This is a genomic window from Streptomyces violens, from assembly GCF_000717745.1.
Classification (GTDB): domain Bacteria; phylum Actinomycetota; class Actinomycetes; order Streptomycetales; family Streptomycetaceae; genus Streptomyces; species Streptomyces violens.
In genome coordinates this window covers 1-56,365 of the sequence record NZ_JOBH01000023.1, presented here as the reverse complement: position 1 = coordinate 56,365, position 56,365 = coordinate 1, and the positions used below count along the sequence as shown (strand labels likewise).

Annotated in this window: 52 protein-coding genes and 2 pseudogenes (1 of these 54 cut by a window edge); 25 read left to right on the top strand and 29 right to left on the bottom strand. The window is 71.4% G+C overall.

Annotated features, from left to right (window positions below):
- Nucleotides 1-76, top strand: partial view of a DMT family transporter gene (locus IF04_RS0132515; RefSeq protein WP_078601100.1) — the end only. 923 nt of this gene lie to the left of the window's left edge; 76 of the gene's 999 nt are visible here — the last part of the coding sequence; the start codon falls outside the window, past its left edge; the stop codon is at nt 74-76.
- On the opposite strand, the gene IF04_RS0132510 is transcribed toward IF04_RS0132515, so the two are convergent.
- The 3 genes from IF04_RS0132510 to IF04_RS0132500 all read right to left on the bottom strand — a co-directional run bounded on the left by IF04_RS0132510 (nt 70) and on the right by IF04_RS0132500 (nt 2,914).
- Complete coding sequence (locus tag IF04_RS0132510) at nt 70-273, bottom strand: hypothetical protein (protein ID WP_030266191.1); 204 nt, start codon at nt 271-273, stop codon at nt 70-72. The genes IF04_RS0132515 and IF04_RS0132510 overlap by 7 nt on opposite strands.
- 104 nt (nt 274-377) lie before the next feature.
- Complete coding sequence (locus IF04_RS0132505) at nt 378-1,646, bottom strand: amidohydrolase (RefSeq protein ID WP_030266188.1); 1,269 nt, start codon at nt 1,644-1,646, stop codon at nt 378-380.
- A 2-nt stretch (nt 1,647-1,648) separates the two neighbouring features.
- On the bottom strand, nt 1,649-2,914 hold the full coding sequence (locus tag IF04_RS0132500) for an MFS transporter (protein WP_051831779.1): 1,266 nt from the start codon (nt 2,912-2,914) through the stop codon (nt 1,649-1,651).
- Between the two features lie 61 nt (nt 2,915-2,975).
- Here IF04_RS0132500 and IF04_RS0132495 point away from each other — a divergent pair, with 61 nt between their 5' ends.
- Nucleotides 2,976-4,049 carry an Lrp/AsnC family transcriptional regulator gene (locus IF04_RS0132495; protein ID WP_063829566.1) on the top strand — a complete coding sequence of 358 codons (1,074 nt, stop codon included), beginning with the start codon at nt 2,976-2,978 and terminating at the stop codon, nt 4,047-4,049.
- A 28-nt stretch (nt 4,050-4,077) separates the two neighbouring features.
- Here IF04_RS0132495 and IF04_RS0132490 read toward each other — a convergent pair whose 3' ends face one another.
- The gene (locus tag IF04_RS0132490; protein ID WP_030266178.1) at nt 4,078-5,649 is read right to left on the bottom strand and encodes an SGNH/GDSL hydrolase family protein; all 1,572 of its coding nucleotides are present in this window, start codon (nt 5,647-5,649) and stop codon (nt 4,078-4,080) included.
- Between the two features lie 109 nt (nt 5,650-5,758).
- Nucleotides 5,759-7,225: a sugar porter family MFS transporter gene (locus tag IF04_RS0132485; RefSeq protein WP_030266175.1), complete on the bottom strand. Its 1,467-nt coding sequence runs from the start codon at nt 7,223-7,225 to the stop codon at nt 5,759-5,761.
- 394 nt (nt 7,226-7,619) lie between these two features.
- Here IF04_RS0132485 and IF04_RS0132480 point away from each other — a divergent pair, with 394 nt between their 5' ends.
- Entirely contained in the window at nt 7,620-7,808 is a 189-nt protein-coding gene (locus tag IF04_RS0132480) for a hypothetical protein (RefSeq protein WP_030266171.1), read from the top strand.
- A 47-nt stretch (nt 7,809-7,855) separates the two neighbouring features.
- Nucleotides 7,856-8,518 carry a hypothetical protein gene (locus IF04_RS0132475; RefSeq protein WP_157847739.1) on the top strand — a complete coding sequence of 221 codons (663 nt, stop codon included), beginning with the start codon at nt 7,856-7,858 and terminating at the stop codon, nt 8,516-8,518.
- Between the two features lie 48 nt (nt 8,519-8,566).
- On the opposite strand, the gene IF04_RS0132470 is transcribed toward IF04_RS0132475, so the two are convergent.
- Together IF04_RS0132470 and IF04_RS0132465 are read right to left on the bottom strand one after the other, a co-directional pair.
- The gene (locus IF04_RS0132470; RefSeq protein ID WP_078601085.1) at nt 8,567-10,204 is read right to left on the bottom strand and encodes a flavin monoamine oxidase family protein; all 1,638 of its coding nucleotides are present in this window, start codon (nt 10,202-10,204) and stop codon (nt 8,567-8,569) included.
- A gap of 18 nt (nt 10,205-10,222) precedes the next feature.
- Nucleotides 10,223-10,912, bottom strand: a complete 690-nt coding sequence (locus tag IF04_RS0132465; protein WP_063829563.1) for an N-acetylmuramoyl-L-alanine amidase — start codon at nt 10,910-10,912, stop codon at nt 10,223-10,225.
- Nucleotides 10,913-11,257: 345 nt separating this feature from the next.
- On the opposite strand from IF04_RS0132465, the gene IF04_RS0132460 reads away from it, so the two are divergent.
- The 10 genes from IF04_RS0132460 to IF04_RS0132415 all read left to right on the top strand — a co-directional run bounded on the left by IF04_RS0132460 (nt 11,258) and on the right by IF04_RS0132415 (nt 21,574).
- Nucleotides 11,258-12,607 carry a cation:proton antiporter gene (locus tag IF04_RS0132460; RefSeq protein WP_030266160.1) on the top strand — a complete coding sequence of 450 codons (1,350 nt, stop codon included), beginning with the start codon at nt 11,258-11,260 and terminating at the stop codon, nt 12,605-12,607.
- Nucleotides 12,608-12,671: 64 nt separating this feature from the next.
- Entirely contained in the window at nt 12,672-13,166 is a 495-nt protein-coding gene (locus tag IF04_RS0132455; protein WP_030266157.1) for a hypothetical protein, read from the top strand.
- Nucleotides 13,150-14,112 carry a bifunctional lysylphosphatidylglycerol flippase/synthetase MprF gene (locus IF04_RS0132450; RefSeq protein ID WP_030266154.1) on the top strand — a complete coding sequence of 321 codons (963 nt, stop codon included), beginning with the start codon at nt 13,150-13,152 and terminating at the stop codon, nt 14,110-14,112. The genes IF04_RS0132455 and IF04_RS0132450 overlap by 17 nt, the downstream gene beginning before the upstream one ends.
- A gap of 63 nt (nt 14,113-14,175) precedes the next feature.
- Nucleotides 14,176-15,309 carry an acyl-CoA dehydrogenase family protein gene (locus IF04_RS0132445; protein WP_030266150.1) on the top strand — a complete coding sequence of 378 codons (1,134 nt, stop codon included), beginning with the start codon at nt 14,176-14,178 and terminating at the stop codon, nt 15,307-15,309.
- Between the two features lie 51 nt (nt 15,310-15,360).
- Nucleotides 15,361-16,488, top strand: coding sequence for an SDR family oxidoreductase (locus IF04_RS0132440; protein ID WP_030266148.1), 1,128 nt, complete (start codon nt 15,361-15,363; stop codon nt 16,486-16,488).
- The gene (locus IF04_RS0132435) at nt 16,485-17,780 is read left to right on the top strand and encodes an aspartate aminotransferase family protein (RefSeq protein WP_211259888.1); all 1,296 of its coding nucleotides are present in this window, start codon (nt 16,485-16,487) and stop codon (nt 17,778-17,780) included. The genes IF04_RS0132440 and IF04_RS0132435 overlap by 4 nt, the downstream gene beginning before the upstream one ends.
- Before the next feature lie 30 nt (nt 17,781-17,810).
- On the top strand, nt 17,811-18,278 hold the full coding sequence (locus tag IF04_RS0132430; RefSeq protein WP_030266144.1) for a type II toxin-antitoxin system RatA family toxin: 468 nt from the start codon (nt 17,811-17,813) through the stop codon (nt 18,276-18,278).
- The gene (locus IF04_RS0132425) at nt 18,250-18,873 is read left to right on the top strand and encodes a flavin reductase family protein (RefSeq protein ID WP_030266142.1); all 624 of its coding nucleotides are present in this window, start codon (nt 18,250-18,252) and stop codon (nt 18,871-18,873) included. The genes IF04_RS0132430 and IF04_RS0132425 overlap by 29 nt, the downstream gene beginning before the upstream one ends.
- Entirely contained in the window at nt 18,870-20,213 is a 1,344-nt protein-coding gene (locus IF04_RS0132420) for an NAD(P)/FAD-dependent oxidoreductase (protein ID WP_030266139.1), read from the top strand. Before IF04_RS0132425 ends, IF04_RS0132420 begins: the two co-directional genes overlap by 4 nt.
- A gap of 113 nt (nt 20,214-20,326) precedes the next feature.
- Entirely contained in the window at nt 20,327-21,574 is a 1,248-nt protein-coding gene (locus tag IF04_RS0132415) for a wax ester/triacylglycerol synthase domain-containing protein (RefSeq protein ID WP_030266135.1), read from the top strand.
- Between the two features lie 113 nt (nt 21,575-21,687).
- Here the strand turns inward: IF04_RS0132415 and IF04_RS0132410 are convergent, their stop codons facing one another.
- From IF04_RS0132410 to IF04_RS0132385, 6 genes are all read right to left on the bottom strand, one after another.
- The gene (locus IF04_RS0132410; protein ID WP_030266133.1) at nt 21,688-22,572 is read right to left on the bottom strand and encodes an SAM-dependent methyltransferase; all 885 of its coding nucleotides are present in this window, start codon (nt 22,570-22,572) and stop codon (nt 21,688-21,690) included.
- 77 nt (nt 22,573-22,649) lie between these two features.
- Nucleotides 22,650-24,203, bottom strand: coding sequence for an ABC1 kinase family protein (locus IF04_RS0132405; RefSeq protein WP_030266131.1), 1,554 nt, complete (start codon nt 24,201-24,203; stop codon nt 22,650-22,652).
- Nucleotides 24,204-24,299: 96 nt separating this feature from the next.
- On the bottom strand, nt 24,300-24,959 hold the full coding sequence (locus tag IF04_RS0132400) for a hypothetical protein (RefSeq protein WP_030266129.1): 660 nt from the start codon (nt 24,957-24,959) through the stop codon (nt 24,300-24,302).
- A gap of 102 nt (nt 24,960-25,061) precedes the next feature.
- The gene (locus tag IF04_RS0132395; protein WP_030266127.1) at nt 25,062-25,511 is read right to left on the bottom strand and encodes an RNA polymerase sigma factor; all 450 of its coding nucleotides are present in this window, start codon (nt 25,509-25,511) and stop codon (nt 25,062-25,064) included.
- A 327-nt stretch (nt 25,512-25,838) separates the two neighbouring features.
- Nucleotides 25,839-27,614 carry an NAD(P)/FAD-dependent oxidoreductase gene (locus IF04_RS0132390; protein WP_030266125.1) on the bottom strand — a complete coding sequence of 592 codons (1,776 nt, stop codon included), beginning with the start codon at nt 27,612-27,614 and terminating at the stop codon, nt 25,839-25,841.
- Nucleotides 27,615-27,660: 46 nt separating this feature from the next.
- A complete protein-coding gene (locus IF04_RS0132385; protein ID WP_030266123.1) occupies nt 27,661-28,260 on the bottom strand; it encodes an HD domain-containing protein in 600 nt (199 codons plus the stop codon).
- Nucleotides 28,261-28,464: 204 nt separating this feature from the next.
- On the opposite strand from IF04_RS0132385, the gene IF04_RS0132380 reads away from it, so the two are divergent.
- Together IF04_RS0132380 and IF04_RS0132375 are read left to right on the top strand one after the other, a co-directional pair.
- On the top strand, nt 28,465-29,064 hold the full coding sequence (locus IF04_RS0132380) for an SRPBCC family protein (protein ID WP_342668237.1): 600 nt from the start codon (nt 28,465-28,467) through the stop codon (nt 29,062-29,064).
- Nucleotides 29,061-29,930 (top strand): alpha/beta fold hydrolase, encoded by an 870-nt coding sequence (locus IF04_RS0132375; RefSeq protein WP_030266120.1) that lies wholly within the window; start codon nt 29,061-29,063, stop codon nt 29,928-29,930. The genes IF04_RS0132380 and IF04_RS0132375 overlap by 4 nt, the downstream gene beginning before the upstream one ends.
- A gap of 21 nt (nt 29,931-29,951) precedes the next feature.
- Here IF04_RS0132375 and IF04_RS0132370 read toward each other — a convergent pair whose 3' ends face one another.
- Nucleotides 29,952-30,641, bottom strand: a complete 690-nt coding sequence (locus IF04_RS0132370) for a FadR/GntR family transcriptional regulator (RefSeq protein ID WP_030266117.1) — start codon at nt 30,639-30,641, stop codon at nt 29,952-29,954.
- A gap of 242 nt (nt 30,642-30,883) precedes the next feature.
- Between IF04_RS0132370 and leuA the strand changes: the two genes are divergently transcribed.
- A complete protein-coding gene (gene leuA, locus IF04_RS0132365; protein WP_051831768.1) occupies nt 30,884-32,719 on the top strand; it encodes a 2-isopropylmalate synthase in 1,836 nt (611 codons plus the stop codon).
- Nucleotides 32,605-33,879: pseudogene (locus IF04_RS0132360) on the top strand (MFS transporter); the annotation flags it as partial. The gene leuA and the pseudogene IF04_RS0132360, both read left to right, overlap by 115 nt.
- Nucleotides 33,880-33,918: 39 nt before the next feature.
- Here IF04_RS0132360 and IF04_RS0132355 read toward each other — a convergent pair.
- From IF04_RS0132355 to IF04_RS0132310, 11 genes and pseudogenes are all read right to left on the bottom strand, one after another.
- Nucleotides 33,919-34,842 carry an EamA family transporter gene (locus IF04_RS0132355; protein WP_078601079.1) on the bottom strand — a complete coding sequence of 308 codons (924 nt, stop codon included), beginning with the start codon at nt 34,840-34,842 and terminating at the stop codon, nt 33,919-33,921.
- A gap of 133 nt (nt 34,843-34,975) precedes the next feature.
- Nucleotides 34,976-36,016, bottom strand: coding sequence for a class I SAM-dependent methyltransferase (locus IF04_RS0132350; RefSeq protein WP_245654583.1), 1,041 nt, complete (start codon nt 36,014-36,016; stop codon nt 34,976-34,978).
- Between the two features lie 21 nt (nt 36,017-36,037).
- Nucleotides 36,038-37,084, bottom strand: coding sequence for an NAD(P)/FAD-dependent oxidoreductase (locus tag IF04_RS0132345; RefSeq protein ID WP_030266107.1), 1,047 nt, complete (start codon nt 37,082-37,084; stop codon nt 36,038-36,040).
- Nucleotides 37,085-37,161: 77 nt separating this feature from the next.
- Nucleotides 37,162-37,668, bottom strand: a complete 507-nt coding sequence (locus IF04_RS0132340) for an isoprenylcysteine carboxyl methyltransferase family protein (protein ID WP_030266104.1) — start codon at nt 37,666-37,668, stop codon at nt 37,162-37,164.
- Nucleotides 37,669-37,696: 28 nt separating this feature from the next.
- Nucleotides 37,697-38,944, bottom strand: coding sequence for a beta-ketoacyl-[acyl-carrier-protein] synthase family protein (locus tag IF04_RS0132335; RefSeq protein ID WP_030266101.1), 1,248 nt, complete (start codon nt 38,942-38,944; stop codon nt 37,697-37,699).
- Nucleotides 38,931-39,239, bottom strand: a complete 309-nt coding sequence (locus IF04_RS0132330) for an acyl carrier protein (protein WP_051831766.1) — start codon at nt 39,237-39,239, stop codon at nt 38,931-38,933. The genes IF04_RS0132335 and IF04_RS0132330 overlap by 14 nt, the downstream gene beginning before the upstream one ends.
- A gap of 107 nt (nt 39,240-39,346) precedes the next feature.
- Nucleotides 39,347-40,474 carry a type III polyketide synthase gene (locus tag IF04_RS0132325; protein ID WP_030266096.1) on the bottom strand — a complete coding sequence of 376 codons (1,128 nt, stop codon included), beginning with the start codon at nt 40,472-40,474 and terminating at the stop codon, nt 39,347-39,349.
- Nucleotides 40,475-40,665: 191 nt separating this feature from the next.
- A complete protein-coding gene (locus tag IF04_RS37915; protein ID WP_078601094.1) occupies nt 40,666-41,118 on the bottom strand; it encodes a VOC family protein in 453 nt (150 codons plus the stop codon).
- Nucleotides 41,119-41,271: 153 nt separating this feature from the next.
- Nucleotides 41,272-42,432 (bottom strand): annotated as a pseudogene (locus IF04_RS0132320) (YncE family protein); the annotation flags it as partial.
- A 32-nt stretch (nt 42,433-42,464) separates the two neighbouring features.
- Nucleotides 42,465-43,061, bottom strand: coding sequence for an ankyrin repeat domain-containing protein (locus IF04_RS0132315; protein ID WP_030266091.1), 597 nt, complete (start codon nt 43,059-43,061; stop codon nt 42,465-42,467).
- A gap of 146 nt (nt 43,062-43,207) precedes the next feature.
- Nucleotides 43,208-43,783 (bottom strand): GlcG/HbpS family heme-binding protein, encoded by a 576-nt coding sequence (locus IF04_RS0132310; protein WP_030266088.1) that lies wholly within the window; start codon nt 43,781-43,783, stop codon nt 43,208-43,210.
- Between the two features lie 453 nt (nt 43,784-44,236).
- On the opposite strand from IF04_RS0132310, the gene IF04_RS0132305 reads away from it, so the two are divergent.
- Complete coding sequence (locus IF04_RS0132305) at nt 44,237-45,445, top strand: sensor histidine kinase (RefSeq protein WP_169746161.1); 1,209 nt, start codon at nt 44,237-44,239, stop codon at nt 45,443-45,445.
- The gene (locus IF04_RS0132300) at nt 45,442-46,110 is read left to right on the top strand and encodes a response regulator (RefSeq protein ID WP_030266083.1); all 669 of its coding nucleotides are present in this window, start codon (nt 45,442-45,444) and stop codon (nt 46,108-46,110) included. Before IF04_RS0132305 ends, IF04_RS0132300 begins: the two co-directional genes overlap by 4 nt.
- 22 nt (nt 46,111-46,132) lie before the next feature.
- Here the strand turns inward: IF04_RS0132300 and IF04_RS0132295 are convergent, their stop codons facing one another.
- Both IF04_RS0132295 and IF04_RS0132290 read right to left on the bottom strand, forming a co-directional pair.
- Entirely contained in the window at nt 46,133-46,711 is a 579-nt protein-coding gene (locus IF04_RS0132295; protein ID WP_030266080.1) for a TetR/AcrR family transcriptional regulator, read from the bottom strand.
- A gap of 15 nt (nt 46,712-46,726) precedes the next feature.
- A complete protein-coding gene (locus tag IF04_RS0132290; RefSeq protein WP_037961559.1) occupies nt 46,727-48,175 on the bottom strand; it encodes an amidase in 1,449 nt (482 codons plus the stop codon).
- A 424-nt stretch (nt 48,176-48,599) separates the two neighbouring features.
- Here IF04_RS0132290 and IF04_RS0132280 point away from each other — a divergent pair, with 424 nt between their 5' ends.
- From IF04_RS0132280 to IF04_RS0132270, 3 genes are all read left to right on the top strand, one after another.
- On the top strand, nt 48,600-49,514 hold the full coding sequence (locus IF04_RS0132280; RefSeq protein WP_030266073.1) for an MBL fold metallo-hydrolase: 915 nt from the start codon (nt 48,600-48,602) through the stop codon (nt 49,512-49,514).
- Nucleotides 49,515-49,637: 123 nt separating this feature from the next.
- Nucleotides 49,638-50,045, top strand: a complete 408-nt coding sequence (locus tag IF04_RS0132275) for a YciI family protein (RefSeq protein WP_030266071.1) — start codon at nt 49,638-49,640, stop codon at nt 50,043-50,045.
- A 22-nt stretch (nt 50,046-50,067) separates the two neighbouring features.
- The gene (locus IF04_RS0132270; protein WP_030266068.1) at nt 50,068-51,252 is read left to right on the top strand and encodes an RNA polymerase sigma factor; all 1,185 of its coding nucleotides are present in this window, start codon (nt 50,068-50,070) and stop codon (nt 51,250-51,252) included.
- 8 nt (nt 51,253-51,260) lie between these two features.
- Here IF04_RS0132270 and IF04_RS0132265 read toward each other — a convergent pair whose 3' ends face one another.
- Nucleotides 51,261-52,427 (bottom strand): sulfite oxidase, encoded by a 1,167-nt coding sequence (locus IF04_RS0132265; RefSeq protein ID WP_051831765.1) that lies wholly within the window; start codon nt 52,425-52,427, stop codon nt 51,261-51,263.
- Between the two features lie 357 nt (nt 52,428-52,784).
- On the opposite strand from IF04_RS0132265, the gene IF04_RS0132260 reads away from it, so the two are divergent.
- Nucleotides 52,785-53,744 carry an FAD-binding oxidoreductase gene (locus IF04_RS0132260; protein WP_245654581.1) on the top strand — a complete coding sequence of 320 codons (960 nt, stop codon included), beginning with the start codon at nt 52,785-52,787 and terminating at the stop codon, nt 53,742-53,744.
- A gap of 105 nt (nt 53,745-53,849) precedes the next feature.
- Here IF04_RS0132260 and IF04_RS0132255 read toward each other — a convergent pair whose 3' ends face one another.
- The gene (locus tag IF04_RS0132255; RefSeq protein ID WP_030266062.1) at nt 53,850-54,863 is read right to left on the bottom strand and encodes a LacI family DNA-binding transcriptional regulator; all 1,014 of its coding nucleotides are present in this window, start codon (nt 54,861-54,863) and stop codon (nt 53,850-53,852) included.
- Between the two features lie 242 nt (nt 54,864-55,105).
- Here IF04_RS0132255 and IF04_RS0132250 point away from each other — a divergent pair, with 242 nt between their 5' ends.
- Complete coding sequence (locus IF04_RS0132250) at nt 55,106-56,170, top strand: C45 family autoproteolytic acyltransferase/hydrolase (protein WP_030266059.1); 1,065 nt, start codon at nt 55,106-55,108, stop codon at nt 56,168-56,170.
- Nucleotides 56,171-56,365 lie beyond the last annotated feature (195 nt).

Sequence of the window (56,365 nt, the reverse complement as noted above, 5' to 3'; positions counted from 1 at the left end):
GGTCACGGCGCAGGACCGTGCGCCGGAAGAGCGAGGCCGTACCCCAGAGCCGCATCGCCCCCGTACTCGCTACTGAGTCCGCTTCGGCGCGCGCCGCTCCCCCGGCTTCGAGGCACGCTTCGGGGCCGGGCCGGGCTTCTCTCCTCGTACGGACGGCCGGTCCGCGTTGACCTCCTCGGCGCTGCGGTCGCGCTCGTCCTTGGCGGGCTCGCGTTTCTGAGCCGGGGCCATGTCCGCCTCGTGCGGGTCCCGGTTCGTACGTTCCTCGGCCATGGTGCCTCCCAGGTTCGCGGTGACGGGGGCCCGCCACCGCTTCCATCCCCTCATGTCCGGTCGGGGCGGGCGACCTGCGACTGCTCCGAACGGTGGTGTGTCCCTCACTCGCTCCCGGGGCGCAGCCACTCCGTCGTCACCGCGAGGAGGTTGCGGATGCCGACCGGGAGGGTGGGGGCCGGGTCGGGGGCGTAGTGCGGGGAGTGGGGCGCCGGGATGCCGGGTGGCTGGGCGCCGCGGTGCAGGGCGGCGATGCCCTCCTCGGAGAAGCGGTCGTGCGCGATGCCGCCGAAGTGCCAGAAGACCGAGGGGCAGCCTGCCGCGGTCCCCAGGGCGCCGAAGTCCTCGCTGGCGGCCAAGGGGGACTGCAGGACGTGTGTGGGCGCGCCCGTCGTTTCGATCGCGGTGAGCACGCGGCGCGTCGCGTCCTCCTCGTTGACCGTGAGCGGGAAGGGGTCGTACGCGGTGATCTCCGGCGGCCGCGGCACGTCGAACGACTCCGCCTCGGTCCGTATGACGCGCCGGATCGCCTCGAACGCCTCCTCGCGCGCCTCAGGGCTGAACGTCCGCAGGCTGAGCAGGAGTTCGGCGGTGTGCGGGATGATGTTGGCCACCGTCCCGGAGTGCAGCGCGCCGGCGGTCAGGATCGTCGCCCGGGAGTACGGGGCCTGGCGGGCCGCGAAGGTCTGCAGGCGGAGGACGACCGTGGCGGCCAGTACGAGCGGGTCGACGCAGTACTGCGGGGTCGAGGCGTGCCCGCCCGCGCCGTGCAGGGTGACCCGCAGGCTGTCGGCGGCCGCCATCAGCGGGCCCGGCCGGGTCACCACCAGGCCCGCGGGGAACGGCCCGACGTGCTGGCCCAGGCACACGTCGGGGCGCGGGAAGCGGTCCAGCAGCCCGTCCCGCAGCATGGCGCGCGCACCCTGTCCGACCTCCTCGGCGGGCTGGAAGACGGCCACGACCGTGCCGTGCCAGGCGCCCGGGTGCGCGGCGAGCTGGCGGCAGGCGCCCAGCAGGCAGGTGACGTGGATGTCGTGGCCGCAGGCGTGCATGCGGCCCGGCTCGGCCGACGCGTACGCGAGGCCGGTCTCCTCCTGTACGGGCAGTGCGTCCATGTCGGCGCGCAGCAGCACGACCGGGCCGTCGCCGTTGCGCAGTACGGCCACCACCCCGGTACCGCCCACGCCTTCGGTCACCTCCCAGCCGCCCTCGGCGCGCAGCTCGGCGGCCACGGTGGCAGCCGTGCGGTGCTCGGCGAAGGCGAGTTCGGGGTGGGAGTGGAGGTCGCGGTAGACGTCTTCCCAGTGCGGGAGGTGGTCCGGCAGGCCGAGTTCCAGGGGGGTTTCCTCGGCAGTGGTGGTGGGCGCGGTCATGGTCATCCCTTCGGGTGGGGTGCGGGGTCGGCGGGCGTGCGGTCGGCGGTCTGCCGTCCGGCCGCGTACGCGCCGCCGAACCCGGCCAGGAAGCGCGGCGTCGTCTGCGGCACGCGCAGCGACACGAGGATCGCGAGCGCCGGCCCGGCGATGAGCATCGTGAAGGCCGCTTCGTACGAGAAGTGGTCGACGACCGTGCCGAAGACGGTGGGGGTCAGGATCCCGGAGAGCTGGCCGCCGAACAGGATGATCCCGGAGGCGACCCCGCTCAGCCCGGGCGGCAGGCTGCGCAGCGGTACCGAGAAGCAGGGCAGGTAGCACAGGCCCGCCGCGCCGCTCAGCAGCGTGCCGCAGAGGACGAACTGGGTGATGGACGTGGTGCGGGGCAGCAGGAACAGCAGTACGGCGACGGCCAGCATCGCGGGCACGATGATGCGGCGCGGCCGGCCCTCGAAGCGGTCCGACAGCTTGCCGCCGAGGACGGCGCCGGCCGCGGCCAGGACGGTCGGGCCGAGGGTGACCAGCCCGGCGGAGCCGACGTGCAGGCCGCGCTCCTCGATGAGGTACGAGCCGCTCCAGGAGTTCAGGCCCCAGATCACCACGTCGTAGGCGAAGAACAGCAGCGCGAAACCCCAGATGGCCGGCGAGCGCAGCACCGCCCGCGCCGCGCCCTTCGTACGCGGGGCGTCGGCCCCGGTGTCGGCCTCGGGCAGCGGCGCCGGCATCCAGCGCCGTACGGCGACGAGCACCAGTACGCCCAGCAGGCAGACGGTCAGGAACATGGCGCGCCAGTCCCACAGGGACAGCAGCACCGACGCGAGGACGGAGGCCAGCAGGCCGCCGACCGCGTTGGAGCTCTGCAGCCAGCCGGTCGCCGTCATGCGCTGGGCGGGGATGCTGCGCCGGCTCAGCGCGTTCAGCGCCGCGCCCGGGAACAGCCCCTGCGCTGCGCCGAAGAAGCAGCGGATGACCAGCAGCGCGGTGAACGACCAGGCCAGGGCGGTCAGTCCGGTGAAGAGCGACCACAGGACCAGCGCCAGGGAAGCCATCCGTACGCCGCCGAAACGGTCCGCCAGCAGGCCGCCGGGGATCTGGAAGAGCGCGTAGGTGAGGAAGAACGCGGAGACGATCATTCCGCGCGCGCCGTGTGACAGGCCGAACGTCTCGCCTATCGACGGCAGGGCGAGATTGATGACGAGGCGGTCGATGTAGTCGACGGTCCAGGCGGCGAAGAGCAGTACCACCGTGATCCGGGTGGTTCTGTGCATCTGCACGGCATGATCCTCCTGCTCTACCGGGTGGGCGGGGGGTTCGGCCACAATGCACGCCATGGCGTTTCCCGTGGTCCCCACGCCGGTTTCCGGCGCAGCGCCCCGCCGTCCGCCGGAATCCGCCGCGCTGAGCGAGACGGACCTGGCGCTCGTCGAGGCGCTGCAGGTCGCGCCGCGGGCCCCGTGGACCCGTATCGCGGCGGCCGTCGGCGTCGACGCCACGACCGCGGCCCGGCGCTGGAACTGGCTGACCGGGCACGGGCTGGCCTGGATGACGGCGTACGCCTCGCTGCCGGGGATGCCCGTCGCGTACATCGACGTCGCCTGCCGGCCGGAGCGGCTGCTCGCCGTCAGCGCGCGGCTCAGCGCGTCACCGCACGTCTTCAGCATCGAGCGGACGGCCGGGCCGCATCAGCTCCTGCTGTACGTCATTACCCGCGACCTGGCGGGCATGGACGCGTTCGTGACCGGTTTCCTGGGGCGGCTGGACGGCATCTCGGCGGTACGGGTGAGCCTTCAGGCGCGGACGTACCGCGAGGGCAGCGGATGGCTGCTGCACGCGCTGGACAGCGACCAGCGCCGGACGCTCGGCCCGCGGGACGGGCCGGGGTCACAGCGCGCGCCTGCGCTGGGCGAGGCCGACACCCGGCTGCTGCGGGCGCTGGGCGAGGACGGCCGACGGGCCTACTCGGATCTGGCGCGGGAGTGCGCGATGAGCGAGACGACCGTGCGGCGGCGGCTGGCCCGGCTGCTGCACCACCCGGAGGTGCACTTCCGCTGCGATGTGGCGCAGCGGGCGGCGGGCTGGCCGGTCATCGCGACATACCGGCTGGACGTGCCGGCCGACCTGCTGGACAGCACCGGCCTGGCGCTGGCCGCCTTCCGGGAGACCCGGCTGTGCGTGGCGGTGACCGGCGCGGCCAATCTGTTGTTCTCCGCCTGGATACGGTCGACCGCGGAGTGCCATGCGCTGGAGACCCGCATCCGGCGCCGCTTTCCCCACCTCCGGGTCGGGCAACGGGAACTGACGCTGCACACGATCAAGCGGATGGGCCGGCTGCTGGACGCGGAGGGGCGGGCGGTCGGGCACGTGCCCTTGCGGGCGCCGGGCCCGACCGCCGCCCCGCAGTGAGCATCAGGTACCGGACAGCAGTGAGCGGTCAGGTACCGAACGGCAGCACCCGCCGGAAGAGATCCAGCGCCTCGTCCGCCCAGCCGATCACCTTAAGCGTCGGGGTCAGATTCTCCGGCGGCCGGTTGATCAGCGTGTCGCGGCGGATGAGCCGGTCGAAGTCCACCAGGACCGGGTCGGCGCGTGGCGTGGTCCCGTCGGGGTGCAGGAACTCGACGCCCGCCCGCCGCATGACGTTGATCGTCTCCTGGGCGACGATCCCGTACGCGACGGTGGTCGGATGGACGCCGTCCAGCGAGAACAGACCGCCATCGGTGCGCCGTTCCCCGTCGCTCGCGAGGAAGTGGGTGTTGGGCGGCGGGTTGAGGGCCTGCAGCTCCGGCGGCAGCGGGTACGGCTGCCACCAGTCCGGGCGGGCGAGCGGGTCATCCAGGTAACGGCGGGCGGCGAGCCGGTCGAGAAGGCCCGCGGTGTCCAGCAGGTACCAGTCCCGGCCCGTCTCCCGGGCCTGCCGCACTTCCGCGGTGATCGCGTCGTTGTACTGGTCGATGGCATGGTCGACGGCGCGCGCCTGGTCGCCGGTGATGTGCGGGTCATTGCGCGGGTCGAAGGCGCGGTCGCTTATCCAGGGGCGGGTGTAGTACGGGAAGTAGGCGGATCCCGGCTCGGTCTTGCCGCCGACGCCGCGCGCTAGCGGCGCGACGGTCACATGCGGCACGGTGCACCAGATGACGTGCCGCGCCTTGATCTCCCGGACCTCGCGGACGACCTCCCGCAGTTCGGCGGCGAAGTGCTCGGGCCGCCAGACGGTGAAGGCGCCCTTGCGCCCCAGGTCGTCGTAGCCCTCCTCGCTCCAGACGACGCGCAGGTCCGTCACCGCCTGCAGTGCGTTGTTGGATCCCAGGAACACGATCAGCGTCTCGATGCCGTGTTCCGGGTCCATGCCGTCGGTGTCCCCGGTCTCCTCGCCGAGCGCCTTGGCCGCGCCGAGCTGCGACAGGGCTCCGGCCTCGGGGGGTTCGGTGGGCAGTACGCGCAGCGCGGCGCGCTCACCGGCGTCCTGCACGACCTGGTACACCAGGTCGTCCTTGGGCTTGGAGATCCGCGCGCGGCAGACGTCGGCCGACTTCTCCAGCGCGTCCCGCAGGTCCCAGCCGAACGCCCCGAGGTTGTGGTTGACGGCCCGGGTCCGCGGCACCGCCGTGCCGGGCCCGCGCTCCCAGTAGTCCTCCACCCGGTCCATGAAGCCGCGGGCCCGGAAGAGCGCGGGGGCCATCTCCCACCAGTCCACCTCCCGGCCATAGCGCGCTTCCAGGTCGCGCAGCAGCAGTTCGATGTTGAGCGGGAGCCCTCCGTGCCCGTTGTAGGAGGGATACCGGAATGAGGCGCTCCACCCCATTTCATGGGCGATGATCGCGGGGAAGGACAGGTCGGTGTGGAAGACCGACCCGCTCTGGAACCCCTGGGTGAGCGAGTCCCCGATGGCGACCAGCCGATGCCGCGGCTGCCCCTGCCACTCACGCCCGGTGATCTCAATGGCCAGCGTGGGATCGCTGACCGGTACTCGCGTGCCGTGCTGCCGTCGTCCGGAATCGTCCATGCTCTCCCCTGACACAGGCCCTGACGTACTGAGCCCCTCGACCGACGTACTGAACCGCTCAACCGACGTACTGAGCCCCTTACATGACAGCGCAAGTTGCTGCCGGAGGCTATGGGGCGCCCTTCCGCCCGGCGGATTCCCGCCGGTACGTCTCGCCCGTCATGGATTCCAGTTCCCGCTGCTTGGTCTCGGGCACCTTCGTCTGCACGAAGAAGAAGGAGGCGAAGGCGAAGAAGGCGAAGGCGCCGTACAGCCAGGAGAGGCCGACCTTGGTGGTCATCGGCTCGAAGGAGAAGGTGACGATGAAGTTGAAGATCCAGTTCGAGGCGGTACCGATCGCCAGCGCCATCGCCCGCATCCGGTTGGGGAACATCTCGGCGAGCATGACCCACATGATCGGGCCCCAGGAGAGCGCGAAGAAGACCACGAAGGCGTTGGCGCCGATGAGCGCCAGCGGCCCGTACGGGCTGGGCAGCGTCACGTCCGCGCCGCTGCCCCGCTGCTGCGAGAAGGCGATCGCGGTGAGCAGCAGCGCCACGAACATGCCGGCGGAGCCGATGGAGAGCAGCCGGCGGCGCCCGACCCGGTCCACGAACAGCATGGCGACCACGGTCATCACCACATTGATCCCCGCGGTGATCACCGACGTGGTGAACGAGCTGGACTCACTGAATCCGACCGACTTCCACAGCGTGGTGGAGTAGTAGAAGATCGCGTTGATGCCCACCAGCTGCTGGAACGCGGCCATCACGATGCCGACCCAGACCAGTGGCGCAAGCCCCATCCGGGGGCCGCGGATGTCCTTGAAGCTGCTCTTGTGCTCCTTGTGCAGGGTCTCCCGGATCTCCTGCACTTTCCGCTGCGGGTCGGCGACGCCGGTCACCCGCTGCAGCACGCCGGCGGCCTTGTCGTACTGCCCCTTGAGCACCAGATAGCGCGGGGACTCCGGGATCAGCAGCGCCAGCACGCCGTAGATCATCGCCGGGATCACGCCGACCAGGAACATCCAGCGCCAGGCCGGCATGTTCAGCCACAGCTCGTTCGACGCGCCGCCCGCGGCTCCGGCCAGGCCCTTGTTGGAGCTGAGTACCACCAGCTGCCCGATGGTGATCGCCAGCTGCTGGAGCGAGCCCAGCGCGCCGCGCCCGCTCGCCGGTGCCACCTCCGAGATGTAGGCGGGCGCGATCACGGACGCGATGCCGATGCCGAGCCCGCCGATCACTCGCCAGACCATCAGGTCGGGTACGGAGAAGGCGAAGGCCGAGCCGGCCGAGCTGATGAAGAACATCGCCGCGCCGAGGATCATCACGTTGCGCCGGCCCCACCCGTCGGCCAGCCGCCCCGCGTACCAGGCGCCGACGGCGCTGCCCAGCAGCGCGATGGAGACGACGAAGCCGGAGAGGAAGGCATTGAGCTCGAAGTGCGAGCTCAGGGAGTCCACCGCGCCATTGATGACGGAGGAGTCGAAGCCGAAGAGAAAACCGCCGACCGCGGCAGCGATGGAGATACCGACGGCCTTGCCGTGGTGGCCGGAGCTGGTGCTGGACGGCTGTGGTCCGGAGGCCGTTCGGGCCATGAGCGGGTGTCACCTTTTCCAGAGTCGACGCGGTCTGTGGTGCCGGAGTACCAGGAGCACTCAGGCGTACCAGGGGCATTGTCGAGCAGCGTGCCGGTCCGGCCGTGGAGGAACCGCCGCAACTCGCGCCCCCGGCACCGCCGACTACCCCGATGGCCCGGCACCAGAGCCGATCGGGTGACACCCGCCGTCCGGCGACGGCCCGACGGCATGGTGCGCACGTGCTGGATGTGGCACACGGGGAACGACGGTCATATTCTGTAGGCCAGTTGGGGGCGGAGCCTGATCGGATCAGCCCTCTTTTGCGCTGAGCCGGCACCGCTCGACCGCGCGCTCGCACTCTTCATGCCGGCCGGCCGGGGCCGGCCCCGTCCCTCACTTCCTGGAGACCCGCATGGCGCTGACCACTGGTCAGAAGGTAGCGATCGCTGTCGGCAGCATTGGCGCGGCAGGGGCGATCATCGCCGCCACGATCACGGTCGTGGGCGCCGACTCCGGCAATGACTACCGCTGCAACAACTCGGCGACGTGCGGGAACAACAACAAGGTGTCCACGTCGGACGACGGTGACAAGAAGCCGTGAGGGCAATGGCCCCGGCACCCGTTACGGACACGGAAGGAAACCCTGCCTTGCCCCGTCGCCCCTGGTGTCACCACACCGCGCGCGTCGCCTCAGGGGTCGTTCTCCTCCTCGCCGCCATGACCGGCTGCGCGGGCCAGACCACCCAGTGCAATGAAGGTGCGGTGTGCGGCAACGAGAACGCCGTCGAGCACCACCCGACGCAGCCCACCACGCCACCTTCCAGCTCCGCGCCGACCTCCCCCTCGCCGAGCCGTACGTCCGCCGAGCCCGCCACCACCCCGCCGGCCTCCGGCCCGGCACCCGCCTCGTCCTCACCGGCGAAGAACCGGTCCGCCGCGGACCAGTGCACGAGCTGGCGCGCCATCGACACCGTGCCGGGCGTCGAGGCCCGGCCCTGCTGGCGACGCGACGGCGACACGGTCTACATGGTCGCGCAGTGGCGCGCGGACAGGCAGACGCACATCGACGTGTACCTGTGGCTGAAGGACGCGGCCGGCGAACAGATCGTCTACGCGCACGGGAAGGAGCCGTGGGGCTGGTACCAGATGAACACCACGGACTCCTCCCGCTGCCAGTATCCGGTGGGCGTCGCCCTGAAGCCCGGCACCGCATACAACGTCAGCCTGTCCGTCAAGCCGCACCCCTCCGACCCGCCCAACATCACCAACCCCGCCGTGGACGGCTTCCAGATGAAGTTCGAGTACGTGTGAACCCACGGTGAGCCGCGACGGCACCCGGCCGGTCACGCGAACGCGCCTTCATTTGCCGGGCCCGCCCCCAGCAGGCCGTACCCCCATTCCGTACGCCACCCGGCACGCCGATTCCAAGGCACCCTCGATCCAGGCGCGGTAGTGGGTGCTGGTCTGGTCGCCGGCGAACCAGAGGCGGCCGTCGGCTTCCGGGGTGCGGGTGTGAGGGCCCAGCTCGACGGCCTGGCCGGGCGTGTAGAGGACGGCTTCGCCGCAGGCGTACTCGTTGCGGGCCCAGGACGGGGCCGCCCAGCGCCCTGTGTACGAGCGCTCGACGTCCTCCCCGTACAGCTCGGTCATCAGTTTCAGGGCCTGTCCGGCGCGGGCCTTGCCCGGCATGCTGTCCCACATGGCGGCGTCCTCGGCCGAGGTGGCGGAGGCGAGGACCACCCCGCCGTCGCCGGACGGGTGGGAGGGGTAGACGGTGTGCCGCAGGGGGGTGTCGGAGATGTCGGCGCCGCCGTCCGCTCCCCACCAGCGCTGATCGAACTCCAGCAGGACGTTGGTCGCGGCGCCGTACCGGAGTTCTTGCATCGCGCGCCGTTTTCCGTAGGTGAGGTCGGGCGTGAACGTGACGTGGCGGAGGGCGGGGAACGGTGCGGTGATGATGACGCGGTCGGCCTCCAGGTTCTCCGCCTGGCCCGTGGTGGTCTTTTCGACGGCGAGGCGGAGCTTGGCCGGCCGGGAGTCGACGCCGGTCAGCCGCCAGCCCGGGCGCAGCGTCCCCTCCTCGAGCTTGCCGGCCAGGGCCTTGGGCAGGTGGTCCATGCCGCCGGAGACCTCCCACTGGCGGGCGTCCGGCGGGAGGGCCGTGGTGGTGAGCAGGGCGTGGGTCAGGGAGAGCGGCAGCCGCGCGGTGCGGCTCTCCAGGGTGGCCAGCAGGTCGAGTTCCCCGGCCGTCAGGCCCGCCCGGTCGGTGAGGAAGCGTTGCAGCGACCATGCGTCGTACTGGTCGAGGAAGCGCGCCCAGCCGTCCGTGCCGTCCTTCACCATGGCCCGTAAGGGCTCGCGGGCCTCGTCGTAAATGGCCTGGCCGGTGCGGTCGTCTTTGACGTCGAAGGTCTTGTTCAGGGTGCGCGGGCGGCGTTGGTACTGGGCGCGGGAGGCCATGGCGCCGTTGACGTGGAGGAGCCGGCTCTCGTCGGTGCGGACGAACGGGCGCAGGCCCACGCCGAGGTGGCGGGCGAGGCCGGTCACGAGGGTGTGGGTGCCGGGGATGCGCAGGGCACCGGCTTCCGCGTAGGCGGCGGGGTGGTGCCAGTCGCGCAGGGTGTGGATGCGGCCGCCGACCCGGTCCGGGTGGGCGTCGATCACCCGGACCTGGTGTCCGGCCTTCTGCAGCATGTATGCCGCGGCGAGTCCCGCCATGCCGGCGCCGACGATCGCGATGCGCGACCCTCGCGGCTCGATGTGCACATCGTCGGTGAGCAGTTGGAGGTAGGTGGGGGTGAGGACGGTGCCGTCTTCGGTGGTCCGGGTGATGTCACGGGCCACCGACCGGACGGCGGAGCCGGTGCCCCCGCCGCCACCGTGGGGTGCGGCACCGGACGTGGTACTGGCGAGCCCGGCTGCGGCCGAGGCTCCGCCGGCGACTGCCAAGGCTCCCGTGGCGGCGAGGACTTGACGCCGGCTGACCGGAGGATTCATGCCCTGAGTGTGCTCGGGCTACCACCATGTGTAGTCGCGTGATGGTGGTTTATCACTCTTGATGGGGATATCTGCCCACCAGTCCACGTCGGCGGGGGCCGGACGGGAGGGCGGGGAGGGGGACGGCGGCGGGGCGTCGCTCCCGGGTGCGGCAGGGGGTGTGGAGGCGCCGCGGACCATGGCCGCCACTCGTCGGCGGAGTTCCCGCATGTCCAGCCCCCGGGGGTCGGGCTTGCCCGGCTGCCACTCCTTGTGCCCGATCAGCGAGGTGTCCCCGTCGAGGCCCCAGCCGTGCGCTTTGATGAGGGCTGCCGACGCCCGTACCATCGCGTCCACCTGCACGGCGGGCCACGGGTCGTAACCGTCGCCGAGGTTCACGCACTCGAAGCCGTAGAACCAGGGGTTGCCGTCCACCGACGCCTCGCCGTCGGCCGGGAGCGGCTCCTCGTGGATCACCGCGCCGAGCACGTCCGGGTCGCCCAGGCCGGCGTGGTTCGTCCGGCCCCAGCCCACCAGCCACACCACGCCCCGCTTGTCGATGACGGCATGGCAGACCGGCCCCGGCAGTCCGGGATAGCCGTCACGGCACAGCTCCACGGTCCGCTCGGTCCCCCTGGTGCCGGTGTGGTGAAGTATCACTCCGCGTACCGGTCCCCAGCGTCCCTGGCGGTTCCGGTTGTGCGTGCGCCAGTCACCGACCTGCTTCACGGTCAGACCTTCTGCTCTCAAAGCGCGCAGGGCCTTTGAGGCTGTCAACGGAATTGCCACACCTCAACTCATTCCTTATTACAGGGGAGTTCAACCGTTTACAGGGGTATTCAACCGCTATTTCGGGATCAGGTGTTGTTTGCCGTCCAGTGGCACGGCCCGTCCGGGGGGGGGCGTGGCGGCGATCGGTGGATGCGCCGTCTGCGCGTGCGTGACCCCGCCGTGCGGGCGCCCGGCGTTTGGCTCCGCGCGCTGGGCGGGCAGGTGCTGGGAGGTTGCAGAGAGTGACATCGGGGGCTGTCCGGCCATGCCGGGCTCGCCCGTCCCCACCCGAAGGAGTCGCCTGTGTCGTCCGCCGCCGACCCGCTGCCCGGCCTCCTGATCGTCGTTCCGGTCGTGATCGTCGCCTGTCGTGCGGGGGCGGCAGTGTGCCGCCGCCTCGGGCAGCCACCCGTCGTCGGCGAGCTCGCCACCGGCATTCTGCTCGGCCCGTCCCTGCTCGGCTGGTTATGGCCCGAAGGGCAGGCGTGGCTCTTCCCGTCGGCCATCGGCCCGTACACCGGGGCGCTCGGCCAGCTCGGGCTGCTGATCTTCATGTTCCTGGTCGGTCTGGAGCTGGACCTGGGGAGCCTGCGGGGGCATGGCCGTACGGCGGTCGTCGTCAGCCAGGTGAGCATCGCCCTGCCACTGCTGCTGGGCGCGGCGCTGGCGGCCGGGATGTACGGCACGCTCGCCCCCGAGGGCACGCACCGACTGCCGTTCATCCTGTTCATCGCCGTGGCCATGAGCATCACGGCCTTCCCCGTACTCGCCCGCATCCTCACCGATCGCGGGTTGTACGGGACGCGGCTGGGCGCCCTGGCGATGACCTCGGCGGCCATCGACGATGTCACCGCGTGGTGCCTGCTGGCGGTCGTCGTGGCCGTCACCCGCAGCGGCTCGCCGCTGGACGCGGTCACCACGGCGGCGCTGTCGGCGGTCTTCTTCGCCTTCATGCTGTACGTGGTCCGGCCGGTGCTGGCGCGGTGGGCGGCGAGGGCGGCACGGATCGCGACGCCCCGTCCCGTCGCCGGCGCTGCGGCCTCCGGGCCCGGTTCCGCCGGCCGGGACAGCCTCGTGCTCGTCGTGCTCTTCGCCGGGCTGTGCCTGTCCGCGTTCGCCACCGACAGGATCGGGGTGCACGCGCTGTTCGGCGCGTTCGTCTTCGGTGTGATGACACCCCGCGGTTCCCTTGCGGTCGAGCGCTGCGCCACCCGGCTCCACGCCGTCGCCGTGCCCCTGCTGCTGCCGCTGTTCTTCGTACACACCGGACTGCATACAGACATCGGCATGCTGGTCGGCGACCCGGTGCAGTGGCTGTGGGCCGGTGCCGTACTGGCCGTCGCCGTGCTCGGCAAGTGGGGCGGCAGCGCCGTCGCGGCCCGCGCCTGCGGGCAGAGCTGGCCGGGCGCCCTGTCGCTGGGCGCGCTGATGAACTGCCGCGGGCTGACGGAGCTGGTCATCCTCAACATCGGTCTCGAACTCCATGTGATCGGCCCCGACCTGTTCACCATGCTCGTCCTGATGGCGCTCATCACCACCGCGATCACCTCCCCCGCCCTGACCTGGCTGCGCCGCCGGACGCGGCCGGCCGGTGGTCCGGATCGCCCCTCCATTTATGAGGGGTTGCACACACCGGTGCGTAACCAGGAGTGAAAAGGCATTCAGTTGGGGCCGGCCGCTGGCGGGCCCCAACGGCCTCCCACTTCTTGGAGCGCCCGTGGACGCCAAGAACAGATTCGAGACGAAAACCACCTTCGCACTCTCCAGGCTCGAATGGCTGGCCTTTCTGGCGGTGTCACTCGTGCTGGGCTACCAGCATATTTCGGAGATCCGCTGGGGAGTGTTCGCCGGCTTTTTTCTGGCGATCGACGTCATCGGTTACATTCCCGGCGCCATCGCCTTCCGGCGCAGCGCGGACAAGCGCATCCCGCGCGGCTACTACGTCGCCTACAACGTGATGCACAGCCTGGTCACGGCGGGCGTGCTGGCCGGCGTGTGGACGCTGATCCACGGGCCGGAATGGGCACTGCTCGCCCTGCCCATCCATCTCATGGGCGACCGGGCGCTTTTCGGGAATTCCCTGAAACCCTTCGGCGTCACCTTCGAACCGCACACCAACCCGGCCTACCGGGCATTCCAGAAGCAGTACTCGGAAACGACCGTCGGCGGCGCACGGCCCCCGCTGGAGGGCACGAATGCCGTCGGCACTTGACACTCTCACCGAATACAGCGACAACCCCAGCGCTTTTCTCGCACTGAACAGCGGGAACGAATACTTCCACGGCGACCGGTTCGCCGGCACCTGCGCCTATACGAGGTCCGGTCGGTACGTCCTCCAATTCGGCGGTCCGTTCACCGCGGCGGAGCACCGGGCGCAGCTGCTCGACTCCTTCGTGGCGCACGCGGGACGCCGGCTCGTCGCGGTACAACTGCAGCGGCAAGACGCCGAGTTGTATGAGCAGCACGGCTTCACGGTCAACCAGCTCGGCGCTTCGTACGCCGTCGACCTGGCCCGTTTCACACTGCGTGGCTCACGCTTCGTGCGGCTGCGGAACAAGATCTCGCGGGCCCGGCGGGCAGGGCTCGAAGTGGCCGAGGTCCGGGTCGGCGACGACCCCGCCGAGCTGGACCGGATCGACCGCGACTGGCTGCGGGACAAGGGCCGGCACGTCAAGGAGCTGCGGTTCCTCGTCGGTCAGCGCACCGGGGACCTGCAACGGCACCGCCGGCTCTTCGTCGGCCGTATCGAGGGCACCGCGGTCGGCTACATCAATTACTCACCGGTCTTCGGCAGCCGTCCCGGGTGGCTGCACGACCTCAGCCGGCGGCTGCCCGACGCGCCGCCCGGCGTGATGGAGGCGCTCAACGCCACCGTCATCGAACGTCTCACGGCCGAGGGCGCCGGGTGGCTGCACTTCGGTTTCACGCCGTTCACCGGACTCGCCGCGGAGCATGAAGTACCGGGCGCCAGCCGCACGTTCGCCCGGTTCGCGCGCTTCCTGGCAGAGCACGGGCAGTCGATCTACCCGGCGGCCTCACAGCTCGAATACAAGGAGAAGTGGGCGCCGCACGCGGTCATCCCGGAGTACATCGCCTTCAAGGGCAAGCCCCGCATCGGTGCCGTCTGGCAGCTGATGCGCGCCGCCAACGCCCTGTGAACGGAGGGCCCTTGCGGGGCCCGTCCTGCTCATTCCCCCCGCACCCTGGAGGACTGCACGTCCATGAGATTTCTCGAGCGTGAACGCACCACGCTGGCCAAGCTGTTGCCGGACCTGGACCCCGCCCTCCGGGAGATCCCGCTGCGGGAGCTGGAGCGGCCCGGCAGTCCGGGCATCGGGCTCTTCAGGGACAGCGGCGGCCCCGGGCTCCTGGTCCCCGAGGCGCATCACGGCCGGGGCGCCACCGCCCTGGACGCAGTGCGGGTGCAACGGGCCATCGGCAGCCGCTCGCCGTCGCTGGCCGTGGCGACCACCATGCACCACTTCTCCATGGCGACCCTGGTCGGCCTCGGCGACCTGGGTGACGGCCTGGAGTGGATGCTCATCGAAGGCGCCGCATCGACCAACCGCATCATCGCCTCCGGCTTCGCCGAGGGGCGCCGCGGCGCCGGCATTCTCGACCCGTCGATGACCGCCACGGTGACCGAGGACGGTGTACGGCTCAACGGGGTCAAGCGCCCGTGCAGCCTGGCCCGCTCCATGGACATGCTGACCGCGAGTGTCGTCGTGCCCCGCGAGGACGGGCAGGGCGACGAGCTCGCGGTGGCGCTGGTGCCCGCCGAGAGCGAAGGGCTGAGCGTCAGCGGCTTCTGGTCCAGCGCCTTCCTGGCCGGCGCGGAGAGCGAGCAGGTCACCCTCACCGACGTCCTGGTACCGCCGGAGCTCCTGCTGCGGACGGCGACGCCCGCCGGGGCGCGGCTGGACGACCTCCAGACGGCCGGGCTGGTCTGGTTCCAGCTCCTGATGTCGGGCAGTTACCTGGGCGTGGCCAGTGCCCTGGTGGAGCGGGTACTGCTCAACGACCGGGTCCCCGACCACGACCGCGTGCGGCTGCTCGTCGAGTCGGAGGCCGCCATGGCCGCGGCGGAGGGCATCGCCCGCCGGGTGGACGAGGGCGACCTCGGCGAGTCAGCGCTGGCCGCGGCGTTGTATACGCGATACGGCATTCAGGATGCCATCGCCGGCATCGTTCCGCGCGCGGTCGAACTGCTCGGCGGCCTCAACTTCATGAGCTCCGACGAGGTCGGCCAGCTGGCCGCCTGCGCCAACGGGCTGGCCCTGCACCCGCCCTCCCGCTCCCGGATGACCGGCCCGCTCTGCGACTACCTCGCCGACCGGCCGCTCGTCATCGCCTGACCCACCCACCGCACCACGACCGCCGACATACCTGTCGGGAGGAATCCGACCATGCCGCAGTACTCGTTGCGTCCCGCCGTCCCGCCCGCATCCCGGTCCGCGCCGGGCGACCGTCCCACCCTGCTGCTCACCGGGGGCTCCGGAGTACTCGGACGCGCCCTGATCGACGAGCTGTCCCCCGGCTTCGACCTGGTCTGCCTGCGCCGCAACCGGCCGCTGCACGATCACCGGGTCCGCGAGATCCAGGGCGACCTCCTCGCGCCCTCACTGGGCCTGTCCCCCATGGCGTACCACCGGCTCGCCCTCGAAGTGGACCTGGTGCTGCACTCCGCCGCCGAGACCAACTGGCGCACCCCGCCCAAGGACATCGAGCGGACCAACACCCTCGGCACGGAGGCCATGCTCGACCTGGCGGCCCGGGCCGACGCACCGTTGTACCTGGTGAGCACCGCCTTCGTGGCGAGCGCGCTGACCGAGGAGGACCGGCAGCGCTTCCCGGGCGCCGCCGCCTATCTCGACTCCAAGATCACGGCCGAGCAGATGGTGCGCACCTCCGGTGTGCCCGGCGCGATCGTGCGCCCGTCGGTCGTGATGGGCGACTCCGTCACCGGGCGGATCGCCGGACAGCAGGGGCTGACCAAGGCGATCGGCTCGATGGTGCTGGGGCAGGTGCCGGTGCTGCCCGGCGCCCCGGACGCCCGGATCGACATGGTCCCGCAGGACGTCGTGACCCGGGCCATCGGTGATCTGATCCGGGGCGGGGTGGGCAGCGGTGAGTACTGGCTGACGGCCGGTGCGGAGGCCCCGCTGCTGCGCGAGATCGCGGACACCTGCGGGGAGTTCGCCGTTCAGCACGGTCTGCCGCGGCCGGCCCGGCCGCGGCTCATCCCCGTCGAGGCGGTGCACCGGTTGCTGCTGCCGATGCTGGAGGGCACCTCGCTGCCCGAGTCGATGCGCCGGCGCTTCCAGTACTACGCGGAGCTGCTGCTGGTCTTCCAGCGCGAGCTGCCCTTCGCGTCCTCCCTCGGCGGGCCCGACTGCGGCAGTCCCCCCTCCCATGCCGACATCCGCACCGCGCTCGTCCGCAACCTGGAGAGCTGGGCCGAGGGCCGCTCCGGAGTACTGCGCCGGCATCGCGCCCGGACGGTCGAGGCGTCCGTTGCGGAGGTGGCGTCGTGACCCCGTCGGCACCGGCGGCCCGGGCCCCGCAGGGCTCCGGCACCGCACCGCTGCCCCGCGGCTCGGACCTCGTCGAGCTGTACCGCAAGCACGTCGGTTCCGGCCGGGCGGTCATGGGCTGGGTGCTGGGCGGCATGGGCGAAGTACGCTCCGAGGGCCCTTGGGTGTATGCGGACGACGGTCGGCGGTTCCTCGACTTCGGCGGGTACGGCGTCTTCATCCTCGGCCACCGGCACCCGGCCGTCGTCGAGGCCGTGCACCGCCAGATCGACACCCACCCGCTCTCGACCCGGGTCTTCCTCGAACCGGTCGGGGCGCGCGCCGCCCAGGCCCTGGCCGCGCACACGCCGCCGGGGCTCGACTACGTCCACTTCGTCAACTCCGGTGCCGAGGCGACCGAGGCCGCCCTCAAGCTGGCCCGCGCGCACGGGCGCAACGCGGTGATCACCACCCGGCACGGCTTCCACGGCAAGACGCTCGGCGCGCTCAGCGTCACGGCCAACCCCAAGTACCAGGCGCCGTTCGAACCACTGCTCCCGGACACCACACAAGTCACCTACGGTGACCCGGCGGACCTCAAGCAGGCGCTCGCCGCCCGCCGCGACCGGGCGTGCGTCATCCTGGAACCGGTCCAGGGCGAGGCCGGAGTACGCATCCCGGAGCCGGGATACCTGACCGAAGTATCCGCGCTGTGCCGTGAATTCGGTGCACTGTTCGTCGTCGACGAAATCCAGACGGGACTGGGACGGCTCGGTACGTGGTGGGGCGTGGACGCCGAGGACGTCCGCCCGGACGTGCTCCTGGTCGGTAAGGGGCTCAGCGGCGGGGTGGTGCCGGTCGCCGCGATGACCGCCACCGAGGAGGCATACGCCCCGTTCGGCCGCGACCCGTTCCTGCACACCTCCACCTTCGGCGCCTCCCCGATCGCCTGCGCCGCCGCGCTCGCCACCGTCGAGACGATGGAGCGGGAACAGATCGTGGCGCGCGCCGCGACGCTCGGCGAGCACATCCTCGCCGGGGTCCGTGCCGCGTGCGCTCCTCATCAGGGCGGCCTGGTCCGTGACGTACGCGGCAAGGGGCTGCTGATCGGTATCGAGTTCGCCGAGGAGCGGGCGGTCGGCGAACTCCTGCTGGAACTGATCGCGCACGACGTGCTCGTCAACCACTCGCTCAACTCCAACCGGGTGCTGCGGCTGACCCCGCCGGCGCTCGTCGACGGCGCCGCCCTCGACCTGTTCTTCACCGCCCTCGCCGAGGCCCTGAACGCCGCAGCGGCCCGGATGGCCGGCTGACCCCCGTACGGAAAGGAACGCGACACACCCATGCGCCACGTATCCCTGCACGCGATCGCCCGCGGCCTGGCACCGGCCGACACCTACCAGCGGATCACCGACTTCCGCCGGTACCCCGAACTCACCGACACCGTACGGGAGGTCACCGTGCAGCCCCCGCTGCCCGACGGCTCCGTGGTCTCGGACTGGGTCGTCTCCTTCCGGGGCGGCCTGATGCGGTGGCAGGAGCGGGACTCGTTCTCGCCCGAGACGCTCTCCCTCACCTTCGAGCAGACCGAGGGTGACTTCCAGACATTTCAAGGGAGTTGGCGCTGCGCGCCCTCCGACGACGGCACCCTGATCGTCTTCACCGCCTCCTTCGACCTCGGCATCCCGACGCTTGCGGAGATCCTCGACCCGGTGGCCGAGTCCACGTTGCGTACCAACATCGCCCGCATTCTCGCGGGCCTGGTCGACGCGGAGGTGCTCGATGACTGCGCGGCTGCGGCCCGTGGCTGAGCGGACGACGGCCGCCGCTCCCGCGCGCGGGCCGCGGCCCTGGACGGGCGATGACCCGGCCGGTGCGCGGTGGGACCCGCTGCGCGACGAGCCGGGCCCCGGTGCCGCACGCTGCCTGGCCCTGTACGCCAAGCTGGCCTCCGGGGTGACCGTCGTGACGGCCAGTGGTGAGGACGGCCCGCTCGGCATGACCGTCTCCGCCGCCACCTCGGTGTCGGCCCGGCCGCCGCTGCTCCTGGCCTGCCTGCGCGACGGCTCCCGCACGCTCGGCGCGGTCCGTGCCGTCGGCGTCTTCGCGGTCCACCTGCTGCGGGAGGAACAGCGCGACCTGGCGGCCCGGTTCGCGAGCCCGACGACGCCCGCGGCGCAGCGGTTCGCCGGTACGGACACCTGCGACGTACTCGGTGTCCCGGTGTTCACGGACTCGCTGGCCTGGTCGGTGTGTCTGGTGGAGGACGTGCGCCGGTACGGCGACCACCACCTGGTCGTCGGGCGGGTGGCGGCCGTGCACGTGGGCGCCGGGCGGCCGTTGCTGTGGCACGACCGCGGGTTCCGGTCCCTCGCCGGGCCGCCCATGACGGACGGCGCCGGATGAGCCGGCCGCCGGCCGGTACACCCTGCTGGGAACCGGCGGACCGCGGAGCGCCGGACGCGGAGCTGCCACCGCAGCCGCAGCTCCGGGGCGTGGTCACGGCGGACGTGGCGGTGGTCGGGGCCGGTCTCGCGGGGCTGGCCTGCGCCTACCACCTCGCGGACCGGGCTCCCGGGCTCGCGGTCGTCGTGGTGGACGCGGAGCGGCCCGCCGCCGGGGCCAGCGGCCGGGGCACCGGCCTGTTGGGCCCGCGCGCCGGCCCGCCGGTCGACCAGGCGCTGCGCCGCTTCGGCCGGTCGACCGCACGCCGTATACACCATGCGAGCGTCGAAGCGGTGGACCAGGTACTCGACCTGTGCGCGCGGCTCGATGTGCAGTGCGGGCTGCGGCCCGGTGAGCAGCTCGTGGCGACCCGCGCGCCGGCCGGCCTGGTGTCCCTCGCCCGGCAGGCCAAGGCGTACCGGGCGCTGGGCCTGGACGTGCCGGTGCTCACCCGGGGCGCGATCCGCGCCCGGGTGGGCCTCCCCCACAGCGCGGGACTGCTCCACCGCCCCGCGGCCACGCTCGACCCGGCCGCGCTCACCCGTGCCCTCGCCCGCGCCTGCGCCGCCAAGGGCGTGCGGTTCTACGGGGACAGTCCGCTGCGGGCGGCGCGCGCCGGGGAGCTGATCGGCCCCGAGCTGTGCTTCCCGCACGGCAGTGTCCAGGCCGGGCAGGCGGTGCTGGCCGTCAACTCCGCCGCGGGAGCGCTGGACCTGCCGGTCGGCACGGTCCTTCCGCTGGAGGTGTATGCCGTCGCCACCGCTCCCCTGAGCTCGACGGCGTACGAAACGCTGGGCGGCCGTGCGGGCTGCTCCGTGGTCGACGCGGTACCGATGGCGCCGTACTTCCGGCTGCTCCCGGACGGCGGGCTGGTGGCGGGCGGCGGCACGGCGCTGGCCCCGGACGGACTCGGCGCGCGGCGGGTCCAGGCCGTCCGCGAGCGGGCCTGGGCCTGGCTGGAGCAGTGGGTGGGGTCCCTGCACCCGGAGCTGTCCGGGGTGCCGGTCACCCACCGCTGGTCCGGGCGTATCGGTATGACCGGCGACGGCCTGCCGGTGGTCGGCCGGGTCCCCGGCTGCCCCGACGTCTGGTACATCGGCGGCTGCTGCGGGCACGGCCTGGCGATGTCCGTGGCACACGGCGCGCACGTGGCCGGGGCCCTGCTCGGCGATCCGGACCCCGGCGAACCGCTGCCGTGGCACCGGTCGCGCGCACCGCGGCTGCCCGTCCACGGCGCCGGCCGCCCAGTGCTGCGGGCCTACGTGGACGCGCTCGGCCGGGCCGCGCGGCGGACCTGTTGAGCGCGTTGCACGGTGCCGGGCCCGGCCCACGACGAGCGTACTGACCGCCGCCGGGCCCGGCCCTCCCGTATGTCCGAGTCACTGTCACCCCACACCCGACAGGGAGTTCCACGATGCGACCACACCCCGGCAATGACGGGGACCTGCTGCCGTCCCTGCCCATGGGGACGGCGGATGCCGCCTATCACCGAGCCATGGGCGGCCGGCCGTTGCCGCTCAGCTTCATGTTCGATTTCGGCGGGCGGCCGCCGACGCTGGACGCCCTCCGCGCGCGCGTCGCCGAACGCGCCGACCACATCCCGGCGTTGCGCTACCACATCGTCCGTGACCGCAAGACGCTCCAGCGCGTCAACCGGATCTCCGTGGAGCAGCACGTGCACGAGGCATGGCTGCCCGATGACCCCGACGGGGCGTTGGCCGGCCGGCTGATGCTGTCCGGCCCGATGAGCGCGGGCGGCCGGCCGCCCTGGGAAGTCTGGCTGCTCCACGGGCCGTCGGGCAGCTACACGCTCTGTTACCGCACCGACCACACGCTCCAGGACGGGGTGGGCGCCGCCCATACCGTACGGGCCCTCCTCGACGACGATCCCGGGGGCGGCGGGCTGGTCCCGCAGCGCCGCTCGTGGCCCACCGCCAAGGGACTAGCCGGCGCCTTCGGCGACGTGGCCGCCGCCTTCCGCCCGTCAGGCGTCCGGTCGGCCTTCAGCGTGCCGGGCAGCGGCCGCACCAGCGTGTGCCACGCGGACACTCCGCTGGCGCGGCTGCGCGCCATCGGCCGGGCGCACGGCGGCACGGTGAACGATGTGTACCTCGCCGCCCTCTCCCACGCCGTCCACGCCTGGCACATGAAGGACACCGGCTCACTCCATCCGCCGCTGCCGGTGGCGGTGCCGATGTCGGTCCGGGCGCCGGGCGAGGAGTACGCCCCGGGCAACCGGATGGTGACCGCCCGGTTGCTGCTGCCCTGTGACGAACCGTCACCGCGGCGAGCGCTCGTCCGCGTCATGGCGGACACCGGCCGGCTGCGCCGGACCCGGCAGCGCGACGCCGTCCGCCTGCTGTTGGCGGCCACCCCGCGTGCGATCGGCGCCCGGATCGGCATGCGGATGGTGAACGGCAACGTGATCGGCGCCCCCACGAGCAGCGTGAACTTCGGCTGCGCCCTGGTCCACCGCGGCGCCGCCTCCCGGCGTACCGCCGTCTTCGCCGACCTGGCGGCCGGCATCCGGTGCCTGACGACGCTCACCAGTCAGCACGACGTCGCCTGCCTGACCGTGGTGCACGACGACGCCCTGGCGACTGCCGACGAACTGCCGGATCTGTGGCTCGCGGCGCTGCTGGAGCTGGAGCGGGCCCCGTGACGTGAGTCGACGGCACACTGCATACGAGGAGCCCCGGACTCGGCGTCCGGGGCTCCTCGTATGCGGTCCGTCTGCATGCAGTACGCCTGCAGTCCGTATGCAGTGTGCCGTGTTCAGTCGTCCGGCTCTGCGCGCAGCGTCCCGGTCATCAGGAAGACGCACTTCGCGGCGCCCGCGGTGAGGATCGGGAGGTACGGGGAGAGCCGCTGCATCACGTACGGCAGCGTGAACAGGTCGGCCACCTGGGCGTCCCAGCCGTGCTCCGCCCACCAGCGTTCCGGCTCGCCCAGCTGCCAGCGCCAGCCGAGCCCGGTGCTCGCGAGCGCGTCGAGGAAGGGCGCCACGAAGGACGACGAGGAGGCCTCCGCGTTCACGCACTCGGCCGCGAAGGTGCTGCCGGGCGCGGAGAACTCCGTCATCGTGCCGACGATCGACTCCACCGTCTCCGGAGACAGGTGGTACAGCAGCGTCTCGGCGAGCCAGGCGGTGGGCTTCCGCGGGTCGAACCCGGCGGCGACCAGTTCCCCGCCCCAGGCCCCGGCCGGGTCGGCGGCGACGGCGCTGCGGCGACCGCAGGAGGGCCGCCGGCCATCCAGTACGCGCTCTTTGAAGTCCAGTACGGCGGGGTGCTCGACCTCGAAGAGGTGCACCCCGGTCGGCCAGTCGAGCCGGTGGGCGCGCGCGTCGAGGCCGGCTCCGAGCAGTACCACCTGACGGCAGCCCGAACGGGTCGCGGCGTTCAGACAGTCGTCGAAGAAGCGGGTGCGCACCACCGCCCAGTCGGGCAGCAGCCGTTGCAGCAGGCCCTCGCCGGGCGGTCCGCCGCGAAAGGCTGCCGCGTCGAGGTATTCGGCGGCCAGTGGGTCGCGGACGTAGGGCGCGGCCCGCTCGCACTCCGCGGCGTGCGCGGCCGCCGTCCAGAGTGCGACCGGCGACAGCCCGTCCGGCAGCGTGGTGCCCGGTGGCGAGGTGCGTTGCGATCCTGTGGTGTCCGGCACGGTGAACCTCCATGTCGTCGTGGTGAGTCGTTGTCGGCCGATTCACCGTCGTGGTGGGTGACGGCCGCGTGCCCGGGTCAGCGGGCGCGGCGGTGGCCGAGCAGGAGCGCCAGGGCACCCAGCGCCAGCAGGCCGCCCGACGCGCGGGTCGTGCGCTGGCCGCCCATGGCGGCGGTGGTGCGCGGCTCGTGGACGTTGAAGGCGAACTGGCGGTTGGCGATGTCGGCGAGTACGCCGCGTACCTGCTCGGGGCTGGTGACGGCGGCGAGCAGCATTTCCATGGAGTTGCGGGCGAACTGGCTGCCGCCGAGGAACTCGCGGCCCAGCGCGAGCAGGATCTTGGGCACCTCGCCCTTGAACACCTCCGGCAGTGTGATCTCGGGGGCGAGGCACCGCACCGAGCCGTCGAGGTTGGCGAACGACTTGCCGAGCAGCGAAACGGCCGGCGGCGAGCCGATGCCCCGCTTGGTGGCCTTCGCGAGCACGGTGGTGAGCGAGACGCCGAAGTTCAGGTCGTCCAGCGAGAGGTGGGAGACCTTGGGGACGAACGCCGCCATGTCGGCGGTGAAGGCCGGCATGTTGGACCACGCCGTCATGCGGCCCATCTCCGCCCAGTGGTGCGCGAGCCCGACACCGTCGTTCTGCGCCAACGTCATGAAGAGCGGCAGGAGTTGAAGGCTGGTACGCCGGTCGAGGCGGCCGACCATGCCCCAGTCGATCACCGTCGCGGGCCCGCCGGGCACGGCGAAGACATTGCCCGCGTGCGGGTCCGCATGGAACATACGGTGGACGAAATACCCGTGGTACATGAACCGCAGCAGGTCCTTGCCGATCTCGATGCGCTCGTCGTCGCTGAAGTGCGCGCGGTCGATGTGCCGTACCGAGGAGCCGGGGGCCAGCGACTGGACGAGGACCCTGGGGCCCGCGTGCATCACCCTGGGCACGTCCAGGGTGCGGAATCGCCGGATGTACTGCCGGGCCTCGTCCATGTTGCGCGCTTCGCCGGTGAAGTCCAGCTCGGGCTCCATCGCGTCGAAGACGGAGCCGAGCATCGCCTCGGTGTCGATGACCTCGTTGAACCGGGGTGCGACGCGGGCCACGATCTTGGAGGCGCGGCGCATCAGGGCCATGTCCGCGAGGACGCCCTCGCGGATGCCGGGCCGCTGGATCTTGACCACGGCCGGCCGGCCGCCGGGCAGCGTGACCCGGTACACCTGGGCGAGCGAGGCCGCGCCGAGCGGGGTGGTGGTGTCGATGTCGTCGAAGCGCAGTTTCCAGTCCGGGCCGAGATCCTGTGCCAGCACGGGTTCGAAGACGGAGAACGGCTGGACGTCGACCTGGTCGTGCAGGTTCTGCAGCTCGTCCCTGATCGACTCGGGCACCATGTCGGGCCGTGTCGAGAGGATCTGGCCGAGTTTCACGTAGAAGGGGCCGAGGCTCTCCAGTGCGTGGCGCACCGCCTTGGCGCGCCGTTCCTCGGATCCGGCGGAGGCCGCGTCGGCCTCCGCCGGGGACCGTTCGTCCCGTTTCGACCGGCGGCGTCTCCGTGTGGCCTGTCCGACCTCGTCGGCGACGAGGTTTCCCAGGACCTTGACCACGAGACGCAACCGGTCACCGACTACAGACGCCACCGTGTGTGTTCCTCCTCGGTCGAGCTCTGTGTACGAGGGCCGACAGCCGGTGTGTGCTCGACACGACCGGCCGAGCGGGACGGATGGGCGGGCGGGTCAGCTCTGGGAGGCCTGCTGACCGCCGCCCTGGCTCTGCAGCGCACCGCCGGCCTGGCTCTGCAGCGCCTGCATCAGCTTCGGGAGGATGTCGAGCAGCTGGGTGAGCTGGTTCGGCAGCGTGGAGAGCGACGTGAGCAGGTCGCCCACGCCGCCGGCGGCCTGCCCGGCGCCGCCGGCCAGTTGTCCGAGGCCGCCGAGCGCGCCGGCCGCGCCGCCGAGCGCGGCGAGCGGGTTGGCGGCTCCGCCGAGGGCGGCCAGCGGGTTGCCGGCGCCCCCGAGTGCGGCCAGCGGGTTGCCGGCCGCGCCCTGGAGTGCCGCCAGCGGATTACCGGCGGCACCGGCGAGGCCCGCGAGCGGGTTGGCGGCGCCCGCCGCGCCGCCCGCTGCGTCGGTGAGCGCCTTCAGCGGGTTGCCCGCCGCATCCGCCACCGCCCCCAGCGGGTTGACCGCGCCGGCGAGTGCGGCGGCCGGGTTGGCGGCGCCGGAGAGGGCACCCAGGGCGTTCCCGGGCAGCCCGGCCAGCGTCTGTACGGGGTTGTCGGAGCCGGATTTCTTTCCCGGCCGGTTGAGGATGTCGTCGAACGCCTGCTTTCCGCTGTCGGCCATATCGCCCGCCAGGTCCTTGAAGATGTCCTGCATGTTCTTGTTGCTCGACATGAGCGGAGTTCCTTTCGTTCGTGGTGCGGCGTGATCGTGTGCGGTGCTGCGCCACCGCGCACAAAGGGATTTCTTTCCGGAGCGCAGGGTTATCGCGAAAAATCATGTCGCCCGGCCTTCCAGGGCCTTCGCGCAGGCCATTCGCAGCCGCGCGCGCCCTCTGGTGAAAGCGCCTTCGGCCGCCTTGATGGAGATGTTGTGCCGCCGGGCGAATTCCGCCGTGGAGATGCCGGCGGCGCGCGCGAGTATTACCTCCTGCTCCCGGCCGTGCAGCTGACGAACCTGCGCCAGCAGCCATCTGCCGAAGTCCTCGTCACAGACGTCCTCCTCGGTCGTCCAGGGCTCGTCCGGGAGCGCCGCACGCTGCAGCAGGCGCCTGCGGCGCTCCACGTCGCGGTAGAAGTCGATGCAGAGACGGAGCGCGACGGATGTCAGAAACGGCCCCAGCCGATTTCTGTCCAATGCGGAGTGCGCAGCCGCGCGCACCATGGTTTCTTGTACGCAGTCCTCGGCGTCCTGGGCGCTCGGCAGTCTGCGGCGAGCCAATCGCATGAGACGGTCCCGGTGCTGTAAAAGCTCTTCCCAGGAGCACGCGGAGAGTGATTGGCCGGCGGTATTTTGCACCATGGGAATCGTGGCCCATTACCTCTCGGTCAAGCAGGGGAAACCACGGTCGAATTTCCTTTTCTCGGCCGTATGGATTTCCTACCCGAGGCGCCGGGACGACAAACCGGAACTTCTCTCTTCCGCATGAGCAGGAATGATTTTTCATGCACCGTCCGATTTTCTGACACTCATGCGGAGGCCCTTTCGGGCGACACTGTCGCGGTACTGTCAGCTTGGCATATGAAATCCCCTTCCGGTATTCGCAGGAAAGGGCTAGTCGCGCGGCTCGGACGCCGAGCGCGGGGCCGGCCGCCGCATCCAGTCGCGGTTCCAGTTGAACCACATGTCCCGTACGGTCTGGTGCACTTGGGAGGTACTGCGCAGCAATTCGGTGGTGTAGCTCTGGACCGCCTCCTTGCCCACGAGCCGCGCGCCGCCGGTGAAGTACTTGCCCCGTACGTGCTGCGACGAGCGGAATTTGCCCCACAGCAGGATTTTCATCAGGGGCCAGAGGGTGAACACGCCGGCCGGGCAGCGGTCTTCGGGATCGAGGGTGCCCCAGACGGACGGACACAGCCCGCTTTCCCGCAGCAGCGCATAAATGCGCGCAATGGCCTCGTCTTTCGACAGCTCACCCGCGCGGTAGGCCAGTACGGCGTCGCGCGAGTGGTGGAAGAGCTGCTCGACCCATGGATTGTCGACGCCCTGGAGTCCCCGGTAGGGCGCCTTCTCCAGTGCGTCGAACACCCCTTGGTCGTGGGTCTTCTCGAAGGCCACGGCGGTCTGGTTCTGGGCGTTCGTCCCGTAGAGCGTGGTGATGGTCCAGACGCGGTTCCAGGCGTTCCACAGTTCGAAGTCGTCGAAGGACACGTAACTGCAGGACACCAGGTCGTCGTAGAAGCGGAACATCCGCTTGGTCCACTCCTGGAGATACCCGAACCGGGCGGTGTCGAAGTCGTCCTGCCGCACCGCCTCGATGAGCCGGTGCCCCAGTGCGTTGAGTGCCATCACCGTGACCGCGAGCCCGCTGGAGAAAAGCGGGTCGATGAAATCGCTGGCGTGCGGCAGCAGGCACCAGCGGTCGCCGACCACCTGCTGCGAGGAGAATTGCGTACGGTCGGTGGAGACGTAGGGCCGCACGGCGCGGGCGTGCTCGAACTGCCGTGCCACGCTGGGGAATCGTCGGACGTGCCGCCAGAATTCCTCCTCCGCCGACAGGCCGTCCGGGCGCGGATAGCGGTCCAGGTCGAGATTGATGCCGACACTGCACAGTTCGCTCGTGCTCGACGCATGGTTGTCGAAGGGGATGACCCAGATCCAGCCGCCCTCGAAGAGGTGATGGAGCGTGCCCTCACTGAAGGGACTGGGCATGTCGTGCTGTTCCCGCGCGGGCGCCACGGTGTCGAAGGGGCGCACGTTCACCATGTGCGTGAAGATCGTGCGCGACTGGGTACGGTACGGCGGTTCCTGCCGGAGTCCGAGGCGTTCGGGGAGAATGGCCCGCATTCCTCCCGCGTCGACCACGTACGACGCCTGGAAGTCGCCCCTTTCCCGGGTGACGATGGTGGCCCCGCCGTCGTCGAACTTCACGTCGTCGACGACGGTGTGGGTGTAGGCGGTCGCGCCGTAGGAAACGGCGACGTGGAACATGTAGGCGTCCACGTCCTGCCGGAAATAGTGCGAGTCGGGGCCGAGCGGCGGCCCCCAGGTCGGGTATTGCGTGCATTCCTTGGGCCGGGTGGGCTCGCCTTCGCGGTGGTAGACGAAGCTGAAATTGCGCTTGACGCCGCAGTTCGACGACACGTGGTGCCGCAGCGCGCCATTGGTCGCCAGATGTTCGATCTCCGGCACGTCATAGCGGCGCGCCAGGACCCGCAGCCCGAATGTGGTCTCCGGGACGGTGGACTCTCCGATGGCGAACCGCGGGTGGCCGCTTCCTTCCAGCAGCAGTACGCGGACACGGTGGCGGGCGAGGATCGCCGCCAGCATCGTCCCGCCGATGCCGCCCCCCACAATGGCGACATCGAATACACGCTGGTCTTCCTGCATCTTCACGGTCCTTTCGCGACAAGGAAGGGAGTGATACGTCCGGCATTCAGCGGGCCGCGGCCGAGACGTTCGGCAGTGCCCGGCGCAGCCCGCAGGTGGCCATCCGGGCGGAGAAGGAGACGGCGAACCACGGGGTCGGCGCCAGCTCGGCCAGCCGCCGCCGTTCTCCCGGCAGCCGGCGACAGCCCCGCCCGGTGACGTCCAGCCAGGCCCCGAAGTGCAGCAACTGCGCCTCGGGGCCAGCACCTCGCACGGGAAACGGCCGCATGTGCCCGCGCACCGCCCCGGTCAGGGCCCGGCGCCGCGCGTCCGTCACCTCGTGCTCGGCGAGAAAGCGGTCGAGCAGCGCCGCCGAACGGGACGGGAATCCGCCACGCACCCGCGGAGCGCTCCCGGCCAGCCCGGCATCGTGGAACGCCGCGGCGGCGAGCAGCCCCGCGCGGTCGTAGCCGGTTCCCCGCACCGCCGCATACGCGTCGGCCAGCAGGAACGTCCGCAACGAGTGCAGTGCGACGCGGGGCGGCAGGCGCCGGTGCAACTCCATCAGCGCCTCGTCCACGAGGGGCTGCCCACGCAGCCGCGCGAGGGCGGGCTGCGCGAGCAGCGGGCGCCACGTGTCAGGGAAAACCTCCTGCGGAACCCCCATTGCCCCTGTCCCCCTCGCCTGTTCACCGGGCCGGTTGCCGGCCTCATCTGTCCTTACGCTCCGGGTTCCGGCGACCCTTTCGGCACGCCGAGGCGTATCCCCAATAGGTGTGAACGTGGCAGGGCCGCGCTTTTCCCGCGCCGTATCCCCCGTAAAAGACTCCACCGGCGGACCTCACCGTGCGGAACGGCCGAAGGGAGAACCGTGATCGCCGTGCTGAATGTCCACGAACGCTCGCTACCCGCTCCGCCGGAGGCCGTGGGCGCCCTGCTCGACTCTCTCGGCAGCGAGAACGATCGGCTCTGGCCGCCGGATTGGCCTCCCGTACGTTTCGCCGGCCCGCTGGCGGTCGGAGTACGCGGTGGCCACGGCCCGGTCCGGTACGTGGTGAGCCATTACGTGCCGGGCCGGTGGGTGCGTTTCGCCTTCACCGGACCGAAGGGCTTTCCCGGCTTCCACGAATTCACCGTCGAGCCGCACGGCCGCGACCGCACGGTCCTGCGCAACACCCTGGTGCTCCGGCCGCGCGGAATGCGTTGGCTCGGCTGGCTGCTGTTCTTCCGGCCGCTGCACGACGCGGCCTTCGAAAACAGCCTGGACTGCGCCGAGCGCGCGGTCACCGGCCGTGTGACCCGCCCGGTCAGGTGGGGCTGTTACGTACGACTGCTCCGCGCCGCAGCGGCACGGTACGCAACGACACCGACACCTTCGGCACAGACGCCGACACCGACACCGACACCGACACCGACACCGACATCACAGAATTCCGCAGGCGCCGTCCTGCGGGGAAGGAACGCGCCATGACTTTCCCGAATCCGAAAATTCCCGGACTCAACACGGACGACGTCACGACGGACCTCACCGAGGCTCCCCACCGCGTGAGCGGACTCGCGCAGGCCGGCGAGGGCCAGCTCATCGCCACCGTCGATGTGAAAGCGGGCGAGGACGACTGGAATCTCCCGCTGTCCGAGGAACACCCGCGCCCGGTGGTGCTCGTCCACGGCACCTTCGGCAATCGCGGCTACACCTGGACGAAGGCCGCCCCGCTGCTGCGGCAGAACGGCTACCGGATCTTCCGCCCGGATTACGGCCGGCACCTCAACCCGGTGCTCTTCGGGCTCGGTGACATCAAGGAATCCGCCAAGCAGCTCGGGAAATTCGTCGACGAGGTACTGCAGCGCACAGGTGCGCAAGAGGTGGACATGGTCGGCTTCTCGCAGGGCGGCATGATGCCGCGCTATTACCTGAACGCGCTCGGCGGCGCGGCCAAGGTGCACAATTTCGTCGGCATCGCCCCCAGCAACCACGGCATCACGGCCCAGGGCCTGATGAATCTCGCCCGCCAGATCCCGGGCGCGAAGGAACTGGTCGAGCAGGGCGCCGTCCAAGTGACCGTTCCCGCCTGGCCGCAGCTCCAGAAGGACCACGCGTTCCAGCAGGAGCTCGCCGACCTCGGCGAGACCTCGGCAGGCGTCCGCTACACGGTCATCGCCACCAAGTACGACGACGTGGTCACCCCGTACACCTCCTGCGCGCTCGCGGAGACCGAGGGCCACTACGTCAAGAACATCGTCCTGCAGGACCTCGCCCCCGACGACCACACCCCGCACGCGAGCATGCCGTACAACGCCACGGTGCTGAACGAAGTACTCAAGGCACTGGCCTCCTGAGACACTCGGAGGGTGTGACGTTCAGAGGCGGTGGAGGCGCGCGAGGGTCTCTTCCAGCTCGGCCTGGAGGGCGTGGACCGCGGCGTCGCCGTCGCCGCGTTCGACGGCCTGTACCAAGGCGGCGTGTGCCTCGTCCCCGTGGTTCGGCTCGTCCGCGCGCAGGCCGAGCATGTCCAGCAGGTCGATCAGCCCGTTGCGCAGCGCGGGGACGAATTCGGCGAACAGGTCGTTGAGTACGGGGTTGTGGGCACCGGCGACGACCGCGGCGTGCAGGGCGATGTCCGCGTCGACGAAGGCCGCGTCCGCACCGGCAGCCGCGGCACGGCGGGCGTCCAGTGCCGCCCGCAGGGCGGTGAGGTCCGCTTCCGTACGGCGCTCCGCCGCCAGGCGCGCGGCCTGTACCTCGACGAGCATGCGGACCTCGTAGACATCGGTCACCGCGGCGCGGCGCAGCCGGGTCGGCCAGTCCTCGTCCGGCTCCGTGGCGATGACGAAGACACCGGCCCCCTGCCGCGCCTCCAGCAGGCCGGCCCCGGCCAGCGCGCGCAGCGCTTCGCGCACGGTGGAGCGGCCCACCCCGAGGGTCTTGGCCAGGGCGGTCTCGGCGGGCAGCTTCGTGCCGACCGGCCACTGTCCTTCGGTGATCTGGTCGCGCAAGTGCTGGGCGGCCTGTTCGACCAGGGGGCTGCGGCGGAGGGCACCGAGCGGCATACCCGCCACCACCTCTCAGGTTGTCCGACAGAAGTTCCCGGTCAGCTTACTCGGCGGCCGTCACAGGCCCCTGACCAGTTCGGTACGGACTCCCCGCGCATACCTCAGGTTGTCTGAGGAGTTGTTTGCGGCTACCGTACCCGGCATGTCGCTGCGCGCGCTCCTTCTTCTCGGCCGCCGCTGCGGGGCCTGATCCGACCGGCACCCCGCAGCGGGGTTCCAGGCTGCGCCGGTCATCGGAGATGGCCGAGAGAGAGAAGTACCACCACATGGCTCCCCGGGAGACGACACCGTTCCCCACGCTGCGCACCCCGTCCGGCGCTGTCCCGCTCGACGCGCCCGCGTGGAATCCGCAGCGGCCGAGCGCGATGCCGCAGCACCGCTATCAGCCCGTGCACGACCGGGTCGCGCTGCCGCTGACGGACCGCACCTGGCCGTCCCGCCGTATCGAGCGAGCACCGCTGTGGGTACCGGTCGACCTGCGCGACGGCAATCAGGCGCTCGCCGAGCCGATGGACACCGCGCGCAAGCGCCGGCTGTTCGACCTGCTGATCGCCATGGGATACAAGGAGATCGAGGTCGGCTACCCCTCCGCGAGCCAGACCGACTTCGACTTCGTACGCCACCTGGCCACCAGTGACGCCGTGCCCGAGGACGTGACCATCTCCGTCTTCACGGCGGCCCGTCACGACCTCATCGACCGGACCCTCGCCTCGATCGAAGGTCTCCCGCGCACCGTCGTGCATCTCTACACGGCCACCGCGCCCACGTGGCGCGACGTCGTACTGGGGCGGTCCCGCGCCGAGGTGCACGCACTGATCCGGGACGCCGCCACCCATCTGATGCGGCGCGCGGAGGAACAGCCGGGTGCCGACATCCGGTTCGAGTTCTCCCCCGAGGTCTTCAACCTCACGGAGCCGGACTTCGTCCTGGAGGTCTGCAACGGCCTGACCGAGCTGTGGGACGCGTGCCCGGACCGGCCGGTGATCCACAACCTGCCGGCGACGGTGGAGGTGGCGACCCCCAACGTGTACGCGGACCAGATCGAGTACATGGACCGCCACCTGGCACGGCGTAACGCGGTGATCCTGTCCGTCCATCCGCACAACGACCGCGGCACCGGCGTGGCCTGCGCGGAGCTCGCCGTGCTGGCCGGCGCGCAGCGGGTGGAGGGCTGTCTGTTCGGCAACGGCGAGCGGACCGGCAACGTCGACCTCGTCACCCTGGCCCTGAACCTGTATGCGCAGGGCGTGAATCCCATGGTCGACTTCTCCGACATCGACGCCGTGCGCGAGACGGTGGAGCACTGCACCCGGCTGCCGGTCCACCCGCGCCACCCCTACGGCGGCGAGCTGGTGCACACCGCCTTCTCCGGTACGCACCAGGACGCCATCGCCAAGGGCCTCGCCCACCACGCCAAGCAGGCGGCCGAGTGGGGCCTGCCCGCGGAAGAGGCCCCGTGGGCGGTGCCGTATCTGCCCATCGATCCGGGCGACATCGGCCGTACGTACGAGGAGGTCATCCGCATCAACTCCCAGTCCGGCAAGGGCGGTGTGGCCCATCTGCTGCACACCCACCACGGGCTGGACCTGCCCGCGACGATGCGTCCGGACTTCTCGCGCACGGTGCAGCGGACCACCGACGCGGACGGCCGGGAGCTGTCGCACAAGGATCTGTGGGATCTCTTCCAGGCGACCTATATCGCCCCGGGCCGGAGCGGCCCGGTCGAGCTGGTCTCTTGGAGCACGGCCGAGGGCGTAGCCGCAACCGGCATCGGTGAGCACCGCTTCTCCTGCGTGCTCCGCGTCGACGGCGAGGAGCGGCACTGCCAGGGCACCGGAAACGGTCCGCTGTCGGCATTCACCGACGCGCTCGGCACGGCCGGGTTCACGGTCGACATCATCCAGTACACCGAACACGCCACCACGACGGGTCCGGGCAGCCACGCCATCGCGTACGCCGAGTGCCGCGTGAACGGCGTCACCTGCTGGGGTGCCGGCTGGGACACCTCCCTGCTGACCGCCTCGGTGCAGGCCGTCGTGGCCGCCGTCAACCGCGCCGCGGGGGTTTCCCGGTGAAGAAGGGACAACTCGGCTTTCTGGCCAGTACGCACCTGGTCAACGACCTCTACCAGGGCGCGATCCCCGCGATGCTGCCCTTCCTGATGTCGCAACGGCACTACAGCTACGCCGCGGTCTCCGGCCTGGCGTTCGCGGCGAGCGGTATCTCCAGCCTGTTCCAACCGCTGTTCGGCGTGCTCTCCGACCGCAGACCACGGGCGTGGCTGGTGCCGGCCGGATTCAGCACCGCCGCGCTGGGCGTGGCCGCCGCGGGACTCTCCGGGAGCTATCTGCTCACCTGGCTGTGCGTGGCGCTGGCGGGGATCGGCATCGCGGCCTACCACCCGCCCGCGACCAGTCAGGCCCGGGCCGCCGGCGGATCGTCGCAGCGGGCCATGAGCGTCTTCTCCGTGGGCGGGACGATCGGCGGCGCCCTCGCTCCGGGACTGGTCACCCTCGTCATCGGCGCCGCGGGCTTCTCCGGGAGCTTCCTGCTGGCGGTCCCTGCCCTGGTCATGGCCGCACTGTGGGTCCTCAGGGGCCCTTGGGCACGGTGGCGGGGGCACGCTGCGGCGGCCTCGCCGGCCGCCGGCGCAACGGCCGGGCCGGGGGCGGGCGGTGCGCGGCGGACGGGCGGTGCGCGGTCGACGGCGGACAGTCCGCGGTCGACGGACGACTGGCGCTCCTTCGCCCGCCTGGTGGCCGTCATCGTCGGCTGGTCCATCCCGTACGTCACGGTCACCTCGATGGTGTCGCTGCACGCCCAGCGGGACTTGGACCAGTCGGCAGCGGCGGGTGCCGCCGTGCTCACCACATACACCGCGGCCGGTGCGGTCGGCACGCTGCTGGGCGGCTGGGTCGGTGACCGGTACGGCCGCAAGACCTCGCTGCGGGCCGGCTACCTCGTGGCGCTCCCCGCCCTGGCGGGCATCGCCTTCGCTCCGGCATTCCCCGTACTGGTGCTGAGTACCGCGGTGTTCGGCGTGGCGATGTTCCTGCCGTTCGCCGCGCACGTCACGCTCGCCCAGGACTATCTGCCGCACCGCCCCGGCACGGCCAGCGGGCTGACCTTGGGGCTGGCGATGGCGGCGGGTGGCCTCTGCTCCCCCGCCTTCGGCTGGCTCGCCGATACGAGTGGACTGCCGACCGTATTCCATGTACTGCTCGCGGTATTCGTCGTACCCGTCGTCATGGCCGTCCGGCTTCCCGACCGCGCCTCACGGGAGGGCCTCCTCCCCGGCGCGCCCCGCGCGGCGTCCGTTCCGCGTGAGGATGGCGCACGCGTTGGCGGCGACGATGGCTCCGATGCCGGCTCCCTCCGTCCAGCCCAGGTGCTGGTCGAGGAGGAGCAGGCCGACCACGGCGGCCAGTACGGGATTGACGCTCATGAAGAGGCCGAAGAGCTGGGCCGGTACGCGGCGGAGGGTGAGGAGGTCCGCGAGATACGGCACGGCTGAGGAGAGGACACCGGCGACGACGGCGTAGACCATCGCCCCTGTGGTCGGCGGCTGCCGGACCGCGATGACGAGTCCGACCGGAAGGAACATCAGGGCGGAGAGTGCGGCCGCGGCCGCCGATCCCTGCGCACCGGGGATGCGGCGGCCGACCGTACGGTTGAGCAGGATGTACGACGCCCAGCAGGCGGCGGCCAGCAGTCCGAGGCCCATCCCGAGATAGTCGGCGGACGGGCGCGGGCGCATCAGGACGACGACGCCCGCCACCGCGACCAGCGCGCAGCACGCGTCCACGCGGCGTCGCGAGGCGGCCAGGGCTATGGTCACCGGCCCGAGGAACTCCAGGGTCACGGCCAGCCCGAGGCCGATGCGGTCGATGGCGCTGTACAGGGACAGATTCATCGTCCCGAACACCACGGCCAGCAGCAGGACCGGCCACCACTGCCGCCAGGTGAAGGCGCGCAGCCGGGGCCGGCCGACGGCCAACAGGACGAGCGCGGCAACGTACTGGCGTACCGCGACGACGCCGACCGGGCCCAGTACGGGGAACGCGAGCGAACCGACCGCGGCACCGACCTGGTTGGACAGGCCGCTGGCGGCCATCGTGACCACTCCGGCCAGCCGCCCGCGGTGGGAGTCCGGAGCGGGGGCAGCGGAGCTGACAGAGGTAGCAGGGGCTGCGTGCATGCGCCGATCGTGCGGGAGCCCCCTGCTTCCGCATAATGCATGAGCGTTCTGATCCATACGCTGAGCGTATGGATGGAGGAGACAAAGAGGAGACAAAGAGGAGGAAGAGGGGGCGAAACGGAGAGAGCCATTGTCAGGTGGCGGTGGCCACGTAGAGGGACTGCGCCGGGATGCGGTGCAGCCGGGTCCGGTCCGGTGGGGCGAAGCCGGCGTCGCGGAGCCACTCGGTGAGCTGTCCGGGGCTGTAAACGGCCGCGCCCGAGGTGAGGTGGAAGAGCAGGCCGAGGCAGCTCGCCGCGGCGTCGGGGCGGTGGGATCGGTCGGAGTCGCCGAAGAGGTCGAGTACGGCGATGACGCCGCCCGGCCGCAGCGCCGCGTGGATCCGGCGGAACAGGGCGGTGATCTCGGGCGGCTGGAGATGGTGGATGAGGTTCAGGCAGAGCGCCACGTCGTAGTCGGCGCCGAAGTCGGCGCTGCGGGCGTCGCCTTCCCGGTGCTCTACGAGGTGACCGTAGCCCGCCGTGCGGATGATCTCCCTGCCGACGGCCGCGCTGCCTGGGAGATCGACCACCGTGGCACGCAGCCCCGGGTGCCGCCGGCACAGCTGCGCCGCGAACCAGCCGTGCCCGCCGCCGACATCCAGTACCCGGCGGGCGCCGTCGGGCACGGGGAGCGCCGCCGCCAGCTCCGGCGCGCTGAACCGCGCCAGCTCGTACTGGCCCATGATGTACTCCCGCCAGTACGGGTCGTCCGCCGCCGCGGTGTGGTGGTCGACGACCGGGCCGCCGCGGGCCACGTCCGGCAGGCTCGCCCACCAGTGCCAGTAGTCCTGGTGACTGGCGACGAAATGGGCGACCGACCTGCGGGACGACGGCAGGAGCCAGCGCCGGGCCCGTCCGGTCGGTGCGTAGCGGCCGCGTCGCCTGCGCAGGTAGCCGAGCGCCTCGATGCCGTCCAGCAGGAGCCGGGTGGTGTCGGGGCGCAGGGAGAGCCGGGACGCCAGTTCCTCGGCGGTGGCGGGCCGTCGGGCGAGTTCTTCGAACAGGCCCAGCCGTACGCCGGCGATGAGCGCGCCCGACAACGCCATGCCGGCCAGCGACTCGAAGGCGGGCACGGGGGCCAGGCGTGTGCGCAGCGCGAGACGCTCCCGGAACGTGTCGCCACGGACCGTCATCCGCACGGGTAAACACCCCTCTTATCGGGCCAGTTGATCGACGGTTCGGCTGAAGGCGCCGGGCGCGGCGGTACAGCAGGGCAGCAGCAGTCCGCGCACGGGGGCGACGGCGGTCGCCATGACCAGTCCCCGGGTGAGCAGCCGGTACCGCCGGGTGAGCCGGCGCCAGCGCTGCTCGTAGCCGCCGGGCACCCCCGCCACCAGGGCATCGACGGCGGCCCGCGCCTGGGCGACGGCCAGGCTGACACCTTCGCCGGTCAGCGCGTCCTCGTATCCCGCGGCGTCGCCGACCAACAGGACGCGGCCCTGCACGCGCCGTTGGGGGCGTTGGCACAGCGGCCCCGCGCCGCGTACCGCCGAAGCCGCCGGTGCTGGGGCGAGCCGCTCGGCCAGCTCCGGGAAGGAGCGCAGCAGCGCCGTGTAGGTGTCGGGGGCCCGAGGTGCGTACGCGGGCGGTGTCAGTGCCCGCCGGTACAGTACGGCGACGCCGACCTGGTCCGGGCCGACGGGCGTCACGTACGCCTCCGCGTGCTGCCCCCAGGTCACCTCCACGGCGTCGGTCCACGGGGCGAGCTGCCAGTGACGGCGCAGCCCGAAGCGCGCGGGGGTGCCACGCCGGACGGGGATGCCCAGGTGGCGGCGGACGGGCGAGTGCAGGCCGTCGGCCGCGATCAGCCACCGCGCCCGCACGCCCGCGGCCGTGACGCCGGAGGCGTCCTGCGCGACACGGGTGACGCGCGCGGGGCTCCACTGGACGCCGGCCTCCTTGGCGGCGCGTACCAACGCGGTGTGCAGTTCGGTACGTCGTACGCCCAGTCCGGAACCGGCGCTGAAGGTCGCCCTGGCGCGCCGCCCCGCGAGATCGACGTACTCGATACCGGAGAACGCCATACCGACGGGGCGTACGCCCAACTCCGCGAGCCCGCGCACGCCGCCCGGCATGATGCCCTCGCCGCAGGCCTTGTCCACCGGGGCGGTGCGGGGCTCACACACGAGTACGGAGAACCCGGCGCGCGCCGCGTACACAGCGCTGGCCAGACCGGCCGGTCCGCCGCCGGCGACGAGCACGTCGGTGTCGTATCCGGTACCGGGAACGCTGTTGTATCCGGTATACGGGACACTGTCGTGTCCCGTGCTGGGCACGCTCACGAGGCCGGTTCCAGCGCCGCGTTCTCCACCCGCAGCCGGACGGCGAGTACGAGGGCGTTGGCGACGGTGAACAGCAGTGCGGTGAGCCAGGCGGTGTGCACGAGCGGCAGCGCGGCCCCCTCCAGCGTCACCACGAGGTAGTTGGGGTGCCGCAGCCGGCGGTACGGGCCGCGTTCCACCAGCGGCAGCCCGGGTACGACGATCACTCGGGTGTTCCAGCGCGGGCCGAGGGAGCGCACACACCACCAGCGCACCACCTGCGTCGCCACCACGATGCCGAGCGCCGGCCAGCCGACCGCCGGGACGAACGGGCGGTGGGCGAGCGCGACCTCTGCCCACATTCCGATCAGCAGTCCGGTGTGCACGGCGACCATCGCCGGATAGTGTCCGCTGCCGTGCTCGACGCCGCCCCGCTCCCGGGCCCAGCGGGTATGGCGTACCGACACCAGCAGCTCCGCCAGCCGTTCGAGGGCGACGGCAAGGAGCAGCACGGCGCACCACACCGGTACGGCGGGGAGCGTCGCGAGGGCATCAGGCAGTGGTGAAGACAAGAACGGCATTCTGCCCTCCAAAGCCGAAGGATGAGGTCAGCGCGGCGTCCATCGGCACCGGGCGCGGCCGTCCGGCGACCACGTCCAGGTCCAGGGCAGGATCGGGATGTACGAGGTTCGCGGTCGGCGGCACGGTCTGCTCCTGCAGGGACAGCACCGTGGCCGCCGCTTCGATCGCTCCCGAGGCCCCCAGGACGTGGCCGGTGACGCTCTTGGCCGCGGTGACGGGCGGCGGCTCGCCGAAGACCCGCCGCAGTACCGCCGTCTCGACTGCGTCGCCCACCACGGTCGCCGTGCCGTGCGCGTTCACGTGGTGGATGTCGCCCGGGGCGCAGCCGGCGTCGGCCAGCGCACTGCGTACCGCCTGTTCGGCTCCGCGCCCCTCCGGATGCGGGGCCGTCGCGTGATGGGCGTCCGCGGACGCGCCGTAGCCGCGCAGGAGTGCCCGGACGGGGGCGCACCGCGCACGGGCGTGCGCGCCGGACTCCAGTACCAGGACGGCGGCGCCTTCGCCCAGTACGAAGCCGTCACGTGCGGTGTCGAAGGGCTTGCAGGACGGTCTGCAGGACGGCTCACCGTGGGGAGCATTCGCTGTACCTCCACGCGACAGCACCCCCAACTGCCCGAAACCGGCGACGGCCATGGGTGCGAGTCCCGACTCGGTCCCTCCGGTGAGCACCACGTCGCAGGTTCCCGAGCGCACCAGATCGCGTGCGACGCCGATCGCGGTGGCGCCCGAGGCGCAGGCGCTGCTGGTGACGAAGTTGGGGCCGCGGCAGCCGAGGTGGATCGCCACCTCTCCCGCGGCCATGTTGGGGACGCTGCGGGGCAGGGCGTACGGAGAGATCTTCGTGGGGCGTCCCACTGCCAGGCGGTGGAACTCCGGCGCGTAACGCTCCAGGCTGTTGCTGCCCACGCCGAGGACCACCCCCACGCGCTCGGGTGCCCAGGAGCCCGGGTCGAGCTTGGCGTCCAGTACCGCCTGCTGTGCCGCGGACAGGCCGAGTTGGGTGAAGCGGTCCAGCCGTCTGCTCAGCCGGCCGCCCAGCTCCCGTTCGGGCTCGAAGTGGTCGGCCCGGCAGGAGAACGTGTGCGGGAGGGCGGCGAGCGCGGGGTCGGGCCGGGCCGTCGACCGTCCGGCGCACAGCGTCCGCCAGACCTCTCCGGCGCCCGTTCCGGCGGCGGTCACCAGCCCCAGACCGGTTACCGCGACGTCATCCGCGCGCATGGGGCACACCCGGGTCGGCCTCGCCCGGGCCCTCGGCGGCCGTCACGCTGAGCGTTTCGAGGACGCGGGCCGCCTCGGCCAGTGTGGTGTCGCGGTCCACCCCGGGCAGCTCGGGCGGCAGGTCGAGGCCGGTGTCGTTCTCGATCGCGACGATCAGCTCGACCAACGCGAGCGAATCGATGTCCAGCTCCCGGAAGGTCCGCTCGGGCAGCAGCTCCTCGGGCGGCAGCGCGGTCTGCTCGGCGATGTGGGCCACCAGGCGTTCGTGCAGGTCCGGACCGGATACGGAGGACATGAACAGCTCCTTTGCGTGTGTGTCGTGAGCCTGCTGCGTGTTTGTTCGTGAGCCGCTGCGTGTTGTCGTGAGCCCGCCGGATCGTCGTGCCCCCCCCGGCGTTGTCGTTACCAGCGCAGCAGCACCAGCTCACTCGCGAATCCCGGGCCCATCGCGGTGAGCAGGCCCCAGCTCCCGGCCGGCGGCGGCGCGGCCATCGTGCGGCGCAGGACGTCGAGTACGGAGGCGGAGGAGAGGTTGCCGCGGTGGGCCAGCGAGTCGCGGGTGTGCGCCAGCGCATCGGGCGGCAGGCCGAACGCGCGCTCCACCGCCTGGATGACCTTCGGCCCGCCCGGATGGCAGATCCAGGTCGTGAGGGATTCGGGCGTCAGCCCGTGATCGTCGAGGAAACCGTGTACGTCCTTGGGCAGTTGCTCCTCCGCGACCGTGGCCACGTCCGGCGACAGCACGATGCCAAAACCGTGCGCGCCGATGCGCCAGCCCATCACGTCCTCGCTGTCCGGATAGAGACGGCTGCGGGTCGCCACGATCTCGGGACACGGCATATTGTCGTTTGTCGACAGTCCCTCGACCCGCCGCTCCCCCACCGCCACCACCGCCGCTGCCCCGTCGCCGAACAGGCTCAGCGCCACCAGGTTGGCCGTCGACGCGTCGGTCCGCTGCACGGTCAGGGAACACAGCTCCACAGAGAGCAGCACGGCCACCTGGTCCGGGAAGCCGCGCAAGTAGTCGTGCATCCGGGCCACGCCCGCCGCGCCGGCCGCGCAGCCCAGGCCGAACAGCGGGATCCGTTTGACGTCCGCGCGCAGCCCGAGCCGCTGCACGAGCCGCGCCTCCAGAGAGGGAACGGCGAGGCCGGTCACCGTGGTACTGACCACCACGTCGACTTCCTCGGGGAGGATGCCGGCGGTCTCCAGGGCCTCTCGCAGCGCCCGTTCACCGAGGTCGAGGGCGGTGGTCCGCCAGACCTCGTTCGCCGCGGTGAAGCCGTCCAGCTTCCGGTACTCCTCCAGTGGCAGCGCCATGTGCCGAGTACGGACGCCCGCGTTCGCGGAGATCTTCTCGAGTACCTGGCGCGCCGGCCGGTCGTCCGCCAGACACGTCTCCGCGAAGGCCGAGGTGATCTCCTCCTGCCGGTAGCGGTACGGCGGCGTGACCACCTCCGCCGCGAGGACCACCGGCCCCGAGCCGGGCCGGCGCGGCCTCGTGGGAACAGAGCCGGAAGGTGGGCGCATGACCTGGCCTCTGCTGTCGGTGACGGCGGCGCACTCACCCTAGGCCACACAAAAGCCGCATTTGCCGGTAATTCGCCGTGTCACCCTGATAGTGCTTTTATCGGGCGGGGTGGTGAGCTCGGTCCCGAGCTCCGCCGCCGACCCGGGCGTGCTCGGTGAACGCCGACCCGAAGTCGGGTCCGACCGGCCCGCTAAGGGCGGACGTACGGCCGGGTCAGGATCTCCATGTTGTGACCGTCGGGGTCGTCGAAGTACGCGCCGCGACCGCCGAAGAAACCGTTGGTCCGGCCCGGTTCGGTGTGGCCGGGGTCGGCGTAGTAGGTCACCCCGACCGCCTCCAGACGGGCGATCATGGCGTCGAACTGCGCGTCGGGCACGAGGAACGCGTAGTGCTGCGACTGGATCGGCTCGTCCCGCTTCTCGTAGTAGTCGAGCGTGACGCCGTTGCCGAGGTCGACGGGCAGGAACGGCCCGACCGGGGCGCCGACCTCCAGCCCGAGGATCACGGCGAGGAACTCGGCGGACAACTGCCGGTCGCTGGCGTAGACGGCGGTGTGGTTGAGCTGGACGGTGGTCGTCGGCAGCTCGGATGCACGTGAGCAGTGCTGGTTGTACGGCTGGTCGTACGGCTGGTTGTACGGCATGAGTGAGAGTCTCCGGGTCTTGGGATCCGCTGGGACGGGGCGCCGCACGCGGGCGCCGGGAGGAGGACGCGGAGTGAGGGGGCAACGGAATTCCCGGCCGGGCGGCAGCCACCCCGGCACTGCTGAAGGCGCCCGGAGGCCGGCCGCCCGTCGCAGGACCGCGATACCCAGTGGCCGTTCCCCCGCCGCGAGGCGGCGGGTCTTTCCGGAGTCGAGGTCCACCACCGTGATGCCGTTCCAGTAGCCGTCGCGCGTGAAGCCGCCCGTGACGTATGCAGTATGGAGATCACGGGATACCGTGACGTCCTCGTGGGGGCCGTCCAGCGGGATCACCTTCTCCCGGCCCTTGGGGTCGCGCACGGTGAGCGAAGGACCCTCGTCCTGTGCCGGGTCGATCGGACCCGTGCCAACGGCGAGCAGTGTGCCGTCGGGCGTGATCGTGGCTCCGTGCTGGTGGGTGTTGGCGGTCATCTTCTCGATGCGGGACCGGCCCGTCTTCGGGTCGAGGACGACCAGCCGCTCGCCCTCGAACGGCAGCAGCAGCTTTCCGTCCGATGGGCGCACGGCGGCGTAGTGCGGCTTGAGCCAGGAGCCGAGGCCACCTTCGGTGCCGTACGGGGCGACCTCGATGCGCCGGGTACGGAGGGAGCCGGCCGCGACGACGGTCACGTCGAAGGAGTCATGGTCCGTGGCGTACACCTCGCGCCCGTCACGCGAGACGTCCACGTCGAACGGCCGTCGGCCCACCTCCGCTACGCCCGCGACCTTCAGGGTGCGGGTGTCGATTGCTTCGACGGTGCCGTTGCCACCGGGCCGGTTGACGCCGACGTACACATGCCGGCCGTCGGGGGCGAGGGCGATCCCCATACCGCCGCCGCGGTACTCACCGTATGTCGCATCCCCTATGCCGTCCGTCGTATACGGGATACGGGCGACCCGCTCGCGCTCGCCGGTGTCGACGACGGCGACACCCTCCGCCGTGGCGATCCAGGCCCGGCCGTCGTCGCCGACGACGAGCCCGTACGGGGCGGTGCCGACCCGCACGGAGTCGAACGCGCCCCGGTCGGGGTCGATGAACGTGACGGTGTCGGCGCCGAAGTCGGCGACGAGGAGAGTGCCGTCAGGAGTACGGCCGGAGGGCGCGGGGGCCTTCTTCGCTTTGGGCGTGGCTGGCGAACTCGCCTTCGGGGTCGGGGAGTTGTCGCTGTTATCGCTCCCCTGAGGCGCGCACCCGGCGACGAGTGCGAGGGTCGTGGCGAGGCCGAGTCCGAGCGCGAGGGGCGTGCCGAGCGCGGCCGGCGCGTTCCGCCTCACCCCACGCCTCACCCCCCGCCCCACCGCACGCCTCACCGTACAGCCCTCAGCAGACCGGCGATCTCGGTGAAGCCGCGTCGCTCGGCGTGTTCGAGCGCGGTGACGCCGTCGCCGTCCGGCAGCCGCGAGCTGGCTCCGGCGGTGATCAGCAGGTCGACGATCTCCTGGTGGGCGCGGCCGCCGTCGCCGAGGATGACGGCCTCCAGCAGGGCGGTCCAGCCGAGCTGGTTCACGTGATCCACGTCGATGTCGGTCGAGCGGAGCACGGCCCGGACGTAGTCCACGTGACCGCGTTCGCACGCCGGGATGAGCGAGATACCGCCGAATCGGTTCGTCACCTTCAGGTCGGGCCCCGCCGGGAGCATCGTACGCATCATGGCGACGCTGCCGGTGACGCCGGTGACCAGCCAGGGACTGTCGCGGCGGTCGTCCTGCGCGTTCGGGTCGGCGCCGGCGGCGACCAGTACTTCCGCCGCGGCCACATGGTCGCCGAGCGCGGCGAGCAGCAAGGGGGTACGCCGGTGCTCGTCGCGGACGTCCACCGCGGCGCCGCCGTCGAGGGCGGCGTGCACGGCGTCGACGGCACCGTTCGCCGCTGCTTCCAGCAGCTCGCGGTCGAGCGCGTTCATGGTGGTACTCCTTGAGTTCCAGGGGATGCGTGCGCAGATGCGTGCACGCAGCACGGACGTGGTCGTCGCCATCTTCGTACGCACCGCGATGCCGATCCCCGCCCTCAGCGCAGCGCGAACGCGCGGTGCCGTCGACATGTCGATGATTACTCGCCGGGCTTCGCGAGCTCGGCGACACCGGCCCGGGCGAACTTCTCGTCCAGGTCACCGGACGGGGCACCGGCGACACCGATACCGGCGATCGGCGCGCCCTTGGCGGTGACCGGGGCGCCGCCGGCGAGGAACAGGGTGCCAGGGATGTCCTTCAGCGTCGGGGCGTTCTCCAGGCGCTTGACCAGCTCGGAGGTCGGGGCGTTCCAGGAGACGGCGGTGTACGCCTTCTTCACGGCCGACTCGTAGGACTGCGGCCCGGCGCCGTCGCCGCGCAGCTCGACGATGGTGTTGCCGTTGCGGTCCACGACGGCGACGGAGACGCGCTGGTTCTCCTTCTTCGCGGCGTCCAGGACGGCCTGGGCTGCGTCGGTGGCGGCCGCGACGGTCAGGTGGGTGGACTGCATGAGGGCGTCGTTCTGCGCGTCGGCCTTGACGGCCGCCGGGGCGGCCGGGGCCGCGGAGGACGCGCTCGCCGACCAGGCGCCGACGCCGCCGAGGACGAGGGCGGCGGCGAGGGCACCGCCGCTGACGACGCGGGCGCGCTTCGAAACCTTCTTGACGTGCTTCATGGGTGCCAACTCCAGGGATTCTCGGATTCTCGGGGCCGGTTCGTAGGGTGCTCGTGCCGTCCGGCTCTGAGATCCATCCTGGGTCCGTATCCCGCTGCTCCCCGTCGGTGTACCGGCTGCATACGGCGCGCGGGTCGGTGGACAACGGGGTCAACCGATCGGATGACCCCGGCCCTGCCCGGACGGGGAACAATGGGAGTGTTTGCCCAGTTCAGAGGGTGCGGACACGAGCCCGGGGCGGACACGGGTCCCGGACGGACACGGTCCCGGGGCGGATGCAGGTCCGGAACGGGTACGGGCCCGGGGCGGCCGGAAGGACGGTACACAGTGCACGCAAGCGAGCAGCCGCAATCGCTGCCGCAATCCCCACCGCAATCACGGTCACAGCCACGGCCGCAGTCACGGCCCCAGCCGCGCGACGGCGAGGCGGACACCCGCCGGCTGGCGACCGTCATGCATGCGACCTTCTTCGTGCTGCTCGGCTCGTCCATGGCCCGGTTCGTCCAGCGGCACGGCGGCGAGGCGCACGCGCCCTGGGTGATCGCGCTGGCGGTGGTACTGGCCGCGCTGTACGTGGCGGGGCTGTACGTGACCGGGCCCGGCCGGGCCGCCCCGACCATCCCGCAACTGCCGCCCGGTGCCCGAGTGCCCCGGCCGCCGGCCCGCCGCCTGGTGTGGCTGGGGGCGGTCGTCCTGGTGTGGGCGGTACTGGTGGTCCTCGCCCCGAGCTTCGCCTGGGTCGCGGTCCCCCTCTTCTACGCGGCGCTGCGCACCCTGCCGCCGCTCGCCGCGTACGCCCTGGTCGCCGTCCTCACCGTCTTCGTGATCAGCGCGCAGCTCACCCTGGCCCGCCGCTTCGACCTGGACCTGGTGGTCGGCCCGGCCGCCGTCGCCACCTTCGCCACCGCGATCTTCATGTACATGCAGCGCCAGGCGGCCCGGCAGCGCGCCCTGATCGACGACCTGGTCCGCACCCGCCGCGAACTGGTCGCCACCGAGCGCCGCGAAGGCACCCTCGCCGAACGCCAGCGCCTGTCCATGGAGATCCACGACTCGCTCGCCCAGGGCCTGTCCAGCCAGCGGATGCTGCTCCAGGCCGCCGAACGCACCTGGGACGCCGACCCGGCCAAGGCCCGCGGCCATGTCCGTACCGCCGCATCGATCGCCGAGCACAACCTCACCGAGGCCCGCCGCTTCGTCCACGACCTGGCCCCCGCCGACCTCGCCGAAGGCGGCCTCCCCCAAGCGCTGCACGCCCTCGCGGCCCGAGAGGGCGACGATCGCCTCACAGTCCGCGTCCACATCGACGATCCCACCGGCGCCCCGCTGCCCGACCTGGTGCAGTCGGCCCTGCTCCGGATCGCGCAGGGCGCCCTGGCCAACGTGCGCGAACACGCCGGCGCGACCACCGCCGCCCTCACCCTCACCACCCTCGACGACCAGGTCGTCCTGGACGTCGCCGACAACGGCCGCGGCTTCGACCCGGTGACGCTCCCGGACGCGCCCACCGGAGTACGCGGCCACGGCATCCCGGCGATCCGCGCCCGGGTCCGCCAGCTCGGCGGCACCCTCACCATCGAGTCGGCCCCCGGCGAGGGGGCCGTCCTGACCGCCGCGATTCCTCTGGAACGGCCCACGCTTCCCCTGGAGCAGCCACAGTGACCACGCCCACGACTCCGACCGCGCCCACGGCCCCGGAGAAGCCGTCCGTACGGATCCTGCTCTGCGACGACCACGTGGTCGTACGGGCCGGCCTGCTGGCCCTGCTCGACAGCGCCCCGGACATCGAGGTCGTCGGGGAGGCGGGCACCGGCGAGGAGGTCCTCGCCCTCGCCGCGAAACTCCACCCGGACGTCGTCCTCATGGACCTCCAGCTCGGCGCCGGCATCGACGGCGTGGAAGCCACCCGCCGCCTCACCGCCACGGACCGAGCCCCCCACGTGCTGGTCCTGACCACGTACGACACGGACGCGGACATCACCCGCGCCATCGAGGCAGGCGCGACCGGCTACCTCCTGAAGGCCGAACGCCCCGAGGAACTCTTCGCCGCGATCCACGCCGCGGCCCAGGGCCGTACGACCCTCTCGCCCCCGGTGGCCAGCCGCGTCATGGCCAACATGCGCAAACCGCGCCCCACCCTCACCGACCGCGAACGCGACATCCTCACCCAGCTCGCCCAGGGCCTGGGCAACCGCGACATCGCCAAAGCCCTGTTCATCAGCGAGGCAACGGTCAAAACCCACCTGGGCCGCATCTACGCCAAACTCGGTGTCGACACCCGAGCCGGCGCGGTGTCAGTCGCAAAGGAACAACGCTTGCTGCCGTGACCCGGGGTTCACTTCCTCCGCCTCAGCCCGCTTCCACGGCCGGGAATCGGGTGAGCACGGTATGGGCGAGGTCTCGGGCGTACGCGGCGTCCAGCAAGCCCGGGCGGAAGAGGATGCGGTACATCATCGGCGCCACCAGATGGTCGAGGACCGTGTCCACGTCGGGCGCCGGCTCACCCCGCTCGGCGGCACGGTCGAGAAGCACGGCGACCTGCTCGACGGCGTACGCCGAGCACTGCCCCGCATTACCGCCCTCCCGGTCACCGGCGAGCGCGTCCTGGATGTACGCGCGGCCGGCCGCCGAGGACATCTCCTCCAGCCACTCCGCCGCCCAGGTCTCCAAGTCCGTGGCCAGACTGCCGCGGTCGGCGGGCGGTCCCTCCGGGCGCAGCCGCTCCACCGCCACATCGGACAACAGCTCCTGCAGGTCCCCCCATCGCCGGTAGATCGTCGAGGGGGTGACCTCGGCACGCGCCGCGATCAGCGGCACCGTCAGCGCCGCACGCCCCACCTCGGCTTCCAGCTCGCGTACGGCCCGGTGCACCGACTCCTGAACGCGTGCGCTCCGCCCGCCCGGGCGGCTCCTCGGCTTTGCTCCCATCCCCCTAGGTTAACGCTATTTCTTTGCTACAAGCCGGGCGTCCACCGCTGCCCGCGGCGCGGACCCGCATTCCTGCTCGTACGCACCCGCCGCGCCCAGCAGTGCGGCCTCGCCGTACGGCCGCCCGATCAACTGCATACCGATCGGCAATCCGTGCAGGTCGAGCCCCACTGGCAGCGACAGCGCGGGCAACCCGGTGATGTTCGCCGGCGCGCAGAGCCGTACATAAGCGTCGGCCACCGCCTCCACCGTCCCGTCCGGCCAGGTGAACGCCTCCTGCCCGGCCAGCGCGGCGGTCGCCGGTACGGTCGGCGCCGCGATCAGGTCCACCTGCCCCAACAGCCCTTCCCATTCCCGCCGCATCAGCGTGCGGGCCCGCTGGGCACGTATGTGGTCGACCGCAGGCAGCAGCGCGCCCGCCTCCAGCAGCACCCGTACGTCGTCCCCGTACAGCTCGGGTGCCTGGCCCAACTGCGCGGCGTGGTACGCGGTCGCCTCGGGCACCATCAGCCCCCACTGGACCGCCTGGACGTACCGGTGCAGCGGTATCTGCACGTCCACCAGGCGGGCCCCGAGGTCGGCCATACGGTCCAGGGCGGCCCGCACCGCGGCTTCCACCTGCGGGTCGACGCGGTCGAAGAAGTAATCGGAGGGAACCCCCACCCGGACGCCGTCCAGCCCACCGCCTCCCGGTATCCCGAATCCGCCTCCGTATCCACCTCCTCCGTATCCGCCTCCTCCGTCTCCCTGTCCGTACTCGGATCCGGGGCTGTCCGCGTCGCGCCCGGCGATGGCCTCCAGTACCAACCCGGCGTCCCGCACCGTGCGCGTGATCGGGCCGACGTGGTCCAGCGACCAGGACAGTGCCGCCACTCCCTCTCGCGGCACCAATCCGTATGTCGGTTTCAGACCGACGCTGCCGGTCAACGCGGCGGGCACCCGGATCGAGCCCCCCGTGTCCGTCCCCAGCGCGAACGTCGCCGACCCGGCTACCACCGCGGCCGCCGACCCGCCGCTGGAACCTCCCGGCACCCGGTCCGGCGCCCATGGGTTGCGGGTCTGCGGCGTCGTCAGGCCATAGGCGAACTCATGCGTGTGCGCCTTGCCAAGCAGCACCGCACCCGCCTGCTTCAATCGCGCGGCGACGGCCGCGTCCCGGTCCGGTATCCGGCCGGCGCGGACGGCCGAACCGGACGCGGTCACCACGCCTGCGGTGTCGATGAGGTCTTTGAGCGCCATGGGAATGCCGTGCAGCGGGCCGCGGCGCCGCCCGGCGGCGATCTCCCGTTCCGCGGCGGCGGCCTGCTCGCGCGCCGCGTCCGCCGTGACGGTCGCGTAGGCGTTCACGAGCGGCTCGGTCGCCTCGATGCGCGCCAGGACTGATTCGGTCAGTTCCACCGGGGACAGGTGCCCGCCGCCGATCGCGTCTGACGCCTCGGCAAGGGACAGTTCGTAGGGCTGCACGGCCGTCACCGCTCGTCGGCGCGGTAGGAGGGGGCGGGCGGGGTGTCCGCCAGATCGAGCTCCCGGAGGCGGCTGACCACGGTCAGGATGTGATCCGCAGTGGCGGCCACGACCGGATGCCGGTCACCGCGCAGCGGAACCCCGGCCCGCTCGGCCGCCGCCGCGGTGCTCTGCGGAGTATGGCCAGGAAGGGGTGTCAGAGGCTGAAGAGGAGTCAGGGGAGTCAGGGACATGGCTGGTCCGTGTCTTTCGTGAGTGGTCGGGACTACGGCAGTGACCGTGACTACGACGGTAGGCCACCACAGCCACTAACGCAATATATTTGCTTTAATAGTCCCGCTCCCCTACTCTTAACGCAACATCTGCGCGTTAAGTTTCCGGACTCATCCATCCGCCCCGCGCCCCACTCCTCTCAAGGACCCCCATGCCTGCCCCCACTCCCGCTCCCGCCGCCTCCCCCACTCCCGCCGCTTGGGCCATCGGCGACATCACCATCCACCGCATCGACGAAACCGAACTTCCGCCGGAGACCGGTCCCTGGCTGCTGCCCGACGCCACCCCGGACGTCGTCGCCGCAAATCCCTGGCTGCGCCCGGACTTTGCTCACCCGGACCACGGCCTGCGCCTCGCCAGCCACTCCTTCGCCGTGCGTGCGGGTGGCCGGCGCATCCTCGTCGACACCGGCATCGGCAACGGCAAGGACCGCGCCAACCCCGCCTGGAATCACCTCAGTACGGACTATCTGGCCCGGCTCGAACAGGCAGGCTTCCCGCCCGAGTCCATCGACCTGGTCGTCCTCACCCACCTGCACACCGACCACGTCGGCTGGAACACCCGTTACCAGGGCGGCGCGTGGGTCCCCACCTTCCCCCGCGCGCGTTATCTGGTGGCGCGCGACGAATGGGCGTACTGGTCAGCCGCCGAACTGGACGCCCCGCGGCAGCAGATGTTCCGCGATTCCGTCCACCCGGTGCAGGAGCACGGCCTGCTCGACACCATCGACGTCCCGGCCACGGGCGCGGAGATCGCCCCCGGCGTGACCCTTGTACCCACTCCCGGGCACACCCCCGGTCAGGTCGCCGTCCGGCTGACCGACGCGGGACGGTCTGCGCTGATCACCGGCGACTGCATCCACCATCCCATTCAGCTCAGCCGACCCGACCTCAACAGCTGCGTCGACATCGACCCGGCCCGTGCCGTGGCCACCCGTCGCGACCTGCTCGCCTCCCTCGCCGGCACCGACACGCTGGTACTCGGCAGCCACTTCCCGGCACCCACCGCCGGCCTGATACGCCCCGACGACTCCGGCTACCGCCTCGTTCCCGCACAACTCACTTGATCAACAGGGGGCTCATCCATGAGAGCCAAAAAAACTCGGCCGTCGATGTCGAGAACCCGTGTTCGGCTCCGTCCCCGCAGTGAACGCGACCACAATGGGTCGCCCAGCATCGAGGAGAACACGATGGCCAAGTACCTGCTGCTCAAGCACTACCGTGGCGCCCCGGCCGCGGTCAACGACGTGCCCATGGACCAGTGGACGCCGGAAGAGATCTCGGCCCACATGCAGTACATGAACGACTTCGCGGCCCGGCTCGAGAAGACCGGCGAGTTCGTCGACGGCCAGGCGCTCGCCCCCGAGGGGACATTCGTCCGGTACGACGGCGAGGGGCGCCCGCCGGTCACCGACGGCCCGTTCGCCGAGACCAAGGACCTCATCGCCGGCTGGATGGTGATCGACGTCGACAGCTACGAGCGCGCCGTCGAGCTGGCCGGGGAGCTGTCCGCCGCCCCCGGGGCGGGCGGGAAGCCGATCCACGAGTGGCTCGAACTGCGCCCGTTCCTGACCGCGCCGCCCACCATCACGGAGTGAGCTCTCAGAAGTGACCTCATCGATGAACGAGGCGCTGCTCCGGAGCCTCACGCCGAGCGTGCTCGGGATCCTCGTCCGCCGCGGAGCCGACTTCGCGGCGGCCGAGGACGCCGTACAGGACGCACTGGTCGAGGCCGTCCGCGTCTGGCCGGCCGAGCAGCCGCGGGACCCCAAGGGCTGGCTGGTCACCGTTGCCTGGCGCAAGTTCCTCGACGCGACCCGCGCGGACGCCGCCCGCCGTCGGCGTGAGGACCTGGTCGACGAGGAACCGGCGCCCGGCCCCGCGCCCGCCGTGGACGACACGCTCCAGCTCTACTTCCTGTGCGCCCACCCGTCGCTGACGCCGTCGTCCGCGGTCGCGCTCACACTGCGCGCCGTCGGCGGGCTCACCACCCGCCAGATCGCCCAGGCATACCTGGTGCCCGAGGCGACCATGGCGCAACGCATCAGCCGGGCCAAGCGCACCGTCTCCGGAGTTGGGGTCTCCCCTGCTCATGCGAAGCCGAGAGCTGGGGGAAGGTTCGACCAGCCCGGCGATGTCGCCACCGTGCTGCGCGTCCTGTACCTGGTCTTCAACGAGGGCTACTCCGGCGACGTCGACCTCGCCGCCGAGGCCATCCGGCTCACCCGGCAGCTCGCGGCCGCCATCGACCACCCCGAGGTGGCGGGGCTGCTCGCCCTCATGCTGCTCCACCACGCCCGGCGCGCCGCCCGGACCGCGCCCGACGGCAGCCTGGTACCGCTCGCCGAGCAGGACCGCGGCCGGTGGGACACCGAGTTGATCGCCGAGGGCGTGCAGGTCCTGCAGGCGGCCCTCGCCCGCGACCGGCTGGGCGAGTTCCAGGCCCAGGCCGCCATCGCGGCGCTCCACGCCGACGCGCCCACCGCCGAGGAGACCGACTGGGTACAGATCGTCGAGTGGTACGACGAGCTCGCGCGCCTGACCGACAGCCCGGTCGTCCGGCTCAACCGCGCGGTGGCCGTCGGCGAGGCCGACGGACCGCGCGCCGGCCTGGCTGCGCTCGCAACGCTGGACGCTTCCCTGCCCCGCCACACCGCGGTGGCGGCATACCTCCACGAGCGCGACGGCGACCTGGCGACGGCGGCACGGCTGTACGCCGAGGCGGCCCAAAAGGCCCCCAACCTCGCCGAGCGCAACCACCTGACGCGCCAGGCCGCCCGACTCAACGCCGACCGTCGTCACTGACGGGGAACTCAACCGTCCCGGAGACCGTTCTCCAGGCACCACACGGAAATCCGCTGTACGAGATTGTTGCCGAAGCCGCCGCGATTCCAGGGCTGAGTGACGGGCTGAGTGCGTCCCGAAGCATCGGTGGCACGGACACTGAGTACATGATGGCCGGGCGCGGCCGTCCAAGGCGCCTGCCAGTACCGCCAGGCCCAGCCGTACCCGTCCGGCGGCGCGAGGGAGGATTCGTACCAGGAGTGCCCGTCGTCCGTGCTCACCTCGACCTTGGTGACCGGGGCGCGGCCGGACCAGGCCCGGCCCTCCAGGCGCACGGAGCCGGGGCGTACAACACGGGCGCGCGACATGAAGTCCGGGAAGCCGGGCGGGATCATCAGGGCCCGCGGAGCGATCCGGGTGACCGGCTCGCCGGGTTCCTCGGCCTCCTGCCGGTAGCGGTAGGCCACCTCCTGCTGGAATCCGGTGAACGGGCTGTCGACGAGGGTGATCTTCCGCAGCCACTTCACGTGCGCCATGCCGTACCAGCCGGGTACCACCAGCCGCAGCGGACAGCCGTGCTGCGGCGGCAGCGGCGCGCCGTTCATCTCGTACGCCACCAGCACTTCCGGATCGGTGCCGGTCGCGTCCGCCAGTGGCAGGCTCCGCTGATAGTCCTGTTCCACGCCGCGCTCGATGCCGTGATCGGCGCCGGTGAAGACGGCCTCGACCGCGTCCGGCTCCACGCCCGCTCTGTCGAGCAGGGTGCGCAGCGGTACCCCGGTCCACTCGGCGGTGCCGACCGCCTCGACCAGCCAGGGCTGGCTCACGGGGCGTGGCGTGAGCCGGGCCCGGCCGTTGCCGGCGCATTCCATCGTCACCCGTTGGGTGACGGCCGGGAAGGACCGCAGGGTGGCCATGTCCAGGGTCAGTGGGCTACGTACGCGGCCGCGCACGGTCAGCTCCCACGTGCGGGCATCGGTTGCGGGGATGTCGTAGTGCACGAGTACGTAGTGCAGCCCGGGCGGGGTCAGGTCGTAGCGCAGGGCCTCCAGCGGCAGCCCGTGATTGCGGGCAGCGAGCGCCAGTTCCTCCGGGCTGATGCCTTCAGCGGGGGCTGCCAGGCGGCCCGGCGCGCTGAGCTCCGCAGTGATGTCCTCACTGAGGTCCGCATGGAAATCACTGGTGCGGCCGTCCATGTCTCCATGGTGCGCGTCCTGACCGGTGCCGTACAGCGGTGGCGCACAGCGGCGGCGAGGGCACGTACGGCGTGTGCAGCGGTGGCGGTGGCGGTCGCGCGTACTGCAGTGACGATTACCCGGCCGGGAGTGGCGTTTGCGCGCCGGGGACGGTACGCGCATTCGCCACCGACGTCCCCAGCAGAGGAAACCCGGTGGATTGCGGACTGTATCCCGTCGACCCGCGGACCGTACCCCGCCGCTGCCAGGAGAGCGTCATGGACGGCATCACTCTGGAAGGGACGGGCCGCACTGCGCGGCCCGGTCATCGCTCCGCAGGACTCCGAGTACGACGAGTCCCGCAAGATATACAACGCAATGATCGACCGGCGGCCGGCCGCCCTCGTGCGCTGCACGGACGCCGCTGACGTCATGGATACTGTCGACTTCATCCGCGACCACGACCTCGAACTGGCAATCCGGGGCGGCGGACACAGCGGCGCCGGACTGTCCCTGGTGCACGACGGCGTCACCATCGACCTGTCACCGATGCGCTGGGTGCGTGTCGATCCCGTCGCGAAGACCGCCCAGGTCGGCGGCGGCACGCTGCTCGGCGACCTCGACCACGCCGCGCACGCCTTCGGCTCATCCGGATCTTTTCTTCCCGAAGACCTGAACGGCTTCTTCGCGGAGCTCGTCGTGCCGCCCGGGCCACCGTTCCCCGAAGAGATCCACGGGCACAAGATGTGCGGTGTGGTGTGGTGCTGGACGGGAGACCTGGAACGCCTGGAGGAAACGTTCGCGCCGGTACAGGAGCCCGCCCCACCGGCCTTCCACTTCACCACACCGATGCTTTATCCCGCGCTGCAGACCATGTTCGACGAGCTGATCCCGACCGGTCTGCAGTGGTACTGGCGCGGCGACCTGTTCGACCGGATTACAGACGACTCCATCGATGTCCACGCCAAGTACGCGGAGGCCACCCCCACCGATCTGTCGACCCTCCACCTGTATCCAGTCGACGGCACCGCCCATCGCGTGAACCACGAGGACACGGCGTGGGGCTACCGCGACGCCGTCTGGTCCGGCGTCATCGCCGGCATCGACCCCGAACCGGCCAACGCCGAGACCATCAAGCGGTGGACCGTCGACTACTGGGAAGCGCTGCATCCGCACTCCATGGGCGCCGCGTACGTGAACTTCATCGGCGCGGGCGAGCCCCAGCACCGGGTGAAGGCCACCTACCGCGACCACTACGACCGCCTCGCCGCGATAAAACACACCTACGCCCCGCACAACCTCTTCCACACTAACCAGAACATCGCGCCTGCCCGATAAAACGTGATGGCGGTCAACTAGCCGCTACGGGCCCGCTGTTCCTGTTGCAGCAATGCGGGTGCTTTACGGGGTGCTGTTTCGGCACAGCGGGTCCGCGCCGCCCCCTCACCGCCGCGTCGACCCCCTCAGCCGGAGACGGGCCCTGGTCAGCCGCGGCGAATGGGCTTCCTCACCGGCGACCAGAGCCTGGAGTATGTCCAGCAGGGCTCCCACGCTCGCGACCGGATTCAGTTCCACCGCTGAGATGGCCGGGCGGCTGTTGCGCGCGTGCTCGGAGTCCGAGCCGGCCACCACCATGGTCCGCTCGGGCACCCCGACACCACGCGCCATGAGCCCCTGCTGCACACCAGCCGCATGCCGCCCGGTAAGACAGAAAACCGCATCCGGTATACCGTCGTCGGTAATCCGGCCGGCCAGCTCCACGCCGCCCTCGACGCCCGCCCGTTCGGCCAGTTCGTAGAGCCGCGGTGCGGTTCCCCGCTCGGCGCACCAGCTCAGATAGGTGTCCTGGAGCTCGAGGTTCCAGGCGTTCGGGTCAGTGCCGCGCACCAGGGCGACGCTGCGCGCGCCGCCGGCCTCCAGGTGGGCCAGGATCTGGCGCGCGGAGGCCACATTGTCCTCCGAGGCCCAGTGCGGGAAATCCGGGCGTCCGGGGACACGGCCATAGGTGACGTAGGGAATGCCACGCTTCTCCAACAGTGCGACGACCGGGTCGTCCAGGTGCGGGTCGGTGACGATGTACCCGTCCATGGAGAACGCCAGCGGCGGTACCGGTGTCCGCGTCAAGTCCGGTACCAGCATGACACTCAGCCCCCGGGCCAGCGCCTGCGAAGCCGCCACACCCACGAACCTCTCGAAGACGTCCACCCCCGCCGGGGCGTAGTCGCCCAGGGCATCCAGGGAACGGAGTACCAGCCCCACCGCCCCCATGGTGGACCGCCGCAGGCCGCGGGCGAGTGCATCGGCCTCGTAACCCATCTCGTCGGCGACGGTGCGGATGTGCTCACGTGTGGCCGCGCTCAGCGTGCCTTTGCCGTTGAGGGCGTGCGACACGGCGGTGATGGAGACGCCGGCCCGACGAGCCACGTCCTTGATGGTGATGCCCTGCGTTCGTGCCATGGCGCCGCCTGAGTCTGAGAGCTGGGGTCTGGGGAATGGGACTGAGATCCGAGGCCTGACGTTTTCGTGGGGTCCGGTCCCGGTCGTCCGTCCGGCCATTGCGGGTTCAAAAAACAATGGCTGCTCGGGATTGTATAAAACGTTTTACCTTCCTAGCGTGATCCGCGCCGCTCAGACACACAGACGTCGCGAGCGAGGTGACGTCACTGGGCGCCCGAGTCCCCGAGCCCGGAAGGATCCCCGTGGAGCTGCACACCCTCAGGACCGAGACGACGGATCCGCGTGAACGCGGGCGCCTGCTCGGCACCCGTTTCGGCGCCCAGCTCCGGCGTGCCACAGAGCTGTACTTGCACCACTTCGGCGTACTGGGCATCCCTGCGGAACGGGCGCGCGACATCGCCGACCGCAGCCATGAGGCCCTACGGGCCTGGGCGCCGTCCCTGGCCGAGGAATCGGACGCCTGCGCCGACGCGGCCGGCATCGAGCGCTGGACGGTGGCCGCGGTCGGGGCCCGCACCGAAATCCTCGCCGCCTGTCCGCCGGCCAAGGAGGGCGAGTGCTCGACAGCGGTGTTCGCGCCCGCGGGAGCCACCCCGGAGACGGTGCAGACCTGGGACTGGCACGAGTCGCTCATACCGGAGGCCCTGCTGCACGAGCTCACCCCGAGCGCGGGACGCACGGTGAAGCTCTTCACCGAGTTCGGCGCTCCGGCCAAGATCGGCGTCAACAGCGCCGGCCTCGGCGTGCACTTCAACATCCTTTTCCACGCCTCCGACTCCGACGCCGGCGGAGTCCCCGTACACGCGATCGCCCGTCGCATCCTCGACGAAGCGGACACCCTCGACCAGGCCATCGAACTCGCCTCGACAGCGCGGGTGAGCGCCTCGACCTCGCTCACCGTGGTCACAGGCAGCTCTTCCGCCGCGAGCCTCGAGCTCTCCCCGGCCGGGCTCGCAGTGGTACCGGCCGGCGAGGACGGCTGGCTGCTGCACACCAACCACTTCCTCGACGCCGGGCTCAGCGCCGGGGACACAGCCCGGACCGAGTCTTCGACGGCGGAACGCTTCGCGCACCTGAACGAGGTCCGCTCGACACTGCCGGGGCTCGCTCCCGCCGAGCGGGCGAAGGCGCTGTGCGGCGACGCCGGACCGAACGCCGTCGTCTGCATGCGGCCGGACACGGCAAAGCCACTGCACGAGCAGTGGGGCACCCTGCTCACCATCGGCGTGGACGTCACCGAATGCGCGCTGGACTACGTGGCGGGCACGCCGGACGAGGCCGCGCGACGGGGTTTTGCGCGCTTCTGAGTTGCGGCTTTGGGGTGCGGGGTTGTTGGTGCGGGGGTGGGGTGCGGCGTTCGTCGGGCGGCCTTTCGGTCCCGGGCTTCCAGCGGGGGAGCTTCCTTCCGCCCTTCTCCCCGGGGGGCCTCCCCCCCCCCCCCCCACCCCGCCCGCCCACCCCCCCCCCCCCCCCCCCCCCCCCCCCCCCCCCCCCCCCCCCCC

Coding starts and splice junctions, on each gene's coding strand:
- IF04_RS0132310 (WP_030266088.1), bottom strand. CDS start 43,783: ATGAAGCACGTCAAGAAGGTTTCGAAGCGCGCCCGCGTCGTCAGCGGC.
- IF04_RS0132280 (WP_030266073.1), top strand. CDS start 48,600: ATGCCTGCCCCCACTCCCGCTCCCGCCGCCTCCCCCACTCCCGCCGCT.
- IF04_RS0132335 (WP_030266101.1), bottom strand. CDS start 38,944: ATGCGCGCGGATGACGTCGCGGTAACCGGTCTGGGGCTGGTGACCGCC.
- IF04_RS0132505 (WP_030266188.1), bottom strand. CDS start 1,646: ATGACCGCGCCCACCACCACTGCCGAGGAAACCCCCCTGGAACTCGGC.
- IF04_RS0132390 (WP_030266125.1), bottom strand. CDS start 27,614: ATGCAGGAAGACCAGCGTGTATTCGATGTCGCCATTGTGGGGGGCGGC.
- IF04_RS0132255 (WP_030266062.1), bottom strand. CDS start 54,863: ATGGCACGAACGCAGGGCATCACCATCAAGGACGTGGCTCGTCGGGCC.
- IF04_RS0132350 (WP_245654583.1), bottom strand. CDS start 36,016: ATGACGGTCCGTGGCGACACGTTCCGGGAGCGTCTCGCGCTGCGCACA.
- IF04_RS0132500 (WP_051831779.1), bottom strand. CDS start 2,914: ATGCACAGAACCACCCGGATCACGGTGGTACTGCTCTTCGCCGCCTGG.
- IF04_RS0132480 (WP_030266171.1), top strand. CDS start 7,620: ATGGCGCTGACCACTGGTCAGAAGGTAGCGATCGCTGTCGGCAGCATT.
- IF04_RS0132325 (WP_030266096.1), bottom strand. CDS start 40,474: ATGCGCCCACCTTCCGGCTCTGTTCCCACGAGGCCGCGCCGGCCCGGC.
- IF04_RS0132275 (WP_030266071.1), top strand. CDS start 49,638: ATGGCCAAGTACCTGCTGCTCAAGCACTACCGTGGCGCCCCGGCCGCG.
- IF04_RS0132385 (WP_030266123.1), bottom strand. CDS start 28,260: ATGGGGGTTCCGCAGGAGGTTTTCCCTGACACGTGGCGCCCGCTGCTC.
- IF04_RS0132270 (WP_030266068.1), top strand. CDS start 50,068: ATGAACGAGGCGCTGCTCCGGAGCCTCACGCCGAGCGTGCTCGGGATC.
- IF04_RS0132415 (WP_030266135.1), top strand. CDS start 20,327: ATGCGACCACACCCCGGCAATGACGGGGACCTGCTGCCGTCCCTGCCC.
- IF04_RS0132400 (WP_030266129.1), bottom strand. CDS start 24,959: ATGTCGAGCAACAAGAACATGCAGGACATCTTCAAGGACCTGGCGGGC.
- IF04_RS0132445 (WP_030266150.1), top strand. CDS start 14,176: ATGAGATTTCTCGAGCGTGAACGCACCACGCTGGCCAAGCTGTTGCCG.
- IF04_RS0132495 (WP_063829566.1), top strand. CDS start 2,976: ATGGCGTTTCCCGTGGTCCCCACGCCGGTTTCCGGCGCAGCGCCCCGC.
- IF04_RS0132425 (WP_030266142.1), top strand. CDS start 18,250: ATGACTGCGCGGCTGCGGCCCGTGGCTGAGCGGACGACGGCCGCCGCT.
- IF04_RS0132470 (WP_078601085.1), bottom strand. CDS start 10,204: ATGAATCCTCCGGTCAGCCGGCGTCAAGTCCTCGCCGCCACGGGAGCC.
- IF04_RS0132450 (WP_030266154.1), top strand. CDS start 13,150: ATGCCGTCGGCACTTGACACTCTCACCGAATACAGCGACAACCCCAGC.
- IF04_RS0132420 (WP_030266139.1), top strand. CDS start 18,870: ATGAGCCGGCCGCCGGCCGGTACACCCTGCTGGGAACCGGCGGACCGC.
- IF04_RS0132265 (WP_051831765.1), bottom strand. CDS start 52,427: ATGGACGGCCGCACCAGTGATTTCCATGCGGACCTCAGTGAGGACATC.
- IF04_RS37915 (WP_078601094.1), bottom strand. CDS start 41,118: ATGCCGTACAACCAGCCGTACGACCAGCCGTACAACCAGCACTGCTCA.
- IF04_RS0132430 (WP_030266144.1), top strand. CDS start 17,811: ATGCGCCACGTATCCCTGCACGCGATCGCCCGCGGCCTGGCACCGGCC.
- leuA (WP_051831768.1), top strand. CDS start 30,884: ATGGCCGAGAGAGAGAAGTACCACCACATGGCTCCCCGGGAGACGACA.
- IF04_RS0132510 (WP_030266191.1), bottom strand. CDS start 273: ATGGCCGAGGAACGTACGAACCGGGACCCGCACGAGGCGGACATGGCC.
- IF04_RS0132330 (WP_051831766.1), bottom strand. CDS start 39,239: ATGTCCTCCGTATCCGGTCCGGACCTGCACGAACGCCTGGTGGCCCAC.
- IF04_RS0132490 (WP_030266178.1), bottom strand. CDS start 5,649: ATGGACGATTCCGGACGACGGCAGCACGGCACGCGAGTACCGGTCAGC.
- IF04_RS0132295 (WP_030266080.1), bottom strand. CDS start 46,711: ATGGGAGCAAAGCCGAGGAGCCGCCCGGGCGGGCGGAGCGCACGCGTT.
- IF04_RS0132395 (WP_030266127.1), bottom strand. CDS start 25,511: ATGCGATTGGCTCGCCGCAGACTGCCGAGCGCCCAGGACGCCGAGGAC.
- IF04_RS0132440 (WP_030266148.1), top strand. CDS start 15,361: ATGCCGCAGTACTCGTTGCGTCCCGCCGTCCCGCCCGCATCCCGGTCC.
- IF04_RS0132355 (WP_078601079.1), bottom strand. CDS start 34,842: ATGCACGCAGCCCCTGCTACCTCTGTCAGCTCCGCTGCCCCCGCTCCG.
- IF04_RS0132370 (WP_030266117.1), bottom strand. CDS start 30,641: ATGCCGCTCGGTGCCCTCCGCCGCAGCCCCCTGGTCGAACAGGCCGCC.
- IF04_RS0132305 (WP_169746161.1), top strand. CDS start 44,237: ATGCATGCGACCTTCTTCGTGCTGCTCGGCTCGTCCATGGCCCGGTTC.
- IF04_RS0132260 (WP_245654581.1), top strand. CDS start 52,785: ATGATCGACCGGCGGCCGGCCGCCCTCGTGCGCTGCACGGACGCCGCT.
- IF04_RS0132315 (WP_030266091.1), bottom strand. CDS start 43,061: ATGAACGCGCTCGACCGCGAGCTGCTGGAAGCAGCGGCGAACGGTGCC.
- IF04_RS0132485 (WP_030266175.1), bottom strand. CDS start 7,225: ATGGCCCGAACGGCCTCCGGACCACAGCCGTCCAGCACCAGCTCCGGC.
- IF04_RS0132375 (WP_030266120.1), top strand. CDS start 29,061: ATGACTTTCCCGAATCCGAAAATTCCCGGACTCAACACGGACGACGTC.